This window comes from Novosphingobium soli, assembly GCF_042432915.1.
In the GTDB taxonomy this organism is placed as follows: Bacteria; Pseudomonadota; Alphaproteobacteria; order Sphingomonadales; family Sphingomonadaceae; genus Novosphingobium; species Novosphingobium soli.
Genome location: NZ_JBHLWK010000001.1, coordinates 115,344 through 170,712 on the forward strand (window position 1 = coordinate 115,344; position 55,369 = coordinate 170,712).

Annotated in this window: 53 protein-coding genes and 1 tRNA gene (2 of these 54 only partly in view); 35 read left to right on the top strand and 19 right to left on the bottom strand. The window is 70.3% G+C overall.

What is annotated here, in order from left to right; translation table 11 throughout:
* From murB to ACFFJC_RS00510, 16 genes are all read left to right on the top strand, one after another.
* Window positions 1-632: the 3' portion of a UDP-N-acetylmuramate dehydrogenase gene (gene murB / locus ACFFJC_RS00435; protein WP_379485602.1), read on the top strand. 268 nt of this gene lie to the left of the window's left edge; only the last 632 of its 900 coding nucleotides appear in the window; its start codon lies beyond the left edge, outside the window; the stop codon is at window positions 630-632.
* Window positions 629-1,198, top strand: a complete 570-nt coding sequence (locus tag ACFFJC_RS00440) for a DUF4262 domain-containing protein (RefSeq protein ID WP_379485603.1) — start codon at window positions 629-631, stop codon at window positions 1,196-1,198. Before murB ends, ACFFJC_RS00440 begins: the two co-directional genes overlap by 4 nt.
* On the top strand, window positions 1,195-2,175 hold the full coding sequence (locus ACFFJC_RS00445; RefSeq protein WP_379485604.1) for a D-alanine--D-alanine ligase: 981 nt from the start codon (window positions 1,195-1,197) through the stop codon (window positions 2,173-2,175). Before ACFFJC_RS00440 ends, ACFFJC_RS00445 begins: the two co-directional genes overlap by 4 nt.
* Complete coding sequence (locus ACFFJC_RS00450) at window positions 2,172-3,116, top strand: cell division protein FtsQ/DivIB (protein WP_379485605.1); 945 nt, start codon at window positions 2,172-2,174, stop codon at window positions 3,114-3,116. The genes ACFFJC_RS00445 and ACFFJC_RS00450 overlap by 4 nt, the downstream gene beginning before the upstream one ends.
* Window positions 3,117-3,132: 16 nt before the next feature.
* A complete protein-coding gene (ftsA, locus tag ACFFJC_RS00455) occupies window positions 3,133-4,413 on the top strand; it encodes a cell division protein FtsA (protein WP_379485606.1) in 1,281 nt (426 codons plus the stop codon).
* 179 nt (window positions 4,414-4,592) lie between these two features.
* Window positions 4,593-6,146 carry a cell division protein FtsZ gene (gene ftsZ, locus ACFFJC_RS00460; RefSeq protein ID WP_379485607.1) on the top strand — a complete coding sequence of 518 codons (1,554 nt, stop codon included), beginning with the start codon at window positions 4,593-4,595 and terminating at the stop codon, window positions 6,144-6,146.
* 511 nt (window positions 6,147-6,657) lie between these two features.
* A complete protein-coding gene (locus ACFFJC_RS00465; RefSeq protein WP_379485711.1) occupies window positions 6,658-8,622 on the top strand; it encodes an SPOR domain-containing protein in 1,965 nt (654 codons plus the stop codon).
* Window positions 8,623-8,777: 155 nt separating this feature from the next.
* A complete protein-coding gene (locus ACFFJC_RS00470) occupies window positions 8,778-9,284 on the top strand; it encodes a type III secretion system chaperone family protein (RefSeq protein WP_379485608.1) in 507 nt (168 codons plus the stop codon).
* An 89-nt stretch (window positions 9,285-9,373) separates the two neighbouring features.
* A complete protein-coding gene (gene proC, locus ACFFJC_RS00475) occupies window positions 9,374-10,183 on the top strand; it encodes a pyrroline-5-carboxylate reductase (protein WP_379485609.1) in 810 nt (269 codons plus the stop codon).
* A 438-nt stretch (window positions 10,184-10,621) separates the two neighbouring features.
* A complete protein-coding gene (locus ACFFJC_RS00480; RefSeq protein WP_379485610.1) occupies window positions 10,622-11,362 on the top strand; it encodes a Bax inhibitor-1/YccA family protein in 741 nt (246 codons plus the stop codon).
* 179 nt (window positions 11,363-11,541) lie between these two features.
* Window positions 11,542-12,297: a hypothetical protein gene (locus ACFFJC_RS00485; RefSeq protein ID WP_379485611.1), complete on the top strand. Its 756-nt coding sequence runs from the start codon at window positions 11,542-11,544 to the stop codon at window positions 12,295-12,297.
* 126 nt (window positions 12,298-12,423) lie between these two features.
* Window positions 12,424-12,499 (top strand) — tRNA-Ala (locus ACFFJC_RS00490).
* A 164-nt stretch (window positions 12,500-12,663) separates the two neighbouring features.
* Complete coding sequence (gene obgE, locus ACFFJC_RS00495) at window positions 12,664-13,719, top strand: GTPase ObgE (RefSeq protein WP_379485612.1); 1,056 nt, start codon at window positions 12,664-12,666, stop codon at window positions 13,717-13,719.
* 534 nt (window positions 13,720-14,253) lie between these two features.
* Window positions 14,254-15,402, top strand: coding sequence for a glutamate 5-kinase (proB, locus tag ACFFJC_RS00500; RefSeq protein WP_379485613.1), 1,149 nt, complete (start codon window positions 14,254-14,256; stop codon window positions 15,400-15,402).
* A complete protein-coding gene (locus ACFFJC_RS00505; RefSeq protein ID WP_379485614.1) occupies window positions 15,399-16,334 on the top strand; it encodes an NAD-dependent epimerase/dehydratase family protein in 936 nt (311 codons plus the stop codon). The genes proB and ACFFJC_RS00505 overlap by 4 nt, the downstream gene beginning before the upstream one ends.
* A gap of 19 nt (window positions 16,335-16,353) precedes the next feature.
* Complete coding sequence (locus ACFFJC_RS00510) at window positions 16,354-17,364, top strand: bile acid:sodium symporter family protein (protein WP_379485615.1); 1,011 nt, start codon at window positions 16,354-16,356, stop codon at window positions 17,362-17,364.
* 674 nt (window positions 17,365-18,038) lie between these two features.
* On the opposite strand, the gene ACFFJC_RS00515 is transcribed toward ACFFJC_RS00510, so the two are convergent.
* Complete coding sequence (locus ACFFJC_RS00515; protein WP_379485616.1) at window positions 18,039-18,626, bottom strand: TetR/AcrR family transcriptional regulator; 588 nt, start codon at window positions 18,624-18,626, stop codon at window positions 18,039-18,041.
* Window positions 18,623-19,870, bottom strand: a complete 1,248-nt coding sequence (locus ACFFJC_RS00520) for a cytochrome P450 (protein WP_379485617.1) — start codon at window positions 19,868-19,870, stop codon at window positions 18,623-18,625. The genes ACFFJC_RS00515 and ACFFJC_RS00520 overlap by 4 nt, the downstream gene beginning before the upstream one ends.
* A 197-nt stretch (window positions 19,871-20,067) precedes the next feature.
* On the opposite strand from ACFFJC_RS00520, the gene ACFFJC_RS00525 reads away from it, so the two are divergent.
* The 3 genes from ACFFJC_RS00525 to ACFFJC_RS00535 are packed head-to-tail and all read left to right on the top strand — an operon-like array spanning window position 20,068 to window position 23,472.
* Window positions 20,068-21,240, top strand: a complete 1,173-nt coding sequence (locus tag ACFFJC_RS00525) for a hypothetical protein (RefSeq protein ID WP_379485618.1) — start codon at window positions 20,068-20,070, stop codon at window positions 21,238-21,240.
* A gap of 10 nt (window positions 21,241-21,250) precedes the next feature.
* Window positions 21,251-22,441, top strand: coding sequence for a sulfotransferase family protein (locus ACFFJC_RS00530; protein ID WP_379485619.1), 1,191 nt, complete (start codon window positions 21,251-21,253; stop codon window positions 22,439-22,441).
* Window positions 22,438-23,472 (top strand): zinc-dependent alcohol dehydrogenase, encoded by a 1,035-nt coding sequence (locus ACFFJC_RS00535; protein WP_379485620.1) that lies wholly within the window; start codon window positions 22,438-22,440, stop codon window positions 23,470-23,472. The genes ACFFJC_RS00530 and ACFFJC_RS00535 overlap by 4 nt, the downstream gene beginning before the upstream one ends.
* 18 nt (window positions 23,473-23,490) lie before the next feature.
* Here ACFFJC_RS00535 and ACFFJC_RS00540 read toward each other — a convergent pair whose 3' ends face one another.
* Complete coding sequence (locus ACFFJC_RS00540) at window positions 23,491-24,714, bottom strand: MFS transporter (protein ID WP_379485621.1); 1,224 nt, start codon at window positions 24,712-24,714, stop codon at window positions 23,491-23,493.
* Between the two features lie 249 nt (window positions 24,715-24,963).
* On the opposite strand from ACFFJC_RS00540, the gene ACFFJC_RS00545 reads away from it, so the two are divergent.
* Together ACFFJC_RS00545 and ACFFJC_RS00550 are read left to right on the top strand one after the other, a co-directional pair.
* Entirely contained in the window at window positions 24,964-26,187 is a 1,224-nt protein-coding gene (locus ACFFJC_RS00545; protein WP_379485622.1) for a CaiB/BaiF CoA transferase family protein, read from the top strand.
* Between the two features lie 269 nt (window positions 26,188-26,456).
* Window positions 26,457-26,804, top strand: coding sequence for a hypothetical protein (locus ACFFJC_RS00550; RefSeq protein WP_379485623.1), 348 nt, complete (start codon window positions 26,457-26,459; stop codon window positions 26,802-26,804).
* Window positions 26,805-27,077: 273 nt separating this feature from the next.
* On the opposite strand, the gene fahA is transcribed toward ACFFJC_RS00550, so the two are convergent.
* Window positions 27,078-28,427: a fumarylacetoacetase gene (gene fahA / locus ACFFJC_RS00555; protein ID WP_379485624.1), complete on the bottom strand. Its 1,350-nt coding sequence runs from the start codon at window positions 28,425-28,427 to the stop codon at window positions 27,078-27,080.
* Between the two features lie 126 nt (window positions 28,428-28,553).
* On the opposite strand from fahA, the gene ACFFJC_RS00560 reads away from it, so the two are divergent.
* Window positions 28,554-29,222 carry a TetR/AcrR family transcriptional regulator gene (locus ACFFJC_RS00560; protein WP_379485625.1) on the top strand — a complete coding sequence of 223 codons (669 nt, stop codon included), beginning with the start codon at window positions 28,554-28,556 and terminating at the stop codon, window positions 29,220-29,222.
* A 4-nt stretch (window positions 29,223-29,226) separates the two neighbouring features.
* Here ACFFJC_RS00560 and ACFFJC_RS00565 read toward each other — a convergent pair whose 3' ends face one another.
* The 7 genes from ACFFJC_RS00565 to ACFFJC_RS00595 form a co-directional block, all read right to left on the bottom strand.
* Window positions 29,227-30,003, bottom strand: coding sequence for a sulfite exporter TauE/SafE family protein (locus ACFFJC_RS00565; protein ID WP_379485626.1), 777 nt, complete (start codon window positions 30,001-30,003; stop codon window positions 29,227-29,229).
* 212 nt (window positions 30,004-30,215) lie between these two features.
* Window positions 30,216-30,503 (bottom strand): YezD family protein, encoded by a 288-nt coding sequence (locus ACFFJC_RS00570; protein ID WP_379485627.1) that lies wholly within the window; start codon window positions 30,501-30,503, stop codon window positions 30,216-30,218.
* A 15-nt stretch (window positions 30,504-30,518) separates the two neighbouring features.
* Window positions 30,519-30,992, bottom strand: coding sequence for an RrF2 family transcriptional regulator (locus tag ACFFJC_RS00575; RefSeq protein ID WP_379485628.1), 474 nt, complete (start codon window positions 30,990-30,992; stop codon window positions 30,519-30,521).
* Window positions 30,993-31,131: 139 nt separating this feature from the next.
* On the bottom strand, window positions 31,132-32,019 hold the full coding sequence (locus tag ACFFJC_RS00580) for a TauD/TfdA dioxygenase family protein (protein WP_379485629.1): 888 nt from the start codon (window positions 32,017-32,019) through the stop codon (window positions 31,132-31,134).
* Window positions 32,020-32,128: 109 nt separating this feature from the next.
* Window positions 32,129-32,875 (bottom strand): energy transducer TonB, encoded by a 747-nt coding sequence (locus ACFFJC_RS00585; RefSeq protein ID WP_379485630.1) that lies wholly within the window; start codon window positions 32,873-32,875, stop codon window positions 32,129-32,131.
* A 47-nt stretch (window positions 32,876-32,922) separates the two neighbouring features.
* On the bottom strand, window positions 32,923-33,474 hold the full coding sequence (locus tag ACFFJC_RS00590) for an SRPBCC family protein (protein ID WP_379485631.1): 552 nt from the start codon (window positions 33,472-33,474) through the stop codon (window positions 32,923-32,925).
* The gene (locus ACFFJC_RS00595; protein WP_379485632.1) at window positions 33,471-35,168 is read right to left on the bottom strand and encodes an FAD-dependent oxidoreductase; all 1,698 of its coding nucleotides are present in this window, start codon (window positions 35,166-35,168) and stop codon (window positions 33,471-33,473) included. The genes ACFFJC_RS00590 and ACFFJC_RS00595 overlap by 4 nt, the downstream gene beginning before the upstream one ends.
* Before the next feature lie 346 nt (window positions 35,169-35,514).
* Here ACFFJC_RS00595 and ACFFJC_RS00600 point away from each other — a divergent pair, with 346 nt between their 5' ends.
* From ACFFJC_RS00600 to ACFFJC_RS00615, 4 genes are all read left to right on the top strand, one after another.
* Entirely contained in the window at window positions 35,515-35,784 is a 270-nt protein-coding gene (locus ACFFJC_RS00600) for a GlsB/YeaQ/YmgE family stress response membrane protein (RefSeq protein ID WP_379485633.1), read from the top strand.
* A 118-nt stretch (window positions 35,785-35,902) separates the two neighbouring features.
* Window positions 35,903-36,187, top strand: coding sequence for a hypothetical protein (locus ACFFJC_RS00605; protein ID WP_379485634.1), 285 nt, complete (start codon window positions 35,903-35,905; stop codon window positions 36,185-36,187).
* 282 nt (window positions 36,188-36,469) lie between these two features.
* On the top strand, window positions 36,470-37,072 hold the full coding sequence (locus ACFFJC_RS00610; protein ID WP_379485635.1) for a superoxide dismutase: 603 nt from the start codon (window positions 36,470-36,472) through the stop codon (window positions 37,070-37,072).
* Window positions 37,073-37,238: 166 nt separating this feature from the next.
* On the top strand, window positions 37,239-38,441 hold the full coding sequence (locus ACFFJC_RS00615; protein ID WP_379485636.1) for an MFS transporter: 1,203 nt from the start codon (window positions 37,239-37,241) through the stop codon (window positions 38,439-38,441).
* On the opposite strand, the gene ACFFJC_RS00620 is transcribed toward ACFFJC_RS00615, so the two are convergent.
* Together ACFFJC_RS00620 and ACFFJC_RS00625 are read right to left on the bottom strand one after the other, a co-directional pair.
* The gene (locus ACFFJC_RS00620) at window positions 38,419-38,967 is read right to left on the bottom strand and encodes a sigma-70 family RNA polymerase sigma factor (protein WP_379485637.1); all 549 of its coding nucleotides are present in this window, start codon (window positions 38,965-38,967) and stop codon (window positions 38,419-38,421) included. The genes ACFFJC_RS00615 and ACFFJC_RS00620 overlap by 23 nt on opposite strands.
* On the bottom strand, window positions 38,960-39,109 hold the full coding sequence (locus ACFFJC_RS00625; RefSeq protein ID WP_379485638.1) for a NepR family anti-sigma factor: 150 nt from the start codon (window positions 39,107-39,109) through the stop codon (window positions 38,960-38,962). Before ACFFJC_RS00625 ends, ACFFJC_RS00620 begins: the two co-directional genes overlap by 8 nt.
* Window positions 39,110-39,404: 295 nt before the next feature.
* On the opposite strand from ACFFJC_RS00625, the gene ACFFJC_RS00630 reads away from it, so the two are divergent.
* A complete protein-coding gene (locus tag ACFFJC_RS00630; RefSeq protein WP_379485639.1) occupies window positions 39,405-41,066 on the top strand; it encodes a CHASE domain-containing protein in 1,662 nt (553 codons plus the stop codon).
* A 246-nt stretch (window positions 41,067-41,312) separates the two neighbouring features.
* Here ACFFJC_RS00630 and ACFFJC_RS00635 read toward each other — a convergent pair whose 3' ends face one another.
* The gene (locus ACFFJC_RS00635; RefSeq protein ID WP_379485640.1) at window positions 41,313-42,110 is read right to left on the bottom strand and encodes a response regulator; all 798 of its coding nucleotides are present in this window, start codon (window positions 42,108-42,110) and stop codon (window positions 41,313-41,315) included.
* 456 nt (window positions 42,111-42,566) lie between these two features.
* Between ACFFJC_RS00635 and ACFFJC_RS00640 the strand changes: the two genes are divergently transcribed.
* On the top strand, window positions 42,567-43,229 hold the full coding sequence (locus ACFFJC_RS00640; RefSeq protein ID WP_379485641.1) for a sigma-70 family RNA polymerase sigma factor: 663 nt from the start codon (window positions 42,567-42,569) through the stop codon (window positions 43,227-43,229).
* Window positions 43,198-43,671, top strand: a complete 474-nt coding sequence (locus ACFFJC_RS00645) for a response regulator (protein ID WP_379485642.1) — start codon at window positions 43,198-43,200, stop codon at window positions 43,669-43,671. The genes ACFFJC_RS00640 and ACFFJC_RS00645 overlap by 32 nt, the downstream gene beginning before the upstream one ends.
* A gap of 245 nt (window positions 43,672-43,916) precedes the next feature.
* On the opposite strand, the gene ACFFJC_RS00650 is transcribed toward ACFFJC_RS00645, so the two are convergent.
* Both ACFFJC_RS00650 and ACFFJC_RS00655 read right to left on the bottom strand, forming a co-directional pair.
* A complete protein-coding gene (locus ACFFJC_RS00650; protein ID WP_379485643.1) occupies window positions 43,917-44,381 on the bottom strand; it encodes a pyridoxamine 5'-phosphate oxidase family protein in 465 nt (154 codons plus the stop codon).
* A 151-nt stretch (window positions 44,382-44,532) separates the two neighbouring features.
* Window positions 44,533-45,015 (bottom strand): hemerythrin domain-containing protein, encoded by a 483-nt coding sequence (locus ACFFJC_RS00655; protein WP_379485644.1) that lies wholly within the window; start codon window positions 45,013-45,015, stop codon window positions 44,533-44,535.
* A gap of 135 nt (window positions 45,016-45,150) precedes the next feature.
* Here ACFFJC_RS00655 and ACFFJC_RS00660 point away from each other — a divergent pair, with 135 nt between their 5' ends.
* The gene (locus ACFFJC_RS00660; RefSeq protein ID WP_379485645.1) at window positions 45,151-46,140 is read left to right on the top strand and encodes a DNA topoisomerase IB; all 990 of its coding nucleotides are present in this window, start codon (window positions 45,151-45,153) and stop codon (window positions 46,138-46,140) included.
* A 9-nt stretch (window positions 46,141-46,149) separates the two neighbouring features.
* Here ACFFJC_RS00660 and ACFFJC_RS00665 read toward each other — a convergent pair whose 3' ends face one another.
* Window positions 46,150-47,352 carry an MFS transporter gene (locus tag ACFFJC_RS00665; protein ID WP_379485646.1) on the bottom strand — a complete coding sequence of 401 codons (1,203 nt, stop codon included), beginning with the start codon at window positions 47,350-47,352 and terminating at the stop codon, window positions 46,150-46,152.
* Window positions 47,353-47,523: 171 nt separating this feature from the next.
* On the opposite strand from ACFFJC_RS00665, the gene ACFFJC_RS00670 reads away from it, so the two are divergent.
* The 4 genes from ACFFJC_RS00670 to ACFFJC_RS00685 all read left to right on the top strand — a co-directional run bounded on the left by ACFFJC_RS00670 (window position 47,524) and on the right by ACFFJC_RS00685 (window position 51,950).
* Window positions 47,524-48,015, top strand: a complete 492-nt coding sequence (locus tag ACFFJC_RS00670) for an asparaginase domain-containing protein (RefSeq protein ID WP_379485647.1) — start codon at window positions 47,524-47,526, stop codon at window positions 48,013-48,015.
* A 194-nt stretch (window positions 48,016-48,209) separates the two neighbouring features.
* Window positions 48,210-49,667, top strand: a complete 1,458-nt coding sequence (locus ACFFJC_RS00675; protein ID WP_379485648.1) for a sensor histidine kinase — start codon at window positions 48,210-48,212, stop codon at window positions 49,665-49,667.
* Window positions 49,660-50,133: a response regulator gene (locus tag ACFFJC_RS00680; RefSeq protein WP_379485649.1), complete on the top strand. Its 474-nt coding sequence runs from the start codon at window positions 49,660-49,662 to the stop codon at window positions 50,131-50,133. The genes ACFFJC_RS00675 and ACFFJC_RS00680 overlap by 8 nt, the downstream gene beginning before the upstream one ends.
* A 50-nt stretch (window positions 50,134-50,183) precedes the next feature.
* Window positions 50,184-51,950 carry a putative bifunctional diguanylate cyclase/phosphodiesterase gene (locus tag ACFFJC_RS00685; protein ID WP_379485650.1) on the top strand — a complete coding sequence of 589 codons (1,767 nt, stop codon included), beginning with the start codon at window positions 50,184-50,186 and terminating at the stop codon, window positions 51,948-51,950.
* A 19-nt stretch (window positions 51,951-51,969) separates the two neighbouring features.
* Here ACFFJC_RS00685 and ACFFJC_RS00690 read toward each other — a convergent pair whose 3' ends face one another.
* Window positions 51,970-54,537 carry an HWE histidine kinase domain-containing protein gene (locus tag ACFFJC_RS00690; protein WP_379485651.1) on the bottom strand — a complete coding sequence of 856 codons (2,568 nt, stop codon included), beginning with the start codon at window positions 54,535-54,537 and terminating at the stop codon, window positions 51,970-51,972.
* Window positions 54,530-55,090: a biliverdin-producing heme oxygenase gene (locus ACFFJC_RS00695; protein ID WP_379485652.1), complete on the bottom strand. Its 561-nt coding sequence runs from the start codon at window positions 55,088-55,090 to the stop codon at window positions 54,530-54,532. The genes ACFFJC_RS00690 and ACFFJC_RS00695 overlap by 8 nt, the downstream gene beginning before the upstream one ends.
* Before the next feature lie 254 nt (window positions 55,091-55,344).
* Between ACFFJC_RS00695 and ACFFJC_RS00700 the strand changes: the two genes are divergently transcribed.
* Window positions 55,345-55,369 carry the 5' portion of a Crp/Fnr family transcriptional regulator gene (locus tag ACFFJC_RS00700; RefSeq protein WP_379485653.1) on the top strand. Its footprint extends 728 nt past the window's final position, so only the first 25 of its 753 coding nucleotides appear in the window; it begins with the start codon at window positions 55,345-55,347; its stop codon lies off the right edge, out of view.

A 55,369-nucleotide genomic window follows, 5' to 3' on the forward strand; every position in this document is an offset into this window, starting at 1 on the left:
GCGACGCGGTCACGCTGGAATGCGGCGGCGGCGCCTCGGGCATCCTGGTCTCCTCGACCGCGCGCGACGCCGGCATCGCCGGAGTCGAGTTCCTGCGCTCGATCCCCGGCACGGTGGGCGGCTTCGTGCGCATGAACGGCGGCGCCTATGGCCGCGAGGTGAAGGACATCCTGGTCGATTGCGACATCGTCCTGCGCTCGGGCGAACGGGTGACGCTCGGCAATGCCGATCTCGGCTACACCTACCGCCATTCCGCGCTGCCGGAGGATGCCGTGGTGGTCGCCGCGCGCTTTCGGGGGCACCCCGGCGAGCCGGCCGCGATCCAGGCCGAGATGGACCGCATCTCCGCCGCGCGCGAGGCGAGCCAGCCGCTGCGCTCGAAGACCGGCGGCTCGACCTTCAAGAACCCCGAGGGGCACAAGGCCTGGCAGCTGGTCGACGCGGCGGGCTGCCGCGGGCTCGCGCTGGGCGGGGCGCAAGTGAGCGAGAAGCACACCAACTTCCTGCTCAACACCGGCGATGCCACCAGCGAGGACATCGAGGCGCTGGGCGAGGAAGTGCGCCGCCGCGTGCGCGCGGGTTCGGGCGTCGAGCTCGAATGGGAGATCCAGCGCGTGGGCCGCCGGCCATGAGGGACGACCGCCTTTCCCGCTACGAGCAGCAGATCCTCGACAACGTCGAGGAGTTCGGCTGCCACATCACCGTCGTCGGCCCCGCCGAGGACGACGATGACCATGGCGATGTGGACGACGACTACGACGACGACCGGGATGACGACGACCGGGATGACGACGAGGGCGGGACCGAGGAGCGCTTCGCCTACTCGGTGGGCTTCCGCCGCACCGTCAGCCAGCCGGAGGTGATCGTCTTCGGCTTCTCCACCGCGCTCTCCGCCGCCGTCATCAACGGCGTGCTCGACATGTGCCGGGAAGGGCTGGTGCTGGAGGACTGGAAGGAGATCGACGGGCTGCTCAAGGGCCACCGTTGCGTGCTGCGCGAGGTGGAGCCCGAGTGCCTGACGCCCTACTACTTCAACTCGGCCATGTGGTTCGCCGAGCACGAGGGCGAGGAGATGACCCGCGCCATGCAGATCGTCTGGCCCGGCGTCGACGACGGCCTCTTCCCATGGGACAAGGACTGCGACGAAGCCGTCCGCGACCTGCAAACCCCGCTTTACCGAACGAGTCTGAATTCATGAGCCTGAAGCCCCTTCATGTCGCGGTCCTGATGGGCGGCTGGTCGAGCGAACGCCCGGTCTCGCTGATGAGCGGCGAGGGCGTGGCCCAGGCGCTCGAAGGCAAGGGCCACAAGGTCACCCGGATCGACATGGACCGCGACGTCGCGCTGCGCTTCGCGGAGATCCGGCCCGACGTGGTGTTCAACGCGCTGCACGGCGCTCCCGGCGAGGACGGGACGGTGCAGGGCATGATGGACCTGATGGGGCTCACCTACACGCACTCCGGCCTGGCGACCTCGGTCATCGCGATCGACAAGGAGCTGACCAAGCAGGCGCTGGTCCCCCACGGCATCCCGATGCCCGGCGGCCGCGTCGTGAAGAGCGCGGACATCCACGCGCGCGACCCGCTGCCGCGGCCCTACGTGCTCAAGCCGGTCAACGAGGGGTCGTCGGTCGGCGTCGCCATCGTCACCGCTGAAGGCAACTACGGCAACCCGGTCGCGCCCGACGCCAAGGGGCCCTGGCAGGAGTTCGACGAACTGCTGGCCGAACCCTACATCCGCGGCCGCGAGCTGACCACGGCCGTCATCGGCGACCGGGCGCTGCTGGTGACCGAGCTCAAGCCCAAGTCCGGCTTCTACGACTTCGATTCCAAGTACACCGACGGCATGACCGAGCATGTCTGCCCGGCCGAGATCCCGGACGAGATCACGCAGGCCTGCAAGGACATCGCCCTGCGCGCGCACCAGGTCCTGGGCTGCAAGGGCACCAGCCGCTCGGACTTCCGCTGGGACGACAGCCAGGGCGTCGAGGGCCTGTTCCTGCTGGAGGTCAACACCCAGCCCGGCATGACCCCGCTCAGCCTGGTCCCCGAGCAGGCGCGCGCCTGCGGCATGGACTATCCCGAGCTGGTGGAGGCGATCATCGCCGAGGCCCTGGCCGACGCGAACCGCGCCTCCGGAGCCGGCCGGGCGGGAGCCGGCGGGGCGGGCACATGAGCCAGACGATCCGGCGCAAGGGCACCACGGCCCGCAAGGCGGCGGCGGCGCAGGGCACGCAGCGCAAGGTCCGCGCCGCCAAGGCGCGCACCGGCTCGGCGCTCGACATGGCGATGGGCTGGCTGCCGTTCACCGAAGCGCAGCTGCACCGGATCTTCCTGGTGACGATCCTGGCGGGCGCGGCGGCGCTGGTCTGCGTCGTCGCCTCCTTCGCGGGGCTGCCGGGGCTCGCCGGGCACCAGATGGCGCTCGTCGCCGGGCAGACCGGCTTCGAGGTGAAGCGGGTCGAAGTGCGCGGGGTGCGCAACATCAACCAGCTCAGGGTCTACGAGAAGGCGCTGGCGGAGCGCGACCGCGCGATGCCGCTGGTCGACCTGGAAGGGCTGCGGCAGGACCTGCTCGGGCTGTCCTGGGTCAAGGATGCGCGCGTCTCCCGCCAGCTGCCCGACACGCTGGTGATCGACATCGTCGAGCGCGCGCCGCATGCGGTGCTGCGCAAGGCCGACCGCTTCGTGCTGATCGACGAGACCGGGCACGAGCTGGAAGCGATCAGCCGCAAGGACGCCGGCGGCCGCCTGATCGTCTCGGGTCCCGGCGCCGGCCAGCAGGTCATGGCGCTGGGCACGCTGCTGGAGGCGGCCCCGGCGATCAAGCCGCGGGTGCAGGAGGCCGAGTGGATCGGCAACCGGCGCTGGAATCTCACCTTCCGCTCCGGCCAGGTCCTGGCGCTGCCCGAGGGCGAGCGCGATTCGGCCGGCGCGCTCGTCACCTTCGCGCGCCTCGACGGGACCAATCGCCTGATCGGCGGCAAGGTGACCGCGTTCGACATGCGCGCCAAGGACCGCATCTACCTGCGCGTGCCGGAGCAGGACGGGCAGGAACTCGCCCTGAAGGCCGGCTCGGTGCCGCGCACCGGCGGCGCAACGGAGGAACAGCAGTGACCAGGAGGCCCCGCTAATGCCCGCACCGCGCATCACCCGCGTCTTCGGCGCGGTCAACATCGGCTCCTTCCGCATCTCTGCGATCGTCGCCGGGATCAACGAAGTGGGCGACATGGTCGTGCTCGGGTCGGGCCACCGCGCGAGCCAGGGCATCAAGCGCGGCTACGTCACCGACATGGCCGCCGCGACCTACGCCGTGCGCGACGCCATCGACCGTGCCGAGAAGATGGCCGACACCGCCGTGCAGAAGGTCTGGATCGGCTGCTCGGGCGCCGGGCTCGCCAGCCGCATCGACCAGTTCGACGCCGAGATCGGCGGCCGGCGCATCGAGCAGGAGGACATCGAGCAGCTGCTCATCTCGGCCAAGGACGTGATCCAGCCCGACGGGCGGATGGTGCTCCATGCGCAGCCCGCGCAGTACCGGCTCGACGGCGCGCACGGGGTGGCCAACCCCAAGGGCCTCCACGCCGAGCGGCTGGGCGTGGACATCCACATCATGCTCGCCGACGGGGCGCCGATCCGCAACCTGACCGAGGCGGTGCAGTCCGCGCACCTGGAGGTCGAGGCGGTGGTGGGCTCGCCGATCGCGGCGGGGCATGCCTGCCTTTCGCCCGAGGAGCGGGACCTGGGAGTGGCGCTGGTCGAGTTCGGCGGCGAGGTCACCAACGTCGCGATCTACGAGCAGGGCATGCTCAAGGACATGATGTCGATCCCGATCGGCTCGGCCGACATCACCGATGCCATCGCCTCCGCCTTCGGCATCCGCCGCTTCCAGGCGGAGCGCCTCAAGTGCGTCAACGGCTCGGCCATCGCCAGCCCGCACGACCACCGCGAGATGATCCCGGTCAACGCACCCGGCGAGGAAGGCACCGGCCCGATCGCGCGCCATGCCGACGACAAGAACCGCATCCCGCGCGCCGAGCTGATCGGCGTCATCACCGGCCAGCTCGGCACGCTGATGGAGGAGGTGAACAAGGCGCTCAAGGCGATGCGCTTCACCGGCCAGCGCGGCAAGCAGGTGGTCTTCACCGGCGGCGGCGCGGAGCTGGTGGGCCTGGCCGACTATGCGCAGGCGGCGATCGGCAAGCCCGTGCGCATCGGCCGGGTGGCGCAGCTTTCCGGCCTGGCGGAGGCCCACGTCAAGCCGGGCTTCTCGACCCTGGCGGGGCTGGTCCTCTACGCCGCGGCGGACCCGGTCGACATCCGGGCGCTGGGGCGCGGCCACACCCGCACCGTCAAGCTCGGGAGCCTGGGGATGGTCGGGCGCGTTTACCACGCCCTGCGCGAGTACTTTTGAGCGGGCGTGAGGATCGCGGGCCGAGCCGTTCCACAGCGGCGACGGATGCCGGGAAACTGGCGGAAACGGCGGCTTTGGCTGTGGACAAAGGGTCGTGACACTTTGCGTCGATGAATCGAAGCGTGCAATCAGAGTGGTCAAGGAATTTTCCTCGCGCGACGTGCCTGCAGGAGAGCGAAATGAGCATTAACATCGGACCGCCGGCGATCGAGGAGCTTCGTCCGCGCATCCTCGTGATCGGCGTCGGCGGGGCCGGCGGCAACGCCATCGCCAACATGATCCACGCGCAGATCGAAGGCGTGGACTTCGTCGTCGCGAACACCGACGCACAGGCGCTCAACAACTCGATCGCCGAGACGCGCATCCAGCTCGGTCCCGACATCACCCAGGGGCTCGGCGCCGGCGCCCGTCCCGAAGTGGGTCGCGCCGCGGCCGAGGAAACGCGCGAGGATCTGGAGCGCCTGCTCGACGGCGTCCACATGGTCTTCATCGCCGCCGGCATGGGCGGCGGCACCGGAACCGGTGCGGCGCCGATCATCGCCCAGGCCGCGCGCGAAAAGGGCGTGCTGACGGTGGGCGTGGTCTCCAAGCCCTTCATGTTCGAAGGCACGCGCCGCATGCGCGCGGCCGACGCCGGGATCGAGGAGCTGCAGAAGCACGTCGACACCCTGATCGTCATCCCAAACCAGAACCTGTTCCTGGTGGCCAAGGCGGAGACCACCTTCAAGGAGGCGTTCTCGCTCGCCGACGAGGTGCTCCAGCAGGGCGTGCGCTCGATCACCGACCTGATGATCATGCCGGGCCTCATCAACCTCGACTTCGCCGACGTCCGCTCGGTGATGGGGGAGATGGGCAAGGCGATGATGGGCACGGGCGAGGGCGAAGGCCCCAACCGCGCCCTGGAAGCGGCCGAGCGCGCGATCGCCAACCCGCTGCTCGACGGCGTCTCGATGCAGGGCGCCAAGGGCGTCATCATCTCGATCATCGGCGGCGACGACATGAAGCTGCTCGAGGTGGACGAGGCCGCGAACCACATCCGCGAGCTGGTCGACCCGGATGCCAACATCATCTGGGGTTCGGCCTTCAATCCCGACCTCCAGGGCAAGATCCGCGTCTCGGTGGTCGCCACCGGCATCGAGCAGACCACCGAGCAGGCCGAGATCGCCTCGCGCCCGCTCAACCTCGGCGCCTCGCGCGGGCCGGTGCGGCCGACCGTCCACGCCCCGCCCGCCGCCGCCTACCAGGCGCCTGCCGCGGCCCCGGCCCCGCAGCCGGCCCCGCAGCAGCAGCCGGCGGCGTTCGCCACTCCGGCGCAGCCCTATGAGCCGGCGTCCGAGCTGGAGCTCGGCGCCGCGGACGAGGCGCAGGACCAGCCGGCCGCCGGCAGCTACTCCGGCTTCGCCGGCCTTCGCGGCGGCGCGCAGAAGGAGCCGCTCGACCTCGGCTTCGAAGCGCAGGCCGAGCCCGACCCGGTCCCGCCGGCGGCGCCCGCGGCCCCGCCACGCGGCCGCGTGCAGGACGAGCTGCTGCTCGACGGCGGCCAGGGAATGACCGAGGCGCAGCCGCCCGCCGCGCCGCGGCCCAAGCCCGCCGGCGGCGGCAGCACGCTGTTCGAGCGCATGACCAACCTCTCGCGCCCGCGGCCCGGCGCCGCCGACGCGCCGGACGACGACGACAACGACGGCGGATCGATCAGCATCCCCCGCTTCCTCGGCCGCCAGAACAACCAATAAGGTGCTGCGCCCCTGCCGCAAGGCAGGGGCGCAGCCGGTGCATCCACCCTCCGCGCGAGCGCTCCGGCGCTGGCCGGGTCGAAGAGTTGACGGCTCGTTGCAACAGCCAATCCGGCGCGCTATATCGTTGGTCGCAGTGTTCGGGTGAGATGTCTTTCACCCCTATTCTACAAGCAGGGGCGCACCGTGCCAGCGGTGCGCCCCTCATCGTTAGGGGGACAGGTGCCAGCCCGTCCCCCTCCCGTTATGGCATCACGGCTTGCGCGACATTTCGACGACCTTGAGAACCAGGGTCGTGAACGCCAGGCACGCCATGACGATCATAATTGCAGTGTTCGTCTCGATGCTAATCACCTCCATTCTCTGGTGCAGCATAGACGCTGCGCATCGCGGATAACCTCGTTCAACGCAGGGCGCTACGGACGCAGGGTTCTTGCGTTCGTGCCGGGTTCATCTATTCCGGCGCATGGGCGGCGCGTCTGGGGTGACGAAGGATCTGCGGGTGAATCGGATGGTATCGCGCTTCCTGGCCGGAGCGGCTTTCGCCGGCGTCCTCGCCTGGCCGGCGGGTGCGGCGGGGCAGGGCGTCGCCGCGGTCTCGCGACCCGTCGTGCAGGCGCTGCCGAGCGAGGACAGCAGGAAGCTCAACGCCGCGCTGGCGCAGATCGGCCGCGATCCGCGCAACGTCCAGGCCCTGATCGAGGCCGGCGACGCGGCGCGCGGGCTGAACGATTCCGACGCCGCCATCGGCTTCTACCGCCGCGCCGACGAGATCAGCCCGGCCAACCCGCGGGTCAAGGCGGGGCTGGGCAGCGCCTATGTCCTGGCCGGCGATCCCGTCAGCGCCATCCCCCAGTTCGAGGCGGCCGACCGGGCCGGGGCGACTCCAGCCGCGATCGCCGCCGACCGGGGCCTCGCCTACGACCTCGTCGGCGACGGGGCCGCGGCGCAGCGCTCCTATGCGCTGGCGCTGCCGGCGCTGAGCGGGGCCGCGGCGGACGAGGTGCGCATCCGCCTCGGCATCAGCCAGGCCATCGCCGGCAACGGTGACGGCGCCTACGCCACGCTGCTGCCGCTGCTGAACCGGCAGGACAAGCCGGGCTGGCGCGCCCGCGCCTTCACGCTCGCGATCGGCGGGGACACCGCCGAGGCGGTCGATCTCGCCGGCAAGATCCTGCCCGCGCCGCTGGCGCAGAACATCGCTCCCTACCTTCGCTACATGCCGCGCCTGACCAAGGCGCAGCAGGCCGCCGCGGCCAATCTCGGCCGCTTCCCGCGGGCCTCGGAGATCGGCCGCGACGATCCGCGCATCGCCGCCTATGCCCCGCCCAGCCCGACCGCGGCGGGCGCCGGCCTCATCCCCAAGGGCGACGCGCTCGGCGGCGGCACCTCCACCCGGCTCGGCAGGGCGGACACCGCGGCCGGCCGGGCCCGATCGCGCGCGCGCAGCCGCAAGGAGGCCGTGGCACCGGCAGCCGCGCGCCCGGTCCGCCGCACCGAGGTGGCCGCCGCCGACCCCGACCGCGTGGTGCCGCCCGAGCCCAAGCCCGCGATCGAGCGGGCCGGGATCGAGCTTCCGCCGCTGGCCCCGGGCGCCGAGCTGCCGCCCGTGACCCGATCGGCGCCTGCACCGGCACCCGCACCCGCACTGGCACCGGCACCTGCGCCGACGCCGCCGACGACGCCCGCCGCGACCCCTGCTGCGCCGCTGCCTCGCCCGGCGGAGGCGCCGGCAGCGGCCACCCGGCGTGCGCCGGCCCCGGGCTTCGACCTCGCGCACCTGCCCGCCTCGACGGCGACGGCGCGGGTCGCGGCGACCCCCAGGCCCGCGCCGGCGCCCGCCGCCTCTCCGGCTGCCCCCCCGACGCCGACGCCGACGCCGGCTCCCGCGGCCCCGCCGCGGCAGCTTTCGCTCTCGGAGATCTTCGCCGATCTCGGCAAGCCGGCGGTGGAGGCGGCGCCGGTATCGGGCGCGGTGGACATCCGGAAGATCACCCCCGCCGCCCCGCCGCCCAGGATCGAGCTGCCGAAGGCCGAGGAACCCGCGCCCGCTCCGGACAAGCCCGCCGCCCCGCCGGCGGCCGCCAAGGGCAAACCGGCTGCCGACGCGAAGACCAAGGCCGCCGACGCCAAGGCGGCCGACGCCAAGGACGCCAAAGACGCCAAAGCCAGGGCGAAGAAGCCCGCGCCGCCGGCACACCCCAGCCGCATCTGGGTGCAGATCGGCGTCGGCCGCAGCGAAGTCGCGATCGCCTTCGACTGGCGGCGCTACGCGCGCGAGCATCCCGCGCTGTTCAAGGGGCGCGAGCCCTTCGTCAGCGAGATGGGCCGCACCAACCGCATCCTCGTCGGCCCCTTCGCCTCGCAGAAGGCGGCCAGCGCCTTCCTGGCGGAGGCAAAGAAGGACGGCTTCCCCGATGCGCTGCCCTGGACCAGCCCGGCCGGGCAAGTGGTGGACCCGCTCTCCGTCAAATGACGGCGGCGCCGTGCGTTAACGATTGTTCATTTTATCCACATCCTGTTCACAGGCTTGTGCAGTTATTCGCAGGCGATGCCGGCCGGTGGATTGTGCTGCCCCGGCCCGAGGCACCATCCATGCTGTGTCTTTGCGGAGGGCAGATGTCACAAGTTATGAGGACGGTTCAGGACGAGATCGACCGGGACGACGAGGCTGCACCCGTGGAGATGCTGGCCTCTCTGTTCGAGGCCCGCGACTGGCCCTTCGAGTATTCGGGCGAGGACGAGATCTCGGCCGAGGTGAAGGGGGCCTGGGCGAGCTACCAGATCCAGGCGATCTGGCGCCCGGAGGATCGGGTGCTCCAGCTTCTCTGCCTACCCGACATCCGCATCGCCGAACCCAAGCGCCAGGCGGTGTTCGAGGCGCTGGCGCTCATCAACGAGCAGCTCTGGCTGGGCCACTTCGACGTCTGGTCGAACGGCGGCGTCGTGCTCTACCGCCACGGACTGATGCTCGGCCCCGACGGGCTGCTCGGTCCCGGGCAGGCGCAGATGGTGGTGGAAGCCGCGATCGAGGAATGCGACCGCTTCTATCCCGTGTTCCAGTTCATCCTGTGGGGCGACAAGACGCCCGCCGAGGCGCTCGCCGCTGCCCTGGTGGACGCCGCCGGAGAGGCCTGAGCGCCTGCGCCTCGGGCCTTGGCACCCGGCCGGGGCTGGCCTAAGCCGCGGCCTGGACCGGCATCGTTGCCGCGCGAGGTGGAGTGGACATGGAGCGATTTCAGAGCATCCTGCTGGTGGGCTGCGGCAACATGGCGGGCGCGATGCTGGCGGGGTGGCTGGCGGGCGGCATCCCCGCGGCGCGCTTCACCGTGGTCGACCCCCATCGCGACGCGGTCCCCGAGGGCGTGACCCTGCTGCGGGCGCTGCCGGCGGAAGGGCGCTTCGATGCGGTGCTGCTGGGCGTCAAGCCGCAGGGGCTGGACGAGGTGGTGGCCCCGCTGGCGCCGCTGGTCGGGCGCGAGAGCGTGCTGTTCTCGATCCTCGCCGGGGTCGAGATCGCCAGCCTCGCGGCCCGCTTCCCGCAGGCCGGGGCGGTGGTGCGGATCATGCCCAATCTCGCGGCGGCGATCGGCCGCTCGCCGATCGCGCTCGACGCTAAGGGCCTCGACGAGACCGGCCGCGCCGCGGTGACCGCGCTCATGGCGCCGCTCGGCACGCCCGAGTGGCTGGCGGGCGAGCACCTGTTCGACGCGGTGACCGCGCTGGCCGGGTGCGGCCCCGCCTTCGTCTACCGCTTCATCGACTCGCTCGCCGCGGGCGCCATCGCGCTCGGGATCGAGGAGGGGCAGGCCCGCCGCCTCGCGCTCGCCACGGCAGAAGGCGCCGCGCTGCTCGCCGCCGCCTCGCCGTCCTCGCCCGGCGAGCTGGCTGACAAGGTGGCCAGCCCCGGCGGCTCCACCCGCGCCGGGCTCGACGTCCTCGATGCCGGCGGCGCGCTGGCGGCGGTGGTCGCCCGCGCCATGGCCGCGGCGCGCGACCGCAACGCCGAGATGGCCGCCGCCGCCCGGCAGGGCTGACCTGAAGGCTTCAGTTCCGGGGCCTTCGACAAGCTCAGGCTGAGCGGGGAGGAGAGGGCGGCGGGGCAGGCGGTGACCTGCGCTCGCCTCCCACACCCGTTAATGGTGAGCGGGGAGGAGAGAGGGCGGCGGGGCAGGCGGCGACCTGCGCTCGCCTCACACACCCCGCTCATGCTGAGCTTGTCGAAGCATGGACCCTCGCGCCTCGCCGCGGGGCCTTCGACAGGCTCAGGCTGAGCGGGGCGGAGAGGGCGGCGGGGCAGGCCGCGAACTCCTGCCCCGCCACGCCCCGCTCACGCCGCAGCACGCACCTCGCGCGCTTTACACTTTGTCACAAAGGGCGGCTTCCGGTTTTCCTTGAATCTTGCCGGGCGCAGGACGATATTCCCCTTCGTGCGGGACCGCATCGTGCAGGTTTTCCGCGAAAGGGAGTTAGAAATGGCGAATTGGAACGACCCCCAGCCCCGTGCGGGCTTCGGTGCGTCTCCGAGCCTCGACGGGCGCACCGCCGGCCGGACCGCATACGACACGGGTCTGCGGCGGCACATGCTGTCGATCTACAACTACATGGCATCGGGCGTCCTGCTCTCGGGCATCGTCGCGCTGCTCTTCGCACAGTCGGGCTATGCGGCCGCGGTGATGACCACGCCGCTGCGCTGGGTCATCATGCTCGCCCCGCTCGGCTTCGTCTTCGCGATCAGCGGCGGCGCGGCGCGCTTCAGCGAAGGGACGCTCAAGGTTCTCTACTGGTCGTTCGCGGCCGTGATGGGCCTGTCGCTCTCGACCATCTTCCTGGTCTTCACCGCCACCTCGATCGCGACGACCTTCTTCGCGACCGCGGCCGCCTTCGCGGGCCTGAGCCTCTACGGCTACACCACGAAGAAGGACCTGTCGGGCTTCGGCACCTTCCTCATCATGGGCCTTGTCGGCATCCTGATCGCCACGCTGGTCAACATCTTCGTGGGGTCCAGCGTGCTGCAGCTGGTGATCTCGATCCTGGGCGTGCTGATCTTCGCGGGCCTCACCGCCTACGACACGCAGATGCTCAAGAACCAGTACGCCCAGCTTCGCGGCACCGACTTCGTCGGCAAGGCCGTGGTGCTCGGCGCGCTCAGCCTCTACCTGGACTTCATCAACATGTTCCAGTTCCTGCTGAGCTTCCTGGGCCAGAGGGACTGATCCGGCGGGACTGATCCGGCGGCACGGCCGGGGGCTGTAACGGTGCGGATTCCGGTCAGCGCCGAGTAATCCACAGCCCCGATTCGGATAAGCTCGATGCCCGGTGCGTTTCGTCGCACCGGGCATTTCCTTTGCCGGCCGGCACCGCTAGACCTCGGCGGTGCGATGGAGAACGAGCGTTGAACCCAGGTACTGAGAAGCGGGTGGGCCAGCAGGATCTGCGGCACCGCCTGTCCCTGCTGGCGGGCTCGGCCGTGGCAGTGACGCTCGCCGCGCTGGCGGGCTGCGCCAAGCCGCCGCCGCCCCCGGCGCCGCCGCCCCCGGTCGTGGTGATCCCGCCCAAGCCGACGCCGCCGATGGGCGCGCCGGACGAGATGACGATCCCGCCGGTCAGCAACGACGGCACCCGCCATACGGTGAACTACGGCATCTCCACCTCGCAGGCGGTGTGGAACCTGCGCTCGGGCTACAACGTCGCCGCGCTCAACTGCGTGGAGGCGGAGTACACGCCGATCCTGGAAGGCTACAAGCGCTTCCTCAAGGTCTACGACAAGTCGCTCGACCGCGCGAGCCGCGACATCGACGCCAGCTTCCGCACCCAGCACGCGGGCCGCGCCGCCACCGTCGCGCGCGAGACGTACCAGACGCAGGTCTACAACTTCTTCTCGCTGCCGCCGGTCGATTCCGGCTTCTGCAAGGCGGCGATGGAACTGAGCGCCGAGCTGCAGACGGTCGATCCCTCGCAGTTCGAGGCGTACTCGTACAAGGGGCTGGCCAAGCTGGAGGCGCCGTTCAAGGAGTTCTTCGACGCCTACGAGCAGTACCGCGCCGACCTCGCCGCCTGGCAGTCGCGCTACGGAAGCAGCAACGGCCTCATCACCGTGCGGCCGACGGCGGAGCAGACGATGGCGCAGCCCAAGGGCTACGCGCAGTAAGGCCGATGCCGGCGGGAAAACGCCCGGCCTGCATTTTTGCCCTTTTCCGCGCGGGTTCTCTTCGCTAAGGGGGCGCTCCCGACGCGGTCCGCCGGCATGGTGGACGATCGGGCTCGATACTGGAACGGGGCCGTAGCTCAGCTGGGAGAGCGCGTCGTTCGCAATGACGAGGTCAGGGGTTCGATCCCCCTCGGCTCCACCAGTATCCAATCGAGGCATGCTCGGGTGTCCGGGCGCCACCCGGTCCGCAACGCGGCCGGGTTTTTTGTTTATCTGCGGCCAGCGGCGTATAGCGGGACATCAACCCGGCGGCCGGGACCCGGTCGCGATGGAAGCGCGCGCGCGACGCGCCGGAAGCGACGGACCATGCACTTTCTCGACCAGGCCAAGATCTACATCCGTGCAGGCGCGGGCGGACCCGGGGCGGTCAGCTTCCGGCGCGAAAAGTACGTCGAGTACGGCGGCCCCGACGGCGGCAACGGCGGCAAGGGCGGCGACGTGGTGTTCGAGGCCGTGGCCGGGCTCAACACGCTGATCGACTTTCGCTACACCCAGCACTTCAAGGCGCCGCGCGGCGGCCACGGCATGGGCAAGAACCGCAATGGCGCGGCGGGCAAGGACCTCGTCGTCAAGGTGCCGGTGGGGACGCAGATCATCGACGACGAGGACCGCGAGACGGTGCTGGCCGACCTCACCGAGGCCGGGCAGCGCGTGGTCCTGCTCGAAGGCGGCCTGGGCGGGCGCGGCAACGCCAGCTACAAGACCAGCACCAACCGCGCGCCGCGCCAGCACCAGCCGGGCATGCCGGCGCAGGAGCTGTGGGTCTGGCTGCGCCTGAAGCTGCTGGCCGACGTCGGCCTGGTGGGCATGCCCAACGCCGGCAAGTCGACCTTCATCAACAAGCTGTCGAACACCAAGGCCAAGGTCGGCGACTACGCCTTCACCACGCTGCGCCCGCAGCTCGGCGTCGTCACCCACAAGCACCGCGAGTTCGTGCTGGCCGACATCCCCGGCCTGATCGCCGGTGCCGCCGACGGCGCCGGGATCGGCGACCGCTTCCTCGGCCACATCGAGCGCTGCCGCGTGCTGGTCCACCTCATCGACATCTCCAGCACCGACCCGGTCGAGGCGATGCGCGTGGTGGAGGAGGAGTTGGAGGCCTACGGAGAAGGGCTGGACGAGAAGCCGCGGCTGGTGGCGCTGAACAAGGTCGACCTCGTCGACGACGCGCTGGCGCAGGACTATGCGCGCGAACTGCTCAAGGCCGGCGCCGACGAGGTGTTCCCGATCTCCGGCGCGACCGGCAAGGGCATGTCGCAGCTGCTCGACGCGGTGATCGACTACCTGCCCGCCGCCACGGTGACCGAGCGTCCCGAGGGGGAGCGCGAGGAAGCCGACGACAAGCCCTGGTCGCCGCTCTGACCGCCGGCTCCGCGCGGAGGCGGCAGCGAGGCGGTTAAGGGGCGGCCGCGGTACGGCGGCAGGCGGGCATGCCCGATCGCCCGGCGGCGAGCCCGGGATAACGCCAGAACGGAGGACAGCGGACGGGCTGCGGCCGGCGCTGGGGGCCGCCGGCTTCAGGCGACATGCCGGGTCTTGCCTTTGATCTTGCGTCTCGGCCGGTGAGGGGCAGACCTCGCGATGCTCCCGGCCAGCCCTGCGGTGCGCGGGGATGATGGAGCGGGCCCGCCCCTTCCATCGACCCTGGGGGCATACCCCCGTTCATCCACGCATCCGGTATGGCGGTTGTTGTCCGGTCAATCCGCAACCGGGCGCCGACCGCGTGCGGGAGAGGGAAACGTCAGCTTCACGCCCCCGCCCCGCCGCTGGACCGACCGAAGTCGGTGTCGGAGCTTATAACCGAAGTGGTTAATCCTGTCAAGAGGCCGCATCGCCGCATCGCGGCACGCTGCGGCTTTCCACCGCCCCGGCTTTCCCCTAGAGGCTGGCGCTCCCATGCCCATCGCCCGACTCCCCGACCTCGCCGACCCCGCCCTTGCGCCCCGCCTCGTCATCAAGGTGGGCTCGGCGCTGCTGGTCGGGCCGCAGGGGGTGCGGCGCGCGTGGCTCACGCAGCTGGTGGCGGAGATCGCCGAGGCGCGGGCGCGGGGGCAGGACGTGATCGTGGTGTCCTCGGGCGCCATCGCGCTGGGCGCCGCGACGCTGGGGCTGGAGAAGGGCGGGCGCGGCAGCCTCGCCGACGCGCAGGCGGCCGCGGCGGTCGGGCAGATCGCGCTCTCGGGCCTGTGGGCCGAGCTCCTTGCCGGGCACGGCCTGACCGCGGCGCAGATGCTGCTGACGCTGGAAGACCTGGAGGACCGCCGCCGCTACCTCAACGTCACCGCCACGCTGACGCGGCTGCTGGACGCGGGCGCGGTGCCGGTCATCAACGAGAACGATTCGGTGGCGACGCAGGAGATCCGCTTCGGCGACAACGACCGCCTGGCCGCGCGCGTGGCGCAGGCCGCGCAGGCGAGCGCGGTGGTCCTGCTCTCCGACATCGACGGCCTCTACGATCGCCATCCCCGGCTTCCCGACGCGCGGATGATCCCGGTGGTGCAAGGCGTGACCGCGCAGATTCATGCCATGGCGAGCACCGAATCGAACTCCGGCCTGGGTTCGGGGGGCATGGTGTCCAAGCTGCAGGCGGCGGAGATCGCGGAGCTGGCGGGCATTGGCCTGGTGATCGGCAACGGCCAGCACGAGCGCCCGCTGGCGCGCATCTTCGGCGAGGGCATCGGCACGCTGTTCGTGCCCCGGGCCCGCTCCGGCGGGCGCCGGGCCGGCGCGCGCAAGGCGTGGCTGGGCGGGCGGCTGCGGCTCAAGGGCGGGCTCGTGGTCGACGCGGGCGCCGCGGCGGCGCTGGCGCGTGGCTCCAGCCTGCTCGCCAAGGGCGTCACGGCGGTCGAAGGCGTGTTCTCCCGCGGCGATCCGGTCGCCATCCTCGATCCCGAGGGGCGGGTGCTCGCGCACGGATTGTCGGAGTACGGCGCCACCGAGTGCGCCGCCATCGTCGGCCTGCATTCGAGCGAGCAGGAGGCGGTGCTCGGCTATGCGCCCCGCTCGGCGGTGGTCCACCGCGACCAGCTGGTGCTCAAGTCGTGAGCGGCGCCCGTCCCGTCGTCGCGCTGACCGGCGCCACCGGCTTCGTCGGCCAGGCCACGCTCGAGGCGCTGCTCGCCGGCGGCTATGCCGTGCGCGCGCTGACCCGGCGCGGCCAGCCCGAGCGCGCTCGCGTCGAGTGGATCGGCGGCGACCTTGGCAACCACGCGGCGCTGGCCGAGCTGGTGCGCGGCGCCGAGGCGACGATCCACGTCGCGGGCGTGGTCAACGCGCCCGACGCGGCCGGCTTCGAGGCGGGCAACGTCACCGGCACGCTCAACCTGATCGAGGCGACGATCGCCGGCGGCGTACGGCGCTTCGTCCAGGTCTCCTCGCTCTCCGCGCGCCAGCCGGAGCTCTCGGCCTACGGGGCCTCGAAGGCCAAGGCCGAGAAGCTGCTGATGGCCAGCCCGCTCGACTGGACCATCGTGCGCCCGCCGGCGATCTACGGCCCGCGCGACAAGGAGATGCTGGAGCTGTTCCGCGCCGCGCGCTGGGGGGTGATGCCGATGCCGCGCGACGGGCGCGCCTCGCTGATCCACGTCGACGACCTTGCGCGGCTGCTGGTGGCGCTGGTTCCCTCGGACCTGCCCGGCGTGGGCAGCGTGAGCGGGCGCGTGTTCGAGCCGGACGACGGCAAGCCGCAGGGCTGGGACCACTACGAGACGGCGCTGGCGATCGGCTGGGCGCTGGGCAAGCGGCCGCGCGTGATCGGCCTGTCGCAGCCGATGCTGGCCCGCGCCGCGCGCCTCGACAACTTTTTGCGCGGCCCCCGCGCGAAAATGACGCTCGACCGTGCCGCCTATTTCAGCCATCCGGACTGGGTGGTCTCGCCCGAGGCCGCTGTTCCGGCCACGCTCTGGCAACCGCGCGTCGAGACCCGCGAGGGGCTCAGGGCCACCGCGCAGTGGTATCGCGAGAACAAGTGGCTGTGAGGCAAAGGATCGCGCACGGATGAAGGGACTGCTCGCCCGGCTGAACATCGACCCCTACCTGCTGCTGCTGGTCGGCACCGTGGGCCTCGCCTCGGTGCTGCCGGCGCGGGGGATCTGGGCCGGGATCGCCGGCGGGGTCGCGGACGCGGGCATTGCGCTGCTGTTCTTCCTGCACGGCGCCAAGCTCTCCCGCCAGGCCCTCGTCGACGGCGCGCGCGCGTGGAAGCTGCACCTGACCGTCGCCGCGGTGACCTTCGGGCTGTTCCCGGTCCTGGGGCTGGGCATCCGCGCGATCCCCGGGCTGGAGCCGTCGCTGGCGACCGGGGTGCTGTTCCTGACGCTGCTGCCCTCGACCGTGCAGTCGTCGATCGCCTTCACCGCGATCGCCGGCGGCAACGTCGCCGCGGCGGTGTGCAGCGCCTCGTTCTCCAATCTCGCGGGCATCTTCATCACGCCGCTGCTAACGGCGCTGTTCATCACCGGGCAGAGCCAGGGCTTCTCCGCCGACCCGGTCCTCACCATCGCCGTGCAGTTGCTGCTGCCGTTCCTGGCCGGCCATTTCCTGCGCCCGTGGATCGGCGGCTTCGTGACGCGCAACAAGAAGGTCCTGGGCACCGTCGATCGCGGCTCGATCCTGCTGGTGGTCTACACCGCGTTCGGCGCCGCGGTGATCGAGGGGCTGTGGCAGAAGGTGACGCTGGGGGAGCTGGCGCTGATCGCCGTCCTCTCGCTCGCCGTCCTGGCGGTGGTGATGGTGGCGGGCACGCTGGCGGGCAAGGCGCTGGGCTTCCCGCGCGAGGACCGGATCGTGCTGCTGTTCTGCGGTTCCAAGAAGAGCCTGGCGACCGGCGTGCCGCTGGCCGGGGTGCTGTTCCCCGCCGCGCAAGTGGGCGCGATCATCCTGCCGCTGATGTTCTTCCACCAGATCCAGCTGATGGTCTGCGCGGTGCTGGCGCGCAAGCTGGCGGCCGAGAACGAGAGGGCGGCGGCGGCCGCGCCAGCCCCGACCGCCCCGGCGGCCTCGGCCTAGGCCGCGTGGACAAATTCCGTGTCGACGGAATGACCGAAATGGGTGGGAAGCGGACATAACTGCCTTCGACCTTATTTGCTACAGTCGAACCAAACAAGGAAGGTCGGGAGTTAATCTATATAGAAAGCATATCCCTCTGGCCTTCTCAGAAGCGCAAAAGGGGATACCTTGCACACTTGGTCGCATTCGAGGGAAAGTTCCGATTCAGATATACCCATAGATTTATACCGACTCTCAAAATCCTTTATTACCTGAGAAAAAGACTTTTCGATCGCGATTTGGTAATTTTTTGCAAATTTATATTTCCAAACGTAAAATCCTCGGGGCACCTCGCCGTTCTTTTCTAGCCGATCTGTGGTAATTTTCCCATGCGCCAGCACGCCAAAGAAACCCACCATTTTTACTCCTTTTCACGAACGGTCGCGGATTTTGCCTATGGCCGCAAGGGGGCGTAAGCCGTCGTAGCCATCCTCCCCGGAACGGGGAGGGGGACCACCCGCAGGGTGGTGGAGGGGCACCCTCGGTTTGCGTGTCATCGCGTTGGCCCGCAGCAGAACCTCCTGCCGGTGAAGGTCACGCAAACCGCTCGTGCCCCTCCACCATGCTTCGCATGGTTCCCCTCCCCCAAGGGGGAGGGTGGGGCGAAACCGGACGTCCCAATTTGTCCACGCCGCCTAGGGCTCGACCCGACCGAGCGCCCATTGCGCCAGCGCCGTGGCTTCCTGGTGACCGCCGCGCAGGCCCAGCGTCGCCTCGAAGCCCATCAGGTGCGCCACCCAGGTCAGGGCCATGACCAGGCCGAGCGGATGGGCCGGTGCGTCCGGCGGGAGCAGGCCCGAGAGCGCCGGCGCCGCGACTTGCAGCGCGCGCAGCTGTTCGCCGAACGCCACGGTCTCCCCCCGCACCGCCTCGTTGTGGTTGGCGAGCGCGAGGTACTCCATCGTCAGCGCCGCGTCGAACGGGTCGGAGAAGCAGGCCCACAGCGCATGCAGCGGCCGCTCCTGCGCCAGCGCCGCCTCCACGCGCGCGCGCATCGCGCCGGTGCGGCGGCGGTAGGCGGCCAGCAGCAGCGCGTCCATCGTCGCGAAGTAATAGTAGAGCGTCTGCTGGTTGATGCCCGCGCGCAGCGCCACCCGGCGCGAAGTGAGCGCGGCATAGCCTTCCTCGTGCATGATCGCCTCCACCGCGTCGAGCAGGGCGTCGTGGGTGGCGGACCGGCGGGTCGCCATGCGGCGGGCCGGCTTGGCGCTGGCGCCCGTCATCGGCCGGCGGGCTCCAGCGCGCGGTCGGGGGCGGGCGAGGGGGCAGGGTCGAAGGCGATCGGCAGCGACTTGATTCCCCACACCCCGCAGAAGCTGCGCCAGGTGGGCGGGGCGTCGTGGCGCGGGTTGGTGAGGCGCCGGGCGATGAGGTGGGTGGCCTCCTCGACGTTGGCCTGGGCGAGGAACTGGCCGAGGCAGATGTGCATGCCGCGCCCGAAGGCGAGCGGGGCGGTGCGGTCCGCGCGGTCGGGGTCGAACGCCAGCGGGCGGGAGAACAGCTCCGGGTCGCGGCCCGAGATACCCAGGGGGAACAGCAGCATGGTGCCCGCCGGGATGGTCACGCCTTCCCAGGTCAGGTCGCGGGTGGTGACGCGATAGGTGTTGGACGGGCTGGTGAGCCGCAGCTGCTCGCGCACCACCTTGCGGCAGTACTCGCGATCCTGCGCGCAGCGCTGCCAGATCGCCGGGTGTGCGATCATCGAGTCCATCAGCAGCGTGAGCAGGTTCTTCGAGGTGTCGTAGCCCGCGCCGAACAGGAACACGAGCATCTGGCGCAGCTCCTTGGCGGTGAGGTCGCCGCGGGTCTGCGCGGCGATGAGGTCGTCGAGCAGGTCGCCTCTCCCGGCGTCAGGCCCGCGCTCGGCGATGAGGTCGTCGACGAAGCGCCACAGCACCTGGTAGGCCGCCTCGATCCGCGGCATGTCCTCGACGATCATGTTGAAGCTGGTGCCCTGCACCTCCAGCGAGGAGATGATCGCCGGCAGCCGGGCGACGTCGCCGCCGATCAGCGCGAACATCACCCGGACGGGGAAGTTGGCGGCGAACTCGGTGAAGTCGAAGCGGCCCTTGGGCGCCCACTCGTCGAGCAGGGCGGAGATCGTCGCGACCATCACCGGGCGCATGCGCTTGACGTTGCCCGGCCCGAAGGCGGCGCTGACGCTGGAGCGCAGGCGCTGGTGGTCGGCGCCGTGGCGCACCAGCATCATCTCCTGCGCGAAGTCGCCCCAGCCGGTCCCGCGCGCGCCCATGATGTCGACGATCTCGCGCCCGGGCATCTCCAGCGCGTCGTCCATGCGCATGATCTCGTCGATCGCGCGGTAGGAGGTCAGCACCGGGCCGATCGCGCTGGTGGCGAGCCAGGGATGCTGCGCACGCGCGCGCGCGAGCCACGGGTCGGGATCGTTGGCGAAGTCCGCGGTCTCGACCGGCAGGTGGTACAGTGCGAGCTCTTCGATGCGCGTCATGACGGTGGCCCTCTCCGGGTGGCGTGCGCTCTTCGTGAAGGCACGTCGCGTTTTGCCAGTCAGTCTACCTGCAAACCGGCGCCGGTCAATCGGGGGCGGGGGGTGCAATTCGCCGGGGCGATGGCGGATCGCTGGCCGAGAAAGATAGCATGCACTATCAAGTGTACTGAACCCGGCTGACGGCAAGGCGAAGACCGATGCAGATCGAACCCAAGATCCTCTCCTACCTTGGCGACCTGGAAGGTGCGGTCGCCAACCTTTCCGACACCTGGCGGCCCGACGACCCGGCCTACCGCGCCGACGTCTACCGCCAGACGATGATGAGCCTGTCCTACGCCTACTTCATGTACTTCCACGCGGACGCCGAGCATCCCGACTGGGCACCCTTGTGGAACCCGGTCTACACGCTCCAGCCCAACCCGGACGACATCTACGTCCAGTCGCCCATCCGCGGCGACCTGACCTATCGCGTGTCCGGCAACCGGGGCACCTGCCGCATCCTCTCGTTCACCACCCAGGCCGCACTGTCGGGCACGGTGGACGAGATGCCGCGCCCCAACGGCCACAACGAGCTCGACACCAACGACCTCGGCATCGGGTTGGGGGAGGACTTCTCCATCGTCTTCAGCGCCGAGCGGCCCGCCGGCTACGCGGGACACTGGGCGCCGATCCACCCCTCCGCGCGCGGCATGTTCACCCGCTACCGCATGTACGACTGGGAGAAGGAGGTGGACCCGGTGCTGGCGATCGAGTGCCTTGACCCGGTCGGCCCCAAGCCGCGGCTCGCGCCCGAGGAGATCCTGCGCCGGATCGGAGAGATGGCCAGGCTGCCGCGGCGCAAGACCGACCTCTACTACCCCATGCAGAACGCAGTGAGGGAGAGTGTGGGCTTCAACGTCTTCGAGCCGGTCCGCTACCCGGGCGCCTTGGTGAAGCAGACCTACTGGCCCGCGTGCTTCCAGCTGGCGGACGACGAGGCGCTCGTCATCGAGACCGAGATCCCGGCGCGCGCGCCGTACTGGAACGTGCAGCTCAACGATCCGTACTTCAACGCGCTGGAATACGTCTACCGCCTCAGCAGCACCAACGGCGCCATGGCCCGCCTGTCGAGCGACGGGCGCTTGCGCGCGGTGATCGCGCTGACCGACCCGGGCGTGCCCAACTGGCTCGACCCGGCCGGCTACAACGAGGGCGGGATCTACGGCCGCTGGTACGATTGCGACAGCGAGCCGGTGCCGACGATCGCCCGCGTGAAGCTGGCCGAGCTGCGCGATCACCTGCCCCCGGACACCCCCGTGGTCACGCCGCAGGAGCGGGCCGAGGAGATCCGCCGCCGCGCGGTCGCCTGCCAGCGCCGCCGCCGCTGGTGAGGGCGGGCCGATGGACCTGAGCTACGATCCGCCCGCGGCCTTCCGCCACGCGCTCGACCAGCTGCACGCGACCGTCGCCGCGGAGGTCGGCTCGGACGACTTCGGCGCGCCGGACTATCTTCCCGGCCTCACCGTGCTGCTGCAGTCGATGGACTACGACCCGCGCTTCTCCGAGACCGGGCGGCGCGCTGCCTGGGGCATGGTGGTGGGCGTGCTGCGGGGCCGGTCGCAGGCGATCGCGGCGATGAAGGCGAACCCCGGATTCGATGCGCGCGCGGTGCTCTCGCCCGTGGTCATCACCGGGGTGCCGCGCACCGGCACGACCGCGCTGCACCGGCTGCTCGCCGTCGATCCGCGGTTCCAGGGACTGCAGACCTGGCTGCTCGACAGCCCGATGCCGCGCCCGCCGCTGGAGACCTGGGGCGACTACCCGCAGTACCGCAAGACCGTGGCCGCGCTCGATGCGCAGTATGCCGCCGCCCCCGACGCGCGCGCCGCGCACTTTCGCGCCGCCGAGGAGGTGCACGAGTGCTGCATGGTGCTGCGCCAGTCCTTCGTCTCGAACCTGTGGTCCTGCGGCTGGTCGGCGGCGACCTACGACGCCTGGTGGCAGTGCCAGGACGAGACGCCGGCCTATCGCCACTTCGCGCGCTGCGTCCAGCTGGTCGGCCTGAACGATCCGGACAAGCGCTGGCTGCTCAAGAACCCCGGGCACATCCAGCACCTTGACCTGCTCTTCGCCGTCTTCCCCGATGCCCGCGTGATCCAGACCCACCGCGATCCCGCCAAGGCGGTGCCCAGCCTGGTCTCGCTGCTGATGAACCTCAACGGGCTGATGGAGCCCGAGCGCAAGGCCCAGCGGGCGGAAACCCTGATGCGGCGCGAGGTCGCCAAGTGGGCCCAAGCGGTGCGCCGGGCGGAGGCGGTGCGCGCGCGCCATCCCGGGCAGGTGCTCGACGTCGTCCATGCGGATTTCCACGCACGCCCGATGGAGACGCTGGAGGCGATCTACCGCTTCATCGGCATGGACATTCCCGAGGAGACCCGCGCCGCGCTGCTGCGGCGCATCGCCGACAAGCCGGAGCTGAGCCGGGGCGTCCACCGCTATGCCATCGCCGACTACGGCATGAGCATGGAGGAGGCGCGCGAGCCTTTCGGCGACTATGTCCGGCGCTACGACCTGGTGGAGGGCAGGGCATGAAGGCGGCGATCTATCCCGGCGGCGGCCAGGCCATCGTGATCGAGGACCTGGCCGATCCCGTGCCCGGCCCGGACGACCTGCTGATCCGTGTCGACCGCTGCGGCATCTGCGGCACCGACCTGGCGATGACCCAGGGCGGTGCCTGGGACTTCGGGGCGGGCGTGCAGTTCGGGCACGAATACGCCGGCACCGTGGTGGAGGTGGGCGCGAACGTCGCGGGCTGGAAGGCCGGCGATCCGCTGGCGGTGCTTCCCTCCGTCGCCTGCGGGCAGTGCGAGAGCTGCCGCGCCCATGGCAACAACGTGCTGTGCCGGGAAGCGCCTGGCACCGCCTCGGTCGGCTTTGCCGAACTGGCGCGCGTCCCGGCGAGCCTGGCGACGCGGCTGCCCGCCACGCTCTCGATGGCGGACGGGGCGCTGATCGAGCCGCTGGCGATCAGCCTCTACGGCGCGCGCATGGCGGCGATCCGCCCGGGCGAGCGGGTGCTCGTGCTCGGCGGCGGCACCGTCGCGCTCTACGCGATGTACTGGGCGCGGCGGCTGGGTGCCGGCCGCGTGGTGGCGATGTCGCGCTCGCCCCGGCGGCGCGACCTCAGCCTGGCGATGGGCGCCGATGCCTTCGTCGCTTTCGGCGCAGCGGAAGCGGGAGACGTCGTGGAGGCTCTGGGCGGCGCGCCCCAGGTGGTGCTGGAATGCGTCGGGGCCGAGGGCATGCTCGGCCGCGCCATCGCCCATGCGGCGCCGTTCGGCCGGATCGTCAGCCTGGGCTTCTGCACGTCGCCCGACCCGGTGATCCCGGCGGTGGCGAGCTACAAGTGCCTCTCGCTGCACTTCGCGGTGGGCTACTCGATGCGCGAGTTCCTCTACATCGCCGACCTGCTCGACCGCGACCGGATCGCAGGCGCGGGCCATCCCGACCCGAAGGCGATCGTGACCGCGCAGGTCGACCTGGCGCAGCTTCCCGCCATGTTCGCGACGCTGCGCGGTCCCAACGCGGAGACCAAGGTCCACGTGCGCTGCAACGCGGGCTGACGGCCTGCCGGCGTGCGTTCAGGCGGCCACGGGTTGTCCCCGGAGCGCCGCCTCCGGCCGTCTCCGCAGCATCAGCAGCAGCAGCGAGCCGGTCACCACCCCGGTCCCCGCCGCGACGAGGAAGGTGTCGAAGCTGCCGGTGCGCGCCAGCGACCAGCTGAGGAACGCCGCGCCCGAGGCGGCCGCCAGCGCGCAGGCGGCGGTGAGCAGGCCGAGCACGCTGGAGTAGATCTCCGGGCGGAAGTGGCGCGCCACCAGGAACGCCAGGATGTCGCCCTCGGCACCCACGGCGAAGCCCAGGCTGAACACCGAGGCGGTGATGATCGCGGGCGAGTCCCAGCTGGTGGCCAGCACGAAGAGGCCGATGCCCGGCAGGCCCAGCGTGACGAAGGAGACCAGCTGCGGCGCCAGCCGGTCGAGCGCGACGCCGGTGATGAAGCGCCCCAGCAGCATCCCGGCCGCCAGCGCGGTGAACATGATCGAGGCGCCCTCCGGCGTGATCCCGTTGTCGAGCACCAGCATCTTGAGCTGCACCAGGATGAGCGTCAGCGGCAGGTTGCACAGGTACATCGACGCCAGCAGGATCCAGAACGCCGGCTCGCGGAAGATCTCGGGATAGTCCTCGCGCGCGGGGCGGCGCGCGCCGGTGGCCACCGTCGCATGGCTGCGGCTGCCCGGGATCAGCAGGAACGTGACGATCCCCGTGAACGCCGTGAACAGCGCCAGCGCGCGGTAGGCGGCGACCCACCCTTGCGCCTCGACGAAGGCGTTGAGCAGCGGTCCGCCGATGGCGCTGAACAGCGCCGGGCCGCAGGCGACGATCGCCAGCGCCAGCCCGCGCGCATGCGCGACGTGCTGGACCACGAGGCGGGTGTAGACGGTGGCGGTCGTCGTCACGCAGATCGTGCTCTGGAGCACGAAGACGGCGACGTAGGCGGTGAACGAGCCGCCGCTCAGGCTGAACCCGAGCAGCGTCAGCGGCATGGCGACGATCCCGATCAGCGCCGTCAGCTTGACCCCGAGCAGGTCCGCGAGGCGACCGACGAAGGGCATCGACAGCGCCGTCAGCAGGCCGAGCGTCCCGGTCATCGCGAACTGGGCCTTGCTCCACCCGGCGTCGGCGACGAGGGTGGGGGCGATGGCGCTGGTGACGGTGCCGGCGATCGACATGCCCGTCCCCATGCCCAGGCCGGCGGCGAGCAGCGGGCGCCATGCGGACGCGATTTCCGATAGGTAACGCAAGGTTTCATCTCTCCCGGACAGGCTTTCCTGCCCGCGCGGACTTTGCCAGTTGCGCGCGCGGCCCGAAACCCGCGCCCCGGCCGGCGCGGCGCGGTTCGCGGTGACTCGCGCCGAAATCGCCCGAGCGTTGCAGCGCGCGTTGCACCGGGTGGCAAGCCTTTACCAAGCGCTTGCTACGCACTGATGCGCTGTCTATCCTGTGCCACCAGACGCCGCGGCGGGATCGCGGGAAGAGAGAGGGGAACGGCCATGTTCGCGACGCAGGTGTTCGAGGGCGTGCGGGTGCTGGAGCTCGCGCAGTTCGTGTTCGTGCCGGCGGCCGGTGCGATCCTCGCCGACCTCGGCGCCGACGTCATTAAGATCGAGATGACCGACGGGGACCCCTATCGCCGGCTCAAGATCGCCGACGGGCGCCAGACCGCTTCCGCCAACCTGGCGATGGAGCTCAACAACCGCGGCAAGCGCTCGGTGGCGATCGACCTCAAGACCGAGGAGGGGCGCGAGGTGCTGCTGCGCCTGGTGGAGACCGCGGACGTGTTCCTCACCTCGATCCGCCCCGGCGCGCTGCGCCGCCTGGGCCTGACGCCCGAGGTGCTGCGCGCCCGCAACCCGCGGATCATCTACGCGCACGGCAACGGCCTGGGCTTCAGGGGCGAGCAGGCGGACCGCGCCGGCTACGACGCCTCGTGCTTCTGGGCGCGCGGGGGCTTCGCGCACATGCTCTCCGCCCCGGGGCAGCGCCCGGCGCGCCCGCGGCCGGCGCTCGGCGACCATGCCGGCGCAATGAACGTGGCCTTCGGCCTCGCCAGCGCGCTGTTCCACCGCGAACGGACCGGGGAGGCGACGAGCGTCGAGGTCTCGCTGCTGTCCTCGGCGCTGTGGATCCTCTCGGCCGACGTGACGATGGGCGCGGCGCTGTCGGACGCGCAGCTCGCCCGCCTCGCCAATCCCGGGCGCCATGCGCTGACGAGCGCCTACGAGACCGCGGACGGGCGCTACCTGCAGCTCATGTTCCTCGATCCCGAGCGCTACTGGCCCGAGCTGTGCCGCCGCCTGGGGCGCGAGGCGCTGCTGCAGGATCCCCGCTTCGCCAGCGCCGAGGCGCGGGTGGAGCACGGCGAGGCGCTGCTCGAGGCGCTCGACGAGGCCTTCGCGGCGCGCACGCTGGAGGACTGGCGCGCCGCCCTGGCGGACTGGGACGCGCCCTGGGAAGTGGTGCAGAACCTGCGCGAGCTGGTCACCGATCCGCAGGCGCGCGCCAACGATGCGCTGTTCGACGTGGTGGTCGCGGACGGCACGCCGGTCACCGTCGTCTCCGGGCCGGTGTCGTTCGGCGGCAGCCCGCTCCCGCCGGCGCCGCGCTGCGCCCCGGCAATGGGCCGCGACACCGCCGCAGTGCTGCGCGAGGCCGGGCTGGCCGAGGCCGACATCGCCAGCTGGGCGGCCCGCGGCATCGTCGCCGGACCGGGGTGACGCGCGCCCGATCCCAGGCGGCGTGGACCAATTCGACGTCTGCTCAATGGCAGCAACGGGTGGGGAGTTGGCGTCACCCCTCCAGGCCGCTCATGCTGAGCTTGTCGAAGCATGGGAACCTTGCGCCACGTCTGGGGGCCTTCGACAAGCTCAGGCTGAGCGGGGGTGGGGAGGTCCGCTTTGGGGTGGGAAGAGGAAGGGCGGCTTTAGCTTTGCATTGCGGGCAAAGCGGACATCGTGGATACCGTTGCTTCTTGCAGGAGGCGATGATGGCTTTGTTCGATCCGTTAGTACGCCTCGACGCGCAAATGTCTGATGTCAGCGACGTATATGTCGGTGCAGGCAAGGATGTCGAAAGCTACATTGGGGGCTTAGAGCGGGCGCTACGCGAGGCAGTCTGCGCCCCGTTCCTTGTGACCGCCCAGGTTGTTGAGCCCGGATTCCCAGATGCGAATGTTGGTGACACCATCACCGGGCACTGCGTGGCTCATTCCGAGGGGTACTGGCTCGTCTATCAGTCCGAGAATGACAGGTTCCTGTGCTTTTGGGGGACTGACGTGGACGACCTTGCCGCACCCGGCATTTTCGGATCGCCACTCCGCTGCTGGTCGGCCTGAAACGTCCGCTTCCGGGGCCTGCCTGCGGCACGATGACTGGCGATGATGGGGCGGAAGCCGTCGTAGCCATCCTCCCCGGGACGGGGAGGGGGACCACCCGCAGGTGGTGGAGGGGCGCCGTCGGCTTGCGTGCCATCGCGTTGGCCCAGCACAACGTCCTGCCGAACGAGGCTACGCAAACCGCCCGTGCCCCTCCACCATGCTTCGCATGGTTCCCCTCCCCCGAGGGGGAGGATGGGGCGTGACCGGACGGTCTGAATGTGTCCAAGCGCCCTAGGCGCGGGCGGGCGCGACGATGCCGCTGCAGGGGCCGAAGCCGATCGGCTGGAACCCCTCGGCCTCGAACCGGCCCGACAGCGTCAGCTCGTCGCCGTCCTCCAGGAACGTGCGCGTCTCGCCGCCGGGCAGGTCGAGCGGCAGGCGGCCGTTGCGGGTGATCTCCATCAGGCTTCCCTCGGTGCCGGGCCGCGGGCCGGAGAGCGTGCCGGTGCCCAGCAGGTCGCCGGTCAGCATGGCGCAGCCGTTCGAGGCATGGTGCGTGACCATCTGCGCCACGGTCCAGTACATCGCCTGGGCGTCGCCCTGGCTGAGCCGCAGCGGCGCCGTGCCTTGCGCGCGCATCGCGGCACTGGCGAGATGCACCTCCAGCGTCAGCGCGAAGGACCCGCCGGCCTGGTCGGCCTCGTCCCACAAGTAGGGCAGCGGCCGGGGATCGCCCTCGGGGCGCGGCGGCTGGGCGCGGCGGAACGGCGCCAGCGCCTCCATCGTCACCAGCCAGGGCGAGACCGTGGTCAGGAAGTTCTTGGCGAGGAACGGCCCGAGTGGCTGGTATTCCCAGGCCTGGACGTCGCGCGCGGACCAGTCGTTGAGCAAGGTCAGCCCGGCGACGTGGTCCAGCGCCTCGCGGATCGGGATGGGACTGCCGAGCGCGTTGCCGGTGCCGATCCACACGCCGAGCTCGAGCTCGTAGTCGAGCCGCCCGACCGGGCCGAAGCTGGGGCTCGCCGCGTCGGGCGCCTTGGTCTGCCCCACCGGGCGCACCACCTCGGTCCCGCTCGGCCGGACGGTGGAGGCGCGCCCGTGATAGCCGATGGGCACGTGCTTGTAGTTGGGCAGCAGCGGATTGTCGGGGCGGAACAGGCTGCCCACCGTGGTCGCGTGATGGATGCCGACGTAGAAGTCGGTGTAGTCCCCCGGGTGCGCGGGCAGGTGCAGGCGCGCCTCGGCCATCTGCACCAGCAGCGGCTCCAGCGCCGCGCGCGCGGGCGAATCGCTGGCGAGCAGGCGCGAGACGGCGCGGCGCAGCGCCCGCCGCGGCCCGGCGCCGAGCGCCAGCATGGCGTTGAGCGCGGGCGCGTCCGCCGCCTGCGCCGCGGCCAGAGCCTCACCCTCCAGCAGCCCGAGCGCGGGCAGGGCGGCCAGGTCGAGGATCGCGTCGCCGATGGCGATCCCGCCGCGCGGGGCGCCGCCGCCTACCGAGAACACACCCAGCGGCAGGTTCTGGATCGGGAACGCGGCATGTCCGTTCGCGCTTTCGACCCAGGACCGGAGCGCGGGATCATGGGTCTCGTCGATCTCGCCCGCCTTCGTGGTCTCGCTGCCGGGGGTCGGTGCCATCGCCATCGTCTGTCTTCCTCTTCAAGCCGCTGCCGGCGGGACGGGGGTGCCCTACAACGATCCGCAGGAGCGGTCACCACCCCGCTTCAGCCCGCTTGCCCGCCGCAGCGCCTTGGGTCACACCATCGGGGTATGGAGGACAGCAAAACCCGGCGGCGCGCGGCCGCGAAAGCCCCGGCGGAGAGCCCTCTCAAGCCCGTGGGCAAGCCCACCATCGCGCGGATCCTCGCCGCGGCGCGCAAGGCGTTCTACGCCAAGGGCTTCTTCCCCGCCTCGGTCGAGGAGATCGCCGAGGATGCGGGCGTCAGCCGCGCCACGGTCTATCTCTACTACCGCAGCAAGGACGAGATGCTGCTCGACCTCATGCGCCAGGATCTGGAGTACCAGCTGGAGATCTACGCCGAGCTGGCCGGGCTCCGGCGCGTCACCCTCGCGCAGGTGCGCAAGTGGCTGGTGCGCCTGCGCGGCGAGCAGGAGGTGCGCCGCAGCTCGCTCAACCTGTTCTGGGCCGGGGCGACGCTCGTGACCGACAGCATGGACCCGGTCTATCGCCACCGCGACGCCATCATCGCCACGCTCGGCCGGCGGTTCGCCGGGTTCGATCTCGACGCCCTCCCGCGCGCGCTGCGCGAGGCGCAGCGCATCCGCTGCTACATGATGCTGTTCATGGTGGAGGGGGCGACGGTGCAGATCGTCGAGAGCGGGCCGGGCCCGAGCGTCAAGGCGGCGCTCGACCAGCTCGCGCGCTCGCTGCTCCACTTCATGGACCGCGGCGAGATCGCGACCCCGCCGCCCTCCTGAGCGATCAGAAGATCGGCCAGGCCTTGTAGATACTGAACACGCTGGTGGAGATCAGCACGATCGCGACGGCGACGAGCAGGACGCGCGGCTTCATGCGCTTGGCGAAGTAGGCGCCGAAGGGCGCGGCGACGACGCCGCCCAGGATCAGCCCGACGGTGGCGGTGGTGAAGGCGGCGAGGCCCAGCGTGGCGATGAAGGCGATCGAGATCGACGTCGTCAGCAGGAACTCCGCGGTGTTCACGGTGCCGATCGTCTTCGCCGGCTCGCCGCCCTGGACGAGCAGGTTGGAGGTGACCACCGGGCCCCAGCCGCCGCCGCCCGCCGCATCGAGGAACCCGCCGGCGACCGCCAGCGGCGCGGTGTAGCGCGGGTCCTCGAAGCGCGGCTTGCGCATCCGGATCGACTTGACCAGCAGGTAGACGCCGATGCCGGTGAGATAGAGCATCACGAAGGGCCGGGCGACCGACGCGTCGATGTTCGACAGCAGGTAGGCCCCGCTCACCCCACCCGCCACGCCGGCGGGGACAAGCCGCAGGAACAGCCCCCAGTCGACGTTGCGGTGGAAGATATGGCTGAGCCCCGAGGTCCCGGTGGTGAACAGCTCGACCAGGTGGACGCTGGCCGAGGCGGCCGCCGGGGCGACGCCGACGACGCTGACGAGCAGGGTCTGGGTAATGACCCCGAAGGCCATGCCGAGCGCTCCGTCCACCATCTGCGCGGCGAAGCCGATGGCCATGAAGGGCGCGATGTCGACCAGCATGGACGGCAGCGAATCAAGCATAGGGGTCCTCCCGGGGCAGGGTTGGAGCATGTCTCGGGGCGCCTGGGTACCAGGATCCCCTGGCCCGCCACGCCGCGGATGGGCGTGGAGGCTCGGTCGAGGAGGCCTTCACCCGCGGGAGCGGGCGAAATCCGGTGGTCCGGTACGGGCCGTCGTCGCCTGGAAGCGGAAGGGAAAGACCGCCGTCCCGCCAGGATCAGTGCCCGCCAGAATCAGTGGTTGAAGCGGCGGCGTTCGTTGACGTCGACCTGCATCAGCTTGCCATCGTGGATCGTCAGCTGGATGACACCGAAGCGCAGCCGCTGCAGCGCTTCCAGAACGTGTTGCACACCCTCGTTGAGGAGGGGGTGTTCGGCGGCAGTCACATCCGAAGGCTTGACAGTTCGCATGCGCGTCTCCTCTCGCAGCGCGGCGGCGCATCGTGCCGCGCGGTCTTCGAGGTTGGTATTCTCAATCTGGTAAGTTGACAATAGGCTTGCGCTGATAGGATCGCTTTCCATCGCCCAAGCGCAGCATCAGGTGTCCGGCGCCAGCGGCTCCAGCTCGTCGACCGGCTCCAGCCCCACGGCGGCGGGCACCGGGTCGATCTTGTCGGACAGGCGGATGCCGTCAAGAAGGCTGGCGGTGGCATCGCGGACCTGGAGCATCAGCGCGCGCATGCGGCAGTCCTTCTCCTCCAGGCAGTTCTTGCAGGTCTCGTGCGCGAAGCGGCTGGCGCAGGGGACCAGCGCCAGCGATCCGCGCATCACCCGGATGAGGTCGCCGTAGGTGATGTCGATCGGCGAGATCGCCAGCCAGTAGCCCCCGTCCTTCCCCCGCTGCGAATCGACGATCCCCAGCCGCGAAAGCTCGGAGAGGATCACGGTGAGGAACTTCGCCGGGATATTCTGCGTCTCGGCGATATCGGTGAGCGGGATTGGTCCCTGACCGTACTTGTCGGCCAGATGCTGCATCGCGCGGATCGCATAACGTGTCTTCTGCGAAAGCATGAGTGCCGGTCCCGCAAGGCTGGTCAAAGCCCAGTTGCGCTTCTTGACGCCCGTGCGTCAACCCGTTGCTCCCGTGCGTTTACCCGTCGCGTGCGACAACGGTGGATTATCCACCCAAGCCGCCGCACGCGCGCCGGTTTCAGGCGACCTGGTAGATGCGTTCGACGTTGGCGTCCCGCGCCGGCCGGCCGGGGCGCTCCTTGCCGGCGATCGTGGTGCGGTGCATGACCCGGCCCTCGTCGGTATAGGGCACGACCCTGTGCATCAGCCCCTGGTTGTTCCAGATCACCAGGTCGCCCGGCTGCCACTTGTGGGTATAGACCAGGTCGGGCTGCGCCGCCCACTGCTGCAGCCGCGCCAGCAGCGCGCGCCCGTGCGGCCCGGGCATGCCGACGATGCCGTCCGCGTGGGTGCCGAGCAGGAGCGACTTGCGGCCGTCCTCGTGCGTCCACACGAGCGGCTGCTCCATCACCGCGGCCATCGCCTTGTAGCGCGCGCGGCGCTCCTCGCTCGGGTGGCCGTGGACCGGGCGGACGGCGGCTTCCACGCAGTGGATCACGGTCAGCCCTTCGTATTCGCGCTTCTCGTCCTCGGGCAGCAGGTCCCAGGCGGCATAGAGGTTGGCGAACTCGGTGGCGCCGCCACTCGCCGAAAGCGTGCGCGCGGAGAGCACCGTCGCCTTGGGCAGCGGCTGGTCGATGGTGATCCCGTCGATGTGCCAGAAGAACGTGCCCAGCACGTAGTCCGGCTCGGCGTTGAGCTTGCGGTCGAGCGTGATCTTGTAGACGTCGGGCGTCTCGGCGTCGGAGCCCGGGACCTGGCGGGTGAAGTTGACGCGGTCCCCGAGCCGGTCGGTGAAGGCGAGCTGGAGCTGGTCCGACACGTCGATCTGCGGGAACACCAGCACGCCGCGGGTCTCCAGTTCCCGCTGCACGGTCTCGATCGTCTCGTCGTCCAGCAGGTGGTCGGGCGAGACGCGGACGATGCCGCCGATGTGCGGCTTGACGGGTTCGACGGTGATGGACACGGGCTTCTCCTCTCCAGGTCCCCGTTTTCGGGGTGCTGTACAGGTGTACAATGTGCGCCGGGGCAGGGCCGTTGTCCACCGTGAACTGCGCCGCACGGGTTCGGTCCGCTCAGCCGCCGTCCTCCGGCTCGAAGTACCAGCCGTGCGTCTCCACCATCAGCGCCGCCACCGGCTCGCCGCGGGCGTTGCGCGAAGGGCGGAAGCGGAAGCGCTCGGTGATGAGCCGGCAGGTGGTGGCGTCCAGCGCCGGGCGCCCGCTGGAGACGAGGATGCGGCAGTCGCTCACCCGCCCATCCACGCCGATGCGATAGCGCAGCTTCAGCTCGCCGCCCGCCTTGGCCTCGCGCAAGTCGGGCGGGAGGTCCGAGAAGCGCAGGCGCCCGCGGATCTGCCGGGGGCGGGTGACGGCGTCGTCGTAACCCTCGCCATCGCCATCGCCGTTGCCGCCGCCCCCGTCGCCGTCGCCGACCCCGCCCGCTCCCCGCCCGGGGCCGGCGCGATCCGAGGCGCCGCTCTGCGTGGCCGAGCCGGTGCCGGCGTAGGGGGCGGTGATGACCGGCGGCGGCACGATCAGCGGCGGCAGGCGGGGCGGCGGTGCGACGACCTGCGTCGCCTTGTTGCGCAAGTTGGGCGGCGAGGGGCGGCCCTTGGCGGCGGTGGAATCGGCCTTGGCCGGGGTCTCGCGCGGGCGCGGCGCCGCCGGCTGGGGCAGCGGCAGCACCGCGGTCAGCGCCTCCCGGCGCGCCTGCGGCGTCATCCGCGCGGCAAGGCCCGCCACCAGCGCCGCCATCCCGCCGCCGACGATCAGCAGCGAGGCGAGCGCCGAAAGCGCGCGCTGGCGGGGGGAGGTGTACATCGTTCGCGTCTCCTTGCCGGGTCAACCCGGAAGGCGCGCGCTTGGTTTCAGCCGAACAGCCGCCTGAGCCAGGCCCGGCAGCGCGCGAGGAACGAGGGTCTCACCGAGGCGGCCGGCGCCTGTCCCTCCACCTGTCCCTCCGCCTGTCCCTCCGCCTGTCCCTGGGCCTCGATGCGGTCCCGCAGGTCCTCGGCGAAGGCGCGTGCGAAGCGCGGCAGCACCGGTCCGCCCATGGCCTCCCACATCGGCGCCATCGGCCCGGAGCCGCGGACCTGGACGGCGAGCGTCAGCGCGGTCCGCGCGTCGTCGAGCGGCACCGCGCGGTAGGAGCCCCCGCCTTCGACCGGGTCGCCCTGGAGCCGGAAGGTGAAATCGACCTCCGCCGGTCCCGCCCAGCGCTCCACCCGCACGGCGACGCGCACCGTGCGCACCAGCCCGCCGACGCCGACCTTCAGCGTCCAGAGCGAGTTGTCCGCGTCGGCGATGGCGCAGGACTGGTAGCCGGGCATGATCTCGGCCCAGCGCTCCACGTCGCGGGCATAGTCCCAGGTGGCCGCGAGCGGCGCGGCGACGGTGACGCTCTGAGACGTCTCGATCACAGGCCCATGCGCTCCGCCTCTCGCGCAAGGAGGTCGCTCGGGCGGCCCGCCGCGTGCCGGGCGGCCAGCCAGCCGTAGGTCATCCCGCGCGCGTTGGAGATGCCCGACTGCATGACCGCGCCGGTCTCCATCCGCGCCTGCGAGTTCCCGGCGACGTAGAGGCCGGGGATCGGCCGGTCGTTCCAGTCGAGCGCCTGCCCGTCCATGTCGGTGAGGATGCCCGAGGAGGTGATCGCGGTCCCGCCCATGCGGTCGAGCCGCACCGCATGGAACGGCGCCTGCTCCAGCGGGCCGAGCACGGGCGAGGGCTGGTGGAAGGGATCGCCGCACATCCACGTGCTCCAGGGATGGCTGCCGCGTCCGAAGTCGGGATCGTGGCCGGCGCGCGCGTTTGCGTTGAAGCGCTCCACCGTCTCCTCCAGCCCGGCCGGATCGACGCCGATCTTGCGCGCCAGCTCGGGCAGGGTGTCCGCCTGCTCGCCCAGTCCCTCGGGCCAGTCGGAACCGGGCATGACCGAGCCGAACGGGTACTTGGCGCGGGCCTGGCTGTCGATCACCGCCCAGCAGGGGAAGTTCGGGTGCGTCTGGTTGGCGCCGTCGATGTGGTCGATGGTATAGTAGAAGCTGCGGTAGAACGCTTCGTTGCCGAAGCGGCGGCCGGCGCGGTTGACCACGATGGTGTGCGGCTGGCCGATCACGGGAAGCGCGCTGTTCCACAAGGGGCGGCCGTCCTCCCCCTCCATGCCCGGTATAGTGAAGCCGAGCGAGGTGATGTCGGGCACGCGCGCGATGCGGGCGCCGAGCGGGCCGGTGAGGCGGAAGTTGGCGCCGTCTACGGTGGCGAACACCATCGAGCCCAGGTCCAGCTGCTGGCTGAGCGTGCGGTTGAGGTCGGGGTTGCGCTCGTAGCTGGAGACGGCGACCAGCACGCCGCGGCGCGCCTTCACGAAGATGTCGCGCCCCTCGTGCACCGCGCGCACCCCGACGACGCGCTCGCCATCGGCAATGAGTTCCTCGACGCCGGTGTCGGTCATCAGCGTGACCCCGCGGTCCAGCGCACCCTTGACGAAGTAGGCGGCCAGGCCCGGGCCCAGGCAGCGCTCGTCGCGGGTCAGCCGCTCCGCCATGCGGCCGAAGTCCCAGCGCGCAATATTGGCGGTGCCCCCGGCCGCAAACATGTCGTGATGCGTCAGGCCATAGGGCATCTGCGGCGAGACCCGCGTCTTCTCCTGCCATGCGCCCAGGCTGGCGGCGGCGAAGGGCACCACTTCCAGCATCCGTCCCTCGGCCACCGAATCGTTGCTGTGGCCGTAGTAGTAGTCCGGGCAGTCGCGGATCACTTCGGTGCGCAGGCCGATGCGGTCCTCGAAGTAGCGCAGCGCCTCGCGCGCGTGGACCACCTTGTTGAGGATCGCCAGGTCGGACCCGTAGCCCATCGAGAGCCGCTGCAGGTAGCGGAACCCGCTCTCGGCGCTGTCCTCGATGCCGAGGTCGGCGGCGTGATGGTTGCCCGCCACCCACACCTCGCCCATCGACAGCGCGGTGACACCGCCGACCTGCGGGGCCTTCTCCAGGACCACCGCATCCAGCCCCTCCTCGCGCGCGGTGATGGCGGCGGAGAGCCCGGCGATGCCCGAGCCCACGGCGACGAAATCGGTCTCGATGTCCCAGCTTTCGGGCACGTTCACGAGCATATGACGATCCTCTTCCCGCACAGACGCTCCGTCCGCGGGCCGGGCCCGCAGCCGGGCAGCGGCACCGGTCTTTCGCGGAGTCGCGCTGCACTCATCGCTGTAATTAGGCACCTCATGCGTTTCAAGTGAGAAGGCGCCGCGGGCGGCATGGCATCGCACCGGCACCGTCTGCACGACTTTTAAGCACCTTCGATGTTTCAAAACTCGGTCGACCGTATCGGCAGCCGCGCATCTCCATCCGGCGAAATCGCTTGGAAACGGATGCGGCGAGGTGAGTGAGCACCTACGGAACCTTGGCGGGGGCAGGCCGTTATGGGTGTCAACAGCCAATATCGGAGACGGTAGCATGACCCTTCTTCTTATCCTGCTTGTCGGTGGCATCATCGGCTGGCTCGCTTCCATCCTGATGCGCACCGACGCGCAGCAGGGCATCTTCCTCAACATCGTCGTCGGCATCGTCGGCGCGGTGATCGCCGGCTTCATCGTGACGCCGCTCATCGGCGGTGCGCCGATCACCAGCGGTTCGTTCGACATCCTGTCGCTCTTCGCCTCGTTCCTGGGCGCCGTGGTGCTGCTGGCGATCGTCAACCTCTTCCGTCGCGGTTCGGTTCGCTAAGAGCCGCGCGGCCGGGGCCCGGGGAGGCTTGTCCTCCAGGGGCCCCGCGGGGAGGCGGGCGCGTCCTCCCATTTCGAAAACACGCCAGTTCCACAAACAGGGAAAAGGATTTCTCGCCATGAAAGCCATCACCATGCCGCGTCTCGCCATGCTTGCGGTCGCCTCCGCATCGCTCGGCCTGGCCGCCTGCAACGACCCCGCCGACGATGCGACCGAGCAGGCCGCCGACGCTGTCGAGCAGCGCTCCGACGCCGCATCCGATGCGCTCGAGGATCGCGCCGACGAAGCGACCGGCGTTGCTTCGGAAGCGCTCGAGAACCAGGCGGATGCCGTCGAGAAGGCCGGAGAGGCCAAGGCTGACGCGCTGGAAGATCAGGCCGACAAGGCAGAAGACCAGAACTGAAGGCCGTGACGCGCGCGCCGGGCGAACCGGCGGCGCCATGACGGTTGGTTGACCGGGCCTGTTTCCCCCTTGCAGGGTACCGGCGATCACGGGAGAGGATGGCGGCCAGTCCGCCATCCTTTTTCGTTTTGCGGCCAGTCCACGCGGCGAAATCACATTGCCGTCATTGAATGCTTGAATTGTCGCGGCGTACGACAGACATAGGCCGCCGTGTCTACCAGCCCGGCGCGTCGGCGCTGCGGGCGCAGCAAGCCTTCGTATAACTGAAACAGGAACCATGCCATGACCATTGCCCTGATGCCGCTGCCCTACGCCCACGACGCGCTCGAGCCGCACATCTCGCAGAAGACCCTTGAGGTCCATCACGGCGCTCACCACAAGACCTATGTCGACAAGCTCAACGCCGCGATCGCCGGCACCGAGAACGAGGGCAAGCCGGTCGAGGAGATCATCAAGGTCGCCTCGGGCCCGCTGTTCAACAACTCGGCGCAGACCTGGAACCACGGTTTCTACTGGCACTCGCTGAGCCCCGAGAAGACCGCGCCGAGCGAGAGCCTGGCGACCGCGATCACCAACGACTTCGGCTCGATGGATGCGCTGCTCGAAGCGCTGAGCAACGAGGCCGTCAACCACTTCTCCAACGGCTGGGCCTGGCTCGTCGTCGACGGCGGCACGCTCAAGGTCATCTCGACCCACGACGCCGACAGCGCGCTGGTGAAGGGCGTGAACCCGCTGCTGACCGTCGACGTGTGGGAGCACGCCTACTACATCGACCAGCAGAACAAGCGCCCGGCCTACGTCAAGGCGGTGCTGGAGAACATCATCAACTGGAAGTTCGCCTCGGACAACTTCGACCGCGGCACTCCCTGGATCTACCCGAGCTGAGCCTTTCCGGCCCACACGGATCACAAAGCCCCCGCTTTCGGCAAGGAAGGCGGGGGTTTTCTTTGCCGGGAACGCACGCCGTCTGCCCCGTAGCGGCTTGACCGCGCCGCGGCGACGCTGCGACAAGCCGCGCGCTCCGCCATATCCGGCGGCAGGGGGACATATCGTGGATCGCGCGTGGCTCACGCTGGGGTTGGTGGTCGGCGGAACGATCGTCGGGCTGATGGGCACGGACCTGGTCCTGCCTGCCGTGCCGGGCCTGCCGGAGGCGCTGGGCGGCGATCCCTCTCGCGCCCAGCTCGTGCTGGCGGCCTACGTGGGCGGATCGTGCCTGGGCCTGCTCGGCTTCGGCGCGCTGGGCGACCGGGTGGCGACCCGGCGGCTGTTCGTCGGCTCCCTGCTCGCCGCGGCGCTCGCCTCGCTCGCCTGCGCGCTGGCGACCAGCATCGAGGCGCTCATCGCGCTGCGCGCCGTGCAGGGCTTGGCGGCGGCCGCGCCCGCCGTGTTCGCGCCCGGCATCATCAAGGCGATGTTCGACGATGCGCAGGCGGTGCGGGCGATCGGCGTCCTCGCCAGCATCGAATCGCTCGCCCCCGCGCTGGCCCCGATCGCGGGCGCCGCCTTGCTGGCGGCCGGAGGCTGGACGCTGAACTTCGAGGTCATGGCGGGGGTGGCGCTGGTCGTCGCCGCGCTGCTGGGCTGGACCGGCGGGCCGCCGCAGGTCAGCCGCCGCGGCCGGGGCAGCTTCGTCGCGCTGCTGCGCGATCCGGTGTTCCTGCGCTACGCGATCAGCCAGGCGCTGGTGCTGGCCGGATTGCTGGTCTTCGTGTTCGGCATGCCGACCGTCTTCGTGCGCGTCCACGGCGCCGGGCTGACCGCCTTCGTCGTCATGCAGGTGTGCGGCATCGCCACCTTCATCGTCGCGGCGAATGTCTCCTCGACGCTCGTGGCGCGCTTCGGGGCGGAGCGGGTGATCGCGGCGGGGACCTGGATGGCCGCGGCGGGCGCGCTGGCGCAGCTGCTCTACGCGCTCGCCGGAGGAACCGCGACCGTGGTCATCACGGCGCTGTTCGTGCCGGTCAACTCGGGCCTGGGCCTGCGGGGGCCGCCGGGGTTCTTCCGGGCGGTGCTCGCCAGCCGCGGGGACGATGCGCGCGGCAGCGCCCTGGTGATCCTCTTCGTGCTCGCAGCCGCGGCGCTGGGCACCACCGCGGTCGCGCCCTGGATCGAACGGGGCACGGTGCCGGTGGCGGCCATGGCGCTGGCCTTCCACCTGGTCGCGCTCGGGTGTCTCCTGCTGCTGCCGGGGCTGGAGGAGGAAAAGAAGGAGAAGGACCGGCGCGCGGTCAGCCGGCCTTCCGCGCCTTGACCGGGACCGGGATGTCCTGGTCGCCGTCCAGCATCCGCGCGAGATCGGCGCGGGCGCGCGCCACGCGGCTCTTCATCGTCCCGATCGGGCACCCGGCGATCTCGGCCGCCTCCTCGTAGCTGAAGCCGGAGGCGCCCACCAGCAGCACGGCCTCGCGCCGCTCGGGCGCGAGCTTCTGCAGCGCCGCCTCCATGTCGTCGAGGTGGAGCGGGCCCTCCTGGTCCGCTTCCATCACCAGCATGCGCTCGGCCGCGCCTTCGTCGAGGTCGGTCTGGCGCTTGGAGCGGCGCAGCTCGGAGAGGTAGTGGTTGCGCAGGATCGCGAAGGTCCAGGCGCGCATGTTGGTGCCCGCCTGGTATCGCTCGCGCGCGGTCCAGGCCTTGATCGCGGCTTCCTGGACGAGATCGTCGGCGAAGTCGGAGCGCCCGGACAGGCCGCGCGCGAAGGCACGCAGGTGGGGCAGCACGGCCAGCAGTTCCTGACGGAATCCCTCGTCGCTGGCGGACGGCTTGATCCGCTCAGGCATCGTCGTTGTCGTCCAGCTTCTTCAGGAGATCCTTGAAGCTGTCCGGCAGGGGTTCTTCCACTACGGAGTTGTAGAGCTTCCTCAACCCCCCCGCCCAACCGGGTTCTCCGTCCTTCCGGACTTCCGGCGGCAGGCCGGGCATCCGACCGGTTTCACCACGTCCACTGGGCTGACTCAACACGAACTCCCTTTCACCGTGCACGCTTGCTGCGAGACCGGAAGGCCGGTCAACCCCGGCGCGCTGCCGTCTTCCGGCGCTGGAGCGGGGAAGGGCGCTTCACGGGTTCCGTCCTGTCAGCAAGCCGAGCGGACGTCGTTTGCTCATGGAACAAATGATCTTGTCCATGGTTCCCTCAGCAGAAAGTGTTGCCATAGCAGCTCGCTTTGTGGTCAGTTTTGACCACACACAAGCGGGCTGGAGTACAGGACATTGCGGGGTGATTGACCAGGCTCTGCTCGACAGGGTGCAGAAGCAGGCGTGGTTCCACAAGTACCCACGGGGCTGGCCTTTCCTGCTGTTCGTCATCGCCAGCATCACCACCGCGGTCTCGGTCATGGCGATCGAGCGGGCCGACCAGCAGACGCGCCTGGTCGAGCTGGACCGCAACCTCACCGAGATCTCGTCCGCCCTGCAGCGCCGCGTGACCGAGAACATCGCCCTGCTGCGCGCGGGAAGCGCGCTGTTCGCCACGCAGCAGGACGTCACGCCCGAGCAGTTCGGCGAATTCGCCAAGGACCTGCAGGGCGACGGCACGCTCTACGGCTCGATGGGGATGGGCTGGGCGCCGCTCATGCCGGTCAGCCGGCTGGCCGACTTCGAAGTGGCGGTGCAGCAATCCGGGCGCCTCGACTTCAGCGTCACGCCGCGGCCGGAGCTCTGGCAGGAATACGCGGCCCCCATCGTCTATCTCCAGCCGCTATCGCTGCCCAACCAGCGGGCGATCGGCTACGACATGTATTCGGACCCGACCCGCCGGCAGGCTATCGACCGGGCGATCGCGCGGCGCGGTCCTTCGGCGACCGGGCTCGTCCACCTCGTCCAGGACCGCGACAACCCGGCCGCCGTAGGTTTCCTGATCTACATGCCCGTGTTCGTGGAGGCCGGGGGGCGGCGCTCGGTCAAGGGCCTGGTGTTCAGCCCGTTCCGCGCGCAGACTTTCCTGTCCTCGGCCAGCGAACTCTACCGCAACGACAGCATCGACGTGGCGATCTACGACAACCATGTCGCGCCCGACATGCTGCTGGCGGAGCAGCGCGCGGAGGGCATGTCGGGCCCGGTGCTCGAGCGTCGCATCGACGTGGGCGGGCAGGTCTGGGTGGTCCAGGTCAGCGACCGCAAGGCCGGCGTGCTCACCACGCTCTCGCGCATCACGCTGTTCTTCGGCGCGCTCGCCTCGCTGATGGTGATGGCGATCGGCCGCCTCATCACCAAGCGCGCGGCGGAGGACCGGCGGGCGCTGGAATGGTTCACCAGCCAGGCCTCGATCCGCAACTCGCTGACGCGCGAGCTGAACCACCGCGTCAAGAACACGCTCGCCAACGTGCTGTCGATCGCGGCGCTGACCCGGCGTCGGTCCACCAGCATCGACGACTTCACGGAGAGCCTCACCGCCCGGATCCGCGCACTCTCGGCCACGCACGACCTGCTCTCGCAATCGGACTGGGGCAATGCCGCGCTGGGCGACATCGTCCGCTCGGAGCTGGCGCCCTACATGGAGGGGCAGGAAAGCCACGTCACCATGTCCGGGCCGACGATCAAGCTGGCTCCCAACGATGCCATGTCGCTGGGCCTGGCGATCCACGAGCTGGCGACGAACGCGGCCAAGTACGGCGCGCTCAGCACCATCGAGGGACGCATCCACGTCCACTGGGTGCTGCTGTCCCCGGAGCTGGCGGAGATCCACTGGCGGGAGGAGGGCGGCCCCCCGGTCGTCCAGCCCGACAAGCGTGGCTTCGGCCGCGACCTCATCGAGAAGATCGTCGCGCATGAGCTCAAGTCGGAAGTCGACCTGAGGTTCAACCCGGGCGGCGTCGAATGCCGCCTCAAGGTCCCGGTCCGCGCCTCGCGCGAATTCGTGCTGCGGACCGAGAAGCGCTGAGCCTGGAGGGGCCTTCGACAGGCTCAGGCTCAGGCTGAGCGGGGTCGGCGGCACACGGCATCATCCAGACCCCTCCGTCACCGACGGCGTCGGTGCCACCTCCGCATCGCTTCGCGACAGGAGGATCGGAGGGCGGCGTCTGCCGATCCTCCCCGTTCCGCAGGAATGGGGAGGGAGACCGCTAGCGAAGCGGGTGGTGGAGGGGGCATGCGAACCTGCCGGCCCGCACGCCCGCAACGCCGCGGGTCAGCCCAGGGGGCGGCTCGAGCCGAAGAACAGCGCCTGGCTGATCGCGGCGCGGACCGTGGCTTCCTGGAAGGGCTTGGTCACGAGGTAGGTCGGCTCGGGTCGCTCGCCGGTCAGGAGGCGTTCGGGGTAGGCGGTGATGAAGATCACCGGCACGTTGCCGAACTTCAGCAGGTCTTCCACTGCATCGATGCCGGAGCTGCCGTCGGCCAGCTGGATGTCGGCCAGCACCAGGCCCGCGGGGTTGCTCTCGAAGATCTCGAGCGCCTGGGCGTGGGTGGCGGCGGTGCCGACCACGGTGTGCCCAAGGTCGGTCACCAGGCCTTCGAGCTGCATCGAGATCAGCGGCTCGTCCTCGATGATGAGGACGCGAGTCGCGCTTTCGCCCTCGATCTCGGCGATCGCCTGCGCGACGAGGCCGTCCACCTCCTCCACGCTGAGGCCGAGGATCTGCGCGGTCTCCTCGCGCGAGAATTCCTCGACCGTGGTCAGCAGCAGCGCCTGGCGGTGGGTGGGTGCGATGGTGGCGAGGCGCTCCTGCGCCGCCTGCTCGTGCAGGCCGCCGCCGGCGCCGCCCAGGTCCGGCTCCTCGACATGGCTGGTCGTCCAGATGCGGGTGAACGCCTCGTAGAGCGCGGCGCGGCTGCGGGCGATGGCATCGCGCAGCGAGCGGTCCGCCAGCGCCGCTTCGAGCGTCGCGCGGACATAAGTGTCTCCCGAATGCTGCGAACCCGTGAGGGCGCGCGCATAGCGGCGCAGGTAGGGCAGCTGGATCGCGATCTGGTCAGAGACGGACATTCAAGTTCCTCAGGCCTATTGGGGAAGTACATTCCCGATTGCACGTCGAATGGGCGCCGTTGCGCCTGCAGGCCAGTGACAATTGTCTGACTCCATGCAGCGCCCAGGGCAACCCGAAAATTTTTTGCGGCGAAACGCCTTGCGGGGAACCAACGGAGGGGCGCTACGTTCCCACAGTATCACCACTGGCTCCCCCACCCCCCCCGCAAACCAGTGGTGATCCGATCCCGGAGGCCCCCGTCGACCGAAAGGTAGGCGGGGGCCTCAATGGATCGGGGCTGAATGTTCGGAGCGCATCGCGGTTCCGAAGCGTCGAAGCAGTGTGGGCAGAGGTGTGGCGCGCTGCCGCCTCAACCGCCGCTTCAGGGGATCTCCACAGACAAAAGTGGCTGGCCGGGAACCAATTGCCGGCGGTCGCCGTTTGCAACCCGACTGGTTCTATATGGAGGGTAAGCAATGTCGGCCATGGTCGCGGAACGCGCCGAAGCTGGGGAACAGCCCGAAACCAAGACTGCCACGGCGCTCAGCGACCGCGATTTCCGGAGGGCGCTTTCCGAAGTCGCTCCCCATCTGCGCGCCTTCGCCCGCGGCCTGTCGGGCTGCCGCGACCGCGCGGACGACCTGGCTCAGGAGGCCATGCTGCGCGCCTGGGCGGCGCGTGAGCGCTACGCCGCCGGCACCAACTTCAAGGCCTGGACCTTCACGATCCTGCGCAACCACTTCTATTCCGAGGCGCGCCGCGCCCGCTTCCATGGCGAGTACGACGAGATCGCGGCCGAGCGCATCCTGCGCGCCGAAGCCAGCCAGGAAAGCGCCATCGAGCTGGCCGACGTGCTGCGCGCGCTGACCGCCATTCCCGAGACCTACCGCGAGGCGCTCGTGCTCGTCGCGGCCGGCAACCTCTCCTACGAAGAGATCGCCGACATCTGCGGGATCGCCCTGGGCACCGTGAAGAGCCGCATCTGCCGCGCCCGCGCGATGCTCTCCAAGATCATCGAGTCCGGCCAGCTGCCCGACTTCCGCCACAACTTCGTCCTGGGTGGAGAAGCGATCGACGCGTTCTTCGCCGAGCTGGTCAAGATCGCCAATGTGGACGACGACCAGAGCATCGCCGCCTGAAACGAGCGGGCGTGTCTTGGGCGTGAGCCTCACGAGCGCGGGCAAGATACTCATCGTCGAGGATGAGTTCCTGGTGGCCCTGCAGCTGGAAGACATCCTGGCCGATGGCGGGCACGCCGTCATCGGTACCGTCCCGGACCTCGCCTCGCTCGAACGGCTGGGCGAAGTCCCCGACGTGGCGCTGGTCGACCTCAACTTGCGCGACGGCCTGACCGGCCCCGCCATCGCCCGCGACATCGCCGGGCGCTACGGGTCGCGGGTGATCTACGTCACCGCCAACCCGGGCCAGATCGACAAGCCCGCGCCCACCGCGGTGGGCGTGGTCCAGAAGCCCTTTACGCGCCAGGCCATCCTGTCCGCCATCTCCTACGCTCTCTCCGGCTGTCCCGACAGCGGCCGGCCGGCGGAGCTGGAGCCGCTGCGGCAGGCGCAGTCCGGATAACGATTAGGAGAGGGGCCGCAAGAGCCCGGGCCCGCAACACCATAACAGCGGACCCGAACAGCAGCGCCGGGCGGATCGAACCACCTTGCGAGACCTGCGAACACTGAGGCGCCGCCCGCGGAACCCGCGGGCGGCGCCTTACCCTTTTGCGGGCTGTCGGCCCTCCTGCGAATGCGCGTCGCGGACACGAGAAGGGCGCGGGAGCACCCGGCTCCCACGCCCCGATCGGTTGAGTCGCAGCGCCGTCAGACGGCGCCGGTCGCGTGTTCTCCGGCTTCGTGGGAATCGATCGGCTGGCCCGTGACCAGCTTGAAGGCGCCCTTCAGGCCCAGCTCCGAGGTCCAGACCTCGCCGTCGTCGATGTCGAAGCGCAGCATCACGACCGAGGGGTCGTCCTTGCCGCCCGGGAACCAGGCCTCCACGGCGTTGTTCCAGTGCTCCTCGCGGACGCTGCGGTCGGTTTCCTCCACGAGGTTGCCGGAGATGCAGGCGAAGACGTCGTGGCCCTTGGTCATGACCTGGCCCATCGCCCGGCCACCCGAGCCGATGCGGTTGTCGCGCCTGCAGAAGAACCAGATGGCGTGGGTGGCGCTCTTGTCGAGCTGCGCGGTCATCGGCTCCGCGTGGCCGGAGGCGCCCTCCAGCCGCATCATGATGAACGGGCTGGCCTGGAACGCCTTCCAGAACGTTTCGCGAATATCCTTGTCCAAGGTGATCTCTCCTCGCTTTCGTGTCTCGCTTCCAACGCCTCGGAGGCGGAGGGCGTTCCCCCTTGCTGCCCCCCTGGGTTCTCGTTGCATCCCCCTGGGCGGCCCTCGGGCATCCTCCCGTCATGCGCGGGAGGATGCCCCAGCGGCGCCGCTATTCGCGCGCGTCGCCCGGGAGCTCCTTCTCCGCGTTGGCGAGTTCCTTGGGCTTGCGCTTCTCGAAGATGTCGGCGAGCCGCTCCTCGGCCTCGTCGGAGAGAGTCTCCGCGGCCTCGGGGAACATCTCCTCCTCTTCCTCGTCGATATGGTGGAGATAGCGATGGCGCATCTCCTTGAACTTCTCGATCCAGTCGGACGAGGCCATGTCGATCTCGATCAGCTCGCCGAGGAAGTCGTCGATCTCCTTGTGCTCGGACACCGAGTGCCGCGCCTCGTCGCGCAGCTCGGGGCAGGCGAGCATGGTGGCGTAGAGCGATTCCTCCTCGGCGGCGGCGTGCGCCTGCAGTTCCTTGCGCAGTTCCTCGAAGAGGGTCGCGCGGTCCCCGTCGCCGGCCTGGGTCTCGCCCAGCGCCTTCAGCATGTCGCGATGGCGGTTGTGATCGGCCTTGAGGTCCTCGAATATCCGTGCGTCTGCCATGGTGAACTCCTGTGATCTGATTTCGCTTTGATCCCAGGAACGGTCCGCCACCCCTCAGGGTTTCCGAAGGTGCGCGACAACTGCACCGGCGGTGGCGCGTTGACCGCGACAAGGACCGATTGGAAACCGCGCCCGATGCTGATGAAGAGCTCGAACTCGCCCATCCTGCAGTTTGCCGACGAAACGGTGCCCGGGATCACCCGCAGGCAGGTGCGCGGCAAGTGGGCCTATTTCGCGCCCTCCGGCGAACGCATCACCGACCGGGACGAGATCGACCGGCTCAACCGCATCGCCATGCCGCCGGCCTATCGCGACTGCTGGTTCTCGCCCGACCCGAGCGTCCACCTGCTGGCGACGGGCTACGACGCGCGCGGGCGCAAGCAGTACCGCTACCACCCCGACTGGCGGCAATCGCGCGAGGAGATGAAGTTCGAGCAGTGCCCGCGGTTCGGCGAGGCGCTGCCCGCCCTGCGCGAGCGGGTCGCCTCCGACCTGGCCGGCCGCAAGCTGGGGCGGGAGCGGGCGATCGCCTCGGTGGTGGCGCTGCTCGACACCGGAGCCATCCGCGTGGGCAACGAGTGCTACGCCAAGGAGAACAAGAGCTTCGGCGCCACCACCCTGCGCGGCCGCCACGCCAAGATCGAGCGCGGCACGCTGCGCCTGCGCTTCAAGGGCAAGTCGGGCAAGCTGCAGGAGATCGCCTGCGACGATCCGCTGCTGGTGCGCTGCGTGCGCAAGATGCAGGACCTGCCCGGCCAGCACCTGTTCCAGTACCTCGACGAGGAGGGGGATCCGGTGCCGGTGCATAGCCACGACGTCAACGCCTACCTCGCGGAGACCATGGGCGAGGGGTTCACCGCCAAGAACTTCCGCACCTGGCACGCGAGCACGCTGGCCTTCTCGCTGCTGTTCGAGCAGACCGGGATCTCGCTGCGGGCGCTGCTGGACGAGGTCTCGGGCCGGCTGGGCAATTCGCCCGCGATCGCGCGCAAGTCCTACGTCCACCCGGCGGTGATCGCCGCCGCCAAGGGTGAGGCGGACGCGCGGCCGATGCCCCCCAGCCTGCCGCGCCGCACCCGCTGGCTCTCTCGCGAGGAGCGCGGGCTGCTGGAGTATCTGGGCTGAGGAGCGGCCTCAAACCGCCGGAGCGCTCCGGTAGGGGCCCAGCGTGGCGATCAGCACCAGCACGAGGAGCAGCCCCGCGCCCGAGCAGGCGAGCGCCAGCGCGGCGCTGCCGGTGGCATCGGTCGCCCAGCCGAACAGCGGCGGTCCGATGGCGGCGCCGAGGCTGAACAGCCCCAGGATCGCGCCATAGGTGGCGCCGTAGTTCTCCAGCGCGGCGTAGCGGCTGGTGAAGTAGGCGAGCATGTCCACTTCCGCCCCTGCGGCGAGGCCGAGCAGGAGTGCGGCAGGCACCGCGGGTCCGTCGAGCCACAGGATGAGGCAGGCGATCACCGGGGAGGTCAGGAACAGGCAGGCGACGCGCGGAGCGTGGAAGCGGTCGAACAGCCAGCCGACCACCAGCCGCGCCACCACGACGGCGATGCCGACGGTAGCCGCGACTTGCGCGGCCTGTGCGGCAGGGACGCCGCGGTCGACCAGCATCGGCACCAGGTGGATGATGAGCGCGGCCACGATCACGCCGAGCAGGAAGCCGATCACCGCGATCCGCACCATGACCCCGCTCGCTTCGATCCGACCGCGCGCCTGCGCCGCACGCACCGGGGCGACGCCTCGGCCCGCCAGCAGGCTGACCGGGATGCCGACGAGCGCGATGGTGGCGGCGATGGCGAGGAGTCCGGTCCGCCAGCCGTGCTGCGCGATCACCGGACCCAGCAGCGCGGGCGCCAGCATGGCCGCCGTCCCGGTGCCCATCAGCATCAGCCCCAGCGCCAGTCCGCGCCCCTTGTCGAAGCGCAGCGACACGACCCGCGCCCAGATCGCCGGCGTGGTTCCGCAGCCGGCCAGCGAGACGAGCAGCCACAGCGCGTACCAGGCCCAGAGGGAGGGCCCTACGCGCGAGAGCGCGAGCAGGGCGAGGGGAGTCGCGAGATAGCTCGCAATGGCGATGCGGCGACTGCCGAAGCGGTCGGCCAGCCAGCCGACGACCGGCGCCGACAGGAAGATGCCGAGCTGCTGGAACGTCGCGGCGCCCGAGACCTGGGCCCGGCTCCACCCGAACTCGGCCTGGAGCGGGGTGACGAACAGGCCGAGCGAGTAGAAGCCCACCCCCATCATCCCCACCCCGATGGCGAGGGCGGCGGCCAGGACGGTCGGCCAGCCCGAAGCGAGCTCTTGCCCGGGCGTGGCGGCGGGTTCGGCGAAGGAGGTGCGCATCGGGCCATGGTGCCACGCCGCCGCGGCGGGGGACACGGGCAAGCTGCGCGAAAGATCGCAGGGCGGACACGGGGCGGGTGCGGCACGCGCCTGCGGAAACGGTTGGCCTGCGGAAACGGTTGGCCTGCGGAAACGGTTGGATCGCCGGCGGACCCGTTCTAAGGCGCGGCGATGACCCAGTCCCCGATCCTCGTCGTCACCACCGGCGGCACCATCGACAAGCAGTACTTCGATGCCCTCAGCGAGTACCAGATCGCTGAGAGCATCATCCAGGAGCTGCTGCGGACCGCCCGCGTCACCCATCCGTTCCGCGTGCTCGAGCTGATGCGCAAGGACAGCCTGGAGCTGGACGACGGCGACCGGGCGCTGATCGCCGCCACCATCGCCCACGCACCGGAGACGCGCGTGGTCGTCACCCACGGAACCGACACGATGACCGACACGGCCCAGGCGCTCGCCGGGCTGGAGGGCAAGACCGTGGTGCTCTGCGGCGCGCTGGCCCCCGCGCGCTTCGCGGAGAGCGACGCGGCGTTCAACCTGGGCATGGCCTTCGCCTGCTGCCAGGCCGCGCCGGAGGGCGTGTGGATCACCATGAACGGCACGGTGTTCGACGGCTTGCAGGTCCGCAAGGATCGCGCGGCCGGAAAGTTCGTCCCGCGTTAACCACCGCAGGGCGCCTTTCTCAGACGCTCTACGGGGGGCTCCCTAGCCCCGGCTTCGCCGATCGCTAACCAGGCGGGTGTACCGGTATCGGCAACAGGAGTCCGCCTGCGCTGGCAGCGGCGTCTGGATATCGCGGGCCGCGCGCCGCCTAACGGCCTCTCGCCGCCCTGCCAGGCAGGACAGGTGACGCCCGCATGCCCTTCGTGCCCGACATCCGTTCCGCGCTGGTCCATGCCCCGGTCGCCGCGATGATCGTGGACCGGGACGGCGTCGTCACCTGGGCCAACCAGGCCTGCGCCACGCTGCTGGCCGAGCCCGACCCGGACGCGCTGCGCCTCAGCCTGTTCTACGTCCGCTTCGGGGAGGACGACGCCGAGACGCTGCGCAAGGTGTTCGACCACTTCTTCGCCTCGCCGGTCGACATGCGCGAACCCTGGACCCGCCAGTTCGTGGCGAACGGCGCCGACGGCTCGCGCCCGGTGGTCGCCGCCACGCTCACGCCGGTGGCGGACGAGGACGGCAGCCGCGCCGTGGTCTACCTGCGGAACCTGACTCGCGAAGCCACGGCCGAGCGGCGCTTCACCCAGATGTTCGAAAGCATGCCGCTGGGGGCGGTGGTGGTGGATGGGCACGGCTGCATCGCCCAGGCCAACGCGGTCCTCGCCAGCCAGTTCGGCTGGAGCATCGAGGCGATGATCGGGCAGCCGCTCAGCATGCTCCTGCCCGAGCGCTACCACGAGGCCCACGCGCAGGAACTCGCCGCCTTCGTGGCCCGCCCCTACGCGCGCATCCTCGGCCTCGACCGCGACCTCACCGCGCTCCACTGCAGCGGCCGCGAGTTCCCGGTCGAGATCGCCCTGACCCGGCTGGAGACCATCGGCCAGCCGCTGTTCATGGCCATCGTCAGCGACGTGTCGCACCGCCGCCGGGCGGAGCGGGCGCTCCAGCAGACGAATGCGCAGCTGGAAGAGTTCACCTACGTGGCCAGCCACGACTTGCGCTCCCCACTGCGCGGGATCGGCGACCTCGTCAGCTGGATCCGCGAGGATCTGGGCGAGGCGCTCGGCGCGCAGGCGATCCCGCCCGAGGTGGCGCACAACTTCGATCGCATCACCCAGCGCATCGAGCGCTGCGAGCAGATGATCGACGACCTGCTGCACTATGCCCGCGCCGGGGTGCGCGACCCCGATCTCCACCAGCTCGACCCCCGCGAACTGGTGGAGGAGGCGCTGGCGATGACCGCCATTCCCGAAGGGTTCGTGGTGGAGCTCGACGTCCACGGCGCTCCGCTGACTGCGCCGCGCGCACCGCTGGCCACCTCGCTGCGCAACCTGATCGCCAACGCGGTCAAGCACCATGGCGGCCCGCGGGGGAGCATACGGATCTCCGCCCGGGACGAGGGGCGCTTCTGCGTCTTCACGGTGGAGGACGATGGGCAGGGCATCCCCACCGGCTCGGAGGATCGCATCTTCAAGCTGTTCCACCGCGCCTCGCCGGGCACCGATGGCGACGGCGTGGGACTGGCGCTGACCCGGCGCATGATCAACGCGCACGGCGGCATGGTCACGGTCCAGGCCAAGGGGCCGCTCGGCGGCGCGCGCTTCGAGGTCCACTGGCCCCGTATCCTGCTGCTGGAGGGCGAGGATGACTGAGCTGGCCCGGTCCCGCTCCCGCTCCCGCGAGCCGCGCGCGCCGGGCGCGGCCGGCACCACCGTGCTGCTCGTCGACGACGACGACGTCGCCACCGAGGGGGTGATGCGCAGCTTCCGCAAGCGCAGCGTCCCGTGCCGCACGGTCACTGCAGGCGACGGGGCGGAGGCGCTGCAGATCCTGCGCGGCGAGCACGCCGACAAGCACATCGACACGCCGGTGATCGTCCTGCTCGACCTCAACATGCCCGGCATGGACGGCTTCCGGTTCCTCGACGTGCTGCGCGCCGATCCGCGGCTGCGGCGCACGGTCGTGTTCGTCCTCTCCACCTCGGCCCGCGAGCAGGACCGCTGCCGCGCCTACGACGGCCATGTCGCGGGCTACATGGTGAAGTCGGCGGTCGGGCCCCAGTTCGCGCGCCTGGCCGACTTCATCGGCAAGTACGCCTGCACACAGGAGCTGCCCTGAACCTGGCGATCCGGCCCCCCTCCCGCCCCCGCCCCCNAGGACTTGCTGCCATGGACCACCTGCACAACGGCACCCGCAACATCCACGCGCTGATCGTCGATGATGACGACGTCGACCGCGAGCGCCTGCTGCGCATGCTGCGGCGGGCGCCCCGTCACATCACCGTCGAGCAGGCGCGCACGCACGAAGAGGCGCTCGGGCTGATCCGGCAGGCCGACGCGCGTTTCGACATCGTCTTCCTCGACTTCGGCCTGGCAGACGGCGACGGGCGCGACCTGGTGCCGGCGATCCGCGGCGAGATGGACCCCGACTGCCCGATCATCGCCGTCACCGGCAACGCCGACGAGCAGATCGCGGCCGCTTCGATCAAATCCGGCATGATCGAGTTCCTGACCAAGCGCTCGCTCTCGGCGGAGCGGGTCGCGGCTTCGGTGGAGGAGGGGATGGCCTGGCGCCAGTACCGGCGGGACTTGCGCCGGGCCGAGGAGGAGCTGACCCATCGCAGCCTGCACGATCCGCTGACGGACCTGCCCAACCGCACGCTGTTCTCCGACCGGCTGGCGCAGGCCTGCGCCCGCGCGCGCCGGAGCGGCGACCCGTTCGCCGTCGCCGTGCTCGACCTCGACCGGTTCAAGGAGATCAACGACAGCGTCGGTCACGCGGCGGGGGACGCGGTGCTGGTGGCCATCGCCAGGCGCCTGCGCGAGAGCTTGCGCGAAGTCGACACCGTGGCGCGCCTCGGTGGCGACGAGTTCGCGATCCTGCTCCAGAACATCGACGGCGACGAGGCGGCCTTCACCGTCGCGGGCAAGGTCACCGATCTTGTCGGGCAGACGATCGTCCACGAAGGGCACCTGCTGCACGTCGGCGCCTCGCTCGGGATCGCCTTGTGCCCGCAGCTCGGCTTCCTCCCCGAGGTCCTGGTGCAGGCCGCCGACGCCGCGATGTACGAGGCCAAACGCAGCGCCGCCGGGACCGTGCTCGCCCGGGGCGAGGAGCGCCAGCCGGCCTGTCCCCACGCGCACGGCGACGTGCTCCCCGACGTCGAGGAGGCGCTCGCCCGGCGCATGCTCGAATGGTACTGGCAGCCGAAAGTGGACATGCGCGGCGGGCAGGTGCTGGGCTTCGAGGCGCTCGTCCGCTGGACGCACCCGCGCAACGGCCCGGTCGCGCCGGGCGCGCTCGTCGCGGCGGTCGAGCAGTCGCACCTCCTGGAGCCGTTCACGTACCTCAGCCTGGACGTGGTGCTGGAGCAGTTCGCGCGGATCCAGTCCGAGCTGGAGGGCGCCGGCATCTCCATCAACGTCTCGGCCCGGATGCTGGAGCGTCACGCCTTCGTCGGCCACGTGGTGGAGGGGATCGCGCGCCACGGCGTGGATGCCGCGCGCGTCACCCTGGAGCTGACCGAGACCGCGCTGATCGCCAGCCCGGCACAGGCGCGGCGCGTCATCGAGCAGCTGCGCGGCCACGGCATCGCGCTCTCCATCGACGACTTCGGCGCCGGCTTCACCTCCTTCGGGTACTTGCGCGAGTTCGCGGTGCGCGAGATCAAGATCGACCGCACCTTCATCTCGCGCTTCACCGAGAGCCGCTTCGACCAGGCGCTGGTCCATTCGCTGGTGGTGCTGTGCGACAGCCTCGGCATCGACCTCGTCGCCGAAGGGGTGGAGAACGGCGAGACCCAGGCGATGCTCGTCGCGGTGGGCTGCATCCGGGGGCAGGGCTACGGCATCTGCCGGCCCATGCCCTTTGCGGAGGTGGGCGCCTGGCTGGAAACTTGGAGGGCTTCCACGAGCGCGCGACGCCTGAGCGCCTGACGGCGCCGCCTTTCGCCGCTCAGTGCGAGCCCTTCAGCACGCGGCCGATCGCCGCGCGCACGTCGCGTTCGCCATAAGGCTTGGTGACCACCGGCACGCCCTTGAACGCCCCCACCTCGAGCAGGCGCTCGCCATAGCCGCTGGCGAAGATGAAGGGGATGCCGCGCTCCTGCAGCATCGCGGCGACCGGCGTGCTGGTCTCCCGGCCCAGGTTGACGTCCAGCATGGCGAACGTGATGTCGCTTCCCTGCAACGCGCCGATGGCGGCGTTGACCGAGCCGGCCACGCGGCAATCGGTGAACCCGAAGCCGCGCAGCATGTCTTCCGCCTCCATCGCGATGATGACGTTGTCCTCGACGATCAGCGCTGCGCCGGAAGCAAGCCCGTCCACGATCTCCGTGGCTTCCGGCGGCTCGACCGGCACTTCCCGCACCGGCGCGCCGGGCGTCTCGAAGCTGGAGATGTGATCCACGGGCACGAGGAACAGCGCGTGCAGGCCCTCCTCGGGATAGATCACCGAGGCCGAGCCGCCCAGTTCGTGGGGGATGGTGCGCTCGATGATGGTCGATCCGAAGCCGCGGCGGGTGGGCTCGGTCACCGCCGGGCCGCCTTCCTCGCGCCAGTCGATCTCCAGCGAACCGTCGTCGTCGCGGGCCAGCGTGACGCTGACCTGCCCCTGCGAATTGGACAGGGCGCCGTACTTGCACGAATTGGTCATCAACTCGTGGACCACCAGCGCCAGCGTGGTGAACGCGCTGGGGGCGATCAGCGCGTCGGGGCCCTCCACGATCACCCGGTCGGCGCTGTCGCTCGAATAGGCGGCGGTCTCGGTCCGGATCAGGTCGTAGAGCGAGGCGGGCGACCAGTCCTTGCGCGTCACCTGGTCGTGCGCACGGGCGAGGGCATGGATGCGGCTGCCGACGATCTCGGCGAATTCCTCGATGGTGCCGGCACCTTCCTTGCTCTGCGCCACCAGGCCGCGGATCAGGTTGAGGATGTTGCGCACGCGGTGGTTGAGCTCGGCGATGAGCATGTCCTGCTGCCGGCTGGCCTGCTCGCGCTCGGCGTGGGCGGCGTCGGACAGGCGCAGCACCACCTCGAGCAGCGTGATCCGCAGCGATTCCGCCGCCGAGATCTCCTCGTCGGTCCAGGGCAGCGAAAAGCCGCTGCGCTCCTCCTTCCACAGCTCGAAGCTCTTGCGGGGAGTGAGGCGGGCACCCAGCGGGCCGAGTTCGACCGCCTTCTCGGGGTTCCCGGCCCAGTTCACCTCCCGCAGCGCCTCGGAGCGGAACAGCACGATGTAGTCCCGGGGCGACCGGCTGACGGGCAGGGCCAGCAGCCCGGCGGCGCGGTCGACCCACTCCCGGGCGGGAGCGAAGACGGCGCCGATGTTGTCGGTGGACCAGACGGTGCTGGCGCCCGCGGTGTTGAGGAAGCGGGCCAGCTTCTCGAAATCGCGCTGGTCGGGCGTCGCGCCGTGCGCGAGGAAGCGCCCGTCCACCCATCCGGCGACACCGTCGAAGGGGATGACGTGGCGGATCGATTCGGTGAAGTCGTCGAAGGCCTCCAGCAGCGAGCCGCCGCCGGCCACGCGGGCCATGATCTCGTCGTGCAGGCGCAGCGATTGCGCCCGCTTCTCCAGCGTGAAGTCGGTTTCCTTCTGCTCCAGCAAGTAGGCGAAGAATTCACCGAACAGTTCGCAGGCGGTGCGCACCGAATAGGACAGCACCAGCGGTGCGTAGTGGTGGCAGGCCATCAGGCCCCACAGCTTGCCGCGGCGCATGATCGAGACCGACATCGACGCCTTGACGCCCATGTTGCGCAAGTACTCGATGTGGATCGGCGAGACCGCGCGCAGCCCCGACATCGACAGGTCCAGCGGATCGCCGTTCGGGCCGGCGGTCGGGTGGATCGGCACCGTGGGATCGTCCACGTCGCTGATGATGCGCAGCAGGTTGCGGGTGTAGAGCCGCCGCGCCTGCGCCGGGATGTCCGAGGCGGGGAAGTGGAGGCCCTTGAAGCTGTCCACCATGCCGTTGATGCTCTCGGCGATGACCTCGCCTGCGCCGTCGCCCTCGAAGCGGTAGATCATCACGCGGTCGAAGCCGGTCAGTCCGCGCAAGTGGCGCGCGGCGCTGGCGCAGAGCTGCTCCACGCTGGCCGACTGGCGCAGGCGCTCGATCATCGGGCGCACGTAGGAGACGAAGTCGCGGCGCCTGCCGTTTTCGTGCGGCTCCACCTCCAGCACGAACGATCGTCCCGACGGGTGGACCGCGAGGTCGAAGAGGCGCCCGTCGCCGAGCAGGTCGATGGCGAAGATCCGCTCGACGGTGGTGGCGCTGCCCAGGATCTGGAGGCGGGTGCGGATGTCGTGCAGCGCTTCGGCCGCCAGGAACTCGGTCGCCGAATGCCCGATCAGGTCGCGCGGGTCGCGGCCGAACAGCGTCTCGCAGTTCAGCGAGACGTGATTGATGATCCAGTCGCTGGAGAACGAGAGCAGCCAGCCGAAGCTCTGGATCCGGCCGATGATGTGGATGGGCTCGAGGTCGCAGGTGGAAAGGTCGACGCGGTGCATGCCCTCAGCCATCGACGCGGACCTCCGCGCGCCCGCTCGCCTCGAAGGCGCGTGCGAAGATGTCGAAGGCGCCGAGCGCAGCCTCGCGCGCGTTGGCGGCTTCCTCCGGCGGATAGGCGCGGCCCTTGAGCAGGGGGACGAGCGCCTTCCACGCCTCGTGGCCGCGGCCGTCGGCCATGTAGGCGGAGCGGAAGCCTTGCGCCTCGCCCCAGTAGCCGCGCTGGCGGATCATGGCGAGGCCGAGGCGCGAGCCGCACACGACATAGCCGACCCCCAGGCGCGCGCCCGGGAACTCGAGCCGGGCGCCCTCCACCGCAGGAAGGCCGTCCCCGTCGATGCCGAGCGCCGCCAGGTCCGCGCGCAGCATCGCCGGATAGTCCGGACATTCCAGCTGCAGCTCCTCTTCCACGAAGGCGCGGAACGTCGGGAACAAGGGGGCAAGGCCGATCGCGTGCGCGGCCAGGAAGCGGGCGAGCCCCTCCCGCCGGTGGAGGTCCAGCGACCCGAACGAGCCGTCCAGTCTTTCGTGCGAGGGACCCGTGGCCTGGCGCAGCGTGCTCAGCATGTCAGGCATTGAAGGCGATCCGGCTTCGGCTTGCATCAGGTATCCGCTAGGTTGCTCGAAGGGCGATTGCAAGCGAGCCGCGCGCGCCTGGCTTTGGAACTCCGGTGGTCCGGGAATGTTCCTCAGTCACATAGTATCAGCCGGCCTGTCCCGCGTCTGTTTACTTTTGACCACACGCGGTGGAACCGTTGCGGGACGGGCGGGTTTTCGTGGTCGGAGGCCGGGCACAGGGCCCCGGCTGCCGAGGACCAACGATGAGCACCATCCCGCAAACGAGCC

Excerpts from the sequence above, each read along its gene's own strand:
- ACFFJC_RS00440 (WP_379485603.1), top strand. The coding sequence starts at position 629 with ATGAGGGACGACCGCCTTTCCCGCTACGAGCAGCAGATCCTCGACAAC.
- ACFFJC_RS00445 (WP_379485604.1), top strand. The coding sequence starts at position 1,195 with ATGAGCCTGAAGCCCCTTCATGTCGCGGTCCTGATGGGCGGCTGGTCG.
- ACFFJC_RS00450 (WP_379485605.1), top strand. The coding sequence starts at position 2,172 with ATGAGCCAGACGATCCGGCGCAAGGGCACCACGGCCCGCAAGGCGGCG.
- ftsA (WP_379485606.1), top strand. The coding sequence starts at position 3,133 with ATGCCCGCACCGCGCATCACCCGCGTCTTCGGCGCGGTCAACATCGGC.
- ftsZ (WP_379485607.1), top strand. The coding sequence starts at position 4,593 with ATGAGCATTAACATCGGACCGCCGGCGATCGAGGAGCTTCGTCCGCGC.
- ACFFJC_RS00465 (WP_379485711.1), top strand. The coding sequence starts at position 6,658 with ATGGTATCGCGCTTCCTGGCCGGAGCGGCTTTCGCCGGCGTCCTCGCC.
- ACFFJC_RS00470 (WP_379485608.1), top strand. The coding sequence starts at position 8,778 with ATGAGGACGGTTCAGGACGAGATCGACCGGGACGACGAGGCTGCACCC.
- proC (WP_379485609.1), top strand. The coding sequence starts at position 9,374 with ATGGAGCGATTTCAGAGCATCCTGCTGGTGGGCTGCGGCAACATGGCG.
- ACFFJC_RS00480 (WP_379485610.1), top strand. The coding sequence starts at position 10,622 with ATGGCGAATTGGAACGACCCCCAGCCCCGTGCGGGCTTCGGTGCGTCT.
- obgE (WP_379485612.1), top strand. The coding sequence starts at position 12,664 with ATGCACTTTCTCGACCAGGCCAAGATCTACATCCGTGCAGGCGCGGGC.
- proB (WP_379485613.1), top strand. The coding sequence starts at position 14,254 with ATGCCCATCGCCCGACTCCCCGACCTCGCCGACCCCGCCCTTGCGCCC.
- ACFFJC_RS00510 (WP_379485615.1), top strand. The coding sequence starts at position 16,354 with ATGAAGGGACTGCTCGCCCGGCTGAACATCGACCCCTACCTGCTGCTG.
- ACFFJC_RS00515 (WP_379485616.1), bottom strand. The coding sequence starts at position 18,626 with ATGACGGGCGCCAGCGCCAAGCCGGCCCGCCGCATGGCGACCCGCCGG.
- ACFFJC_RS00520 (WP_379485617.1), bottom strand. The coding sequence starts at position 19,870 with ATGACGCGCATCGAAGAGCTCGCACTGTACCACCTGCCGGTCGAGACC.
- ACFFJC_RS00525 (WP_379485618.1), top strand. The coding sequence starts at position 20,068 with ATGCAGATCGAACCCAAGATCCTCTCCTACCTTGGCGACCTGGAAGGT.
- ACFFJC_RS00530 (WP_379485619.1), top strand. The coding sequence starts at position 21,251 with ATGGACCTGAGCTACGATCCGCCCGCGGCCTTCCGCCACGCGCTCGAC.
- ACFFJC_RS00535 (WP_379485620.1), top strand. The coding sequence starts at position 22,438 with ATGAAGGCGGCGATCTATCCCGGCGGCGGCCAGGCCATCGTGATCGAG.
- ACFFJC_RS00545 (WP_379485622.1), top strand. The coding sequence starts at position 24,964 with ATGTTCGCGACGCAGGTGTTCGAGGGCGTGCGGGTGCTGGAGCTCGCG.
- ACFFJC_RS00550 (WP_379485623.1), top strand. The coding sequence starts at position 26,457 with ATGGCTTTGTTCGATCCGTTAGTACGCCTCGACGCGCAAATGTCTGAT.
- fahA (WP_379485624.1), bottom strand. The coding sequence starts at position 28,427 with ATGGCGATGGCACCGACCCCCGGCAGCGAGACCACGAAGGCGGGCGAG.
- ACFFJC_RS00560 (WP_379485625.1), top strand. The coding sequence starts at position 28,554 with ATGGAGGACAGCAAAACCCGGCGGCGCGCGGCCGCGAAAGCCCCGGCG.
- ACFFJC_RS00565 (WP_379485626.1), bottom strand. The coding sequence starts at position 30,003 with ATGCTTGATTCGCTGCCGTCCATGCTGGTCGACATCGCGCCCTTCATG.
- ACFFJC_RS00570 (WP_379485627.1), bottom strand. The coding sequence starts at position 30,503 with ATGGAAAGCGATCCTATCAGCGCAAGCCTATTGTCAACTTACCAGATT.
- ACFFJC_RS00575 (WP_379485628.1), bottom strand. The coding sequence starts at position 30,992 with ATGCTTTCGCAGAAGACACGTTATGCGATCCGCGCGATGCAGCATCTG.
- ACFFJC_RS00585 (WP_379485630.1), bottom strand. The coding sequence starts at position 32,875 with ATGTACACCTCCCCCCGCCAGCGCGCGCTTTCGGCGCTCGCCTCGCTG.
- ACFFJC_RS00595 (WP_379485632.1), bottom strand. The coding sequence starts at position 35,168 with ATGCTCGTGAACGTGCCCGAAAGCTGGGACATCGAGACCGATTTCGTC.
- ACFFJC_RS00600 (WP_379485633.1), top strand. The coding sequence starts at position 35,515 with ATGACCCTTCTTCTTATCCTGCTTGTCGGTGGCATCATCGGCTGGCTC.
- ACFFJC_RS00605 (WP_379485634.1), top strand. The coding sequence starts at position 35,903 with ATGAAAGCCATCACCATGCCGCGTCTCGCCATGCTTGCGGTCGCCTCC.
- ACFFJC_RS00610 (WP_379485635.1), top strand. The coding sequence starts at position 36,470 with ATGACCATTGCCCTGATGCCGCTGCCCTACGCCCACGACGCGCTCGAG.
- ACFFJC_RS00620 (WP_379485637.1), bottom strand. The coding sequence starts at position 38,967 with ATGCCTGAGCGGATCAAGCCGTCCGCCAGCGACGAGGGATTCCGTCAG.
- ACFFJC_RS00625 (WP_379485638.1), bottom strand. The coding sequence starts at position 39,109 with ATGCCCGGCCTGCCGCCGGAAGTCCGGAAGGACGGAGAACCCGGTTGG.
- ACFFJC_RS00635 (WP_379485640.1), bottom strand. The coding sequence starts at position 42,110 with ATGTCCGTCTCTGACCAGATCGCGATCCAGCTGCCCTACCTGCGCCGC.
- ACFFJC_RS00640 (WP_379485641.1), top strand. The coding sequence starts at position 42,567 with ATGTCGGCCATGGTCGCGGAACGCGCCGAAGCTGGGGAACAGCCCGAA.
- ACFFJC_RS00645 (WP_379485642.1), top strand. The coding sequence starts at position 43,198 with ATGTGGACGACGACCAGAGCATCGCCGCCTGAAACGAGCGGGCGTGTC.
- ACFFJC_RS00655 (WP_379485644.1), bottom strand. The coding sequence starts at position 45,015 with ATGGCAGACGCACGGATATTCGAGGACCTCAAGGCCGATCACAACCGC.
- ACFFJC_RS00660 (WP_379485645.1), top strand. The coding sequence starts at position 45,151 with ATGCTGATGAAGAGCTCGAACTCGCCCATCCTGCAGTTTGCCGACGAA.
- ACFFJC_RS00665 (WP_379485646.1), bottom strand. The coding sequence starts at position 47,352 with ATGCGCACCTCCTTCGCCGAACCCGCCGCCACGCCCGGGCAAGAGCTC.
- ACFFJC_RS00670 (WP_379485647.1), top strand. The coding sequence starts at position 47,524 with ATGACCCAGTCCCCGATCCTCGTCGTCACCACCGGCGGCACCATCGAC.
- ACFFJC_RS00675 (WP_379485648.1), top strand. The coding sequence starts at position 48,210 with ATGCCCTTCGTGCCCGACATCCGTTCCGCGCTGGTCCATGCCCCGGTC.
- ACFFJC_RS00680 (WP_379485649.1), top strand. The coding sequence starts at position 49,660 with ATGACTGAGCTGGCCCGGTCCCGCTCCCGCTCCCGCGAGCCGCGCGCG.
- ACFFJC_RS00685 (WP_379485650.1), top strand. The coding sequence starts at position 50,184 with ATGGACCACCTGCACAACGGCACCCGCAACATCCACGCGCTGATCGTC.
- ACFFJC_RS00690 (WP_379485651.1), bottom strand. The coding sequence starts at position 54,537 with ATGGCTGAGGGCATGCACCGCGTCGACCTTTCCACCTGCGACCTCGAG.
- ACFFJC_RS00695 (WP_379485652.1), bottom strand. The coding sequence starts at position 55,090 with ATGCTGAGCACGCTGCGCCAGGCCACGGGTCCCTCGCACGAAAGACTG.